Genomic DNA, 57,333 nt, shown 5'->3' with positions numbered 1-57,333 from the left:
ATCAACGGAACCAAGCAAAGGAGATAGCGATATGACGCTTCGTCTGGGCGATACCGCACCGAACTTCCAGGTCGACACCACCACCGGCAAGATCGACTTCCACGAGTGGATCGGCGATTCCTGGTGCTTCTTCTTCAGCCACCCGGCCGACTTCACCCCGGTGTGCACCACCGAGATGGGTCGCACCGCGCAGCTCGCGAAGCAGTTCGCGGACCGCAACGTGAAGCCGCTGGGCCTGTCCACCGATACGGTGGAAGAGCACAACAAGTGGATCGAGGATGTGAACGACACGCAGAACACGACCCTCGAATTCCCGATCGTCGCCGACGCCGACAAGAAGATCTCGGAACTCTACGAGATGATCCACCCCGGCGAGAGCGACACCGCGGCGGTGCGTTCGGTCTACATCATTGATCCGAACAAGAAGATCCGTCTGATGATGACCTACCCGATGTCGCTGGGCCGCAACTTCGACGAGATCCTGCGTGCCATCGACGGCCTGCAGACCGCCGACAAGCACGGCATCGCGACGCCGGCCGACTGGACCCCGGGTGACAAGGTGATCATCCCGCCGACGGTCAGCAACGAAGAAGCGCAGAAGAAGTTCCCGCAGGGCTTCGACGAGATCCGCTCGTACCTGCGCTACACCAAGGTCTGAACCTCCGGGTTCTGATCACCGGTCCCGGGGTTCTGCCTCCCCGGGCCGGGTCTCTCCGGGCCCCTCCGGTTCTGCCGGGCGGGGCCTTTTTTGTGTGTGCGGCGCGCGTGTGTTTCAGGGCAGCAGCGGGGCGAAGCCGGCCCGGTAGTCGGGATAGCGGAAGCGGTAGCCGGAGTCCTGCAGGCGCCGGCTGTCGCAGCGCCGGCCGCGGGCCCCGTCGCGGGCATCCACGCGGTGGACCGCCGCGTCTGCCGGCAGAGTGCCCAGGCGCGCGGCGAGCCAGTGCAGCACTTCGCTTTTCAGGGCCGGTTCGGTATCCACGCCGAGATAGACCGGATCGGGATCGGCCAGCGTGAACAGGTGGTGCAGGATGCCGACCGCATCATCGCGGTGGATGCGGTTGGTCCACGTCGGCGGTTCGTCATCGCCCAGCTGGCCGGCGCGCGCCAGATCCAGCATGCGTTCGCGCCCCGGTCCGTAGATCCCGCCCAGGCGCAGGCGGATGCCACGGTACGGCGAGGCCTCCAGCAGGCGTTCGGCCTCCAGCAGGCGGCGTCCGGAGAAGCGTTGTGGCAGGGCGGGGGTGTCTTCGTCGACCCGGCTGCCGTCATCGACGCCGTAGACGCCGGTGGACGACACGAAGATCACGCGTTCCGGCTGCAGGCCCTGGCGCTCCAGGGCGCCCAGCGCGTGCTGCAGGGCGTCGACATAGGCGCGCCGGTAGCCGGTGTCGTCCATCTGGTCGGGGGTGGTGATGAAATACACCGCCCGGGTCGAGCGCGGCAGCTCCGGCAGGCCGTCGGGGTCCGTCAGGTCCCCCTGCAGCGGCCGGATCCATCCGGGCAGGCGTTCGGGATGGCGCCGCAGACCCCAGACCCGGTGTCCGGCGTCGTGCAGCCGGCCGGCCAGCCCGGTGCCCAGGTCTCCGCAGCCGAGGATCAGTATATCGTCCATGCGGTTCACTCCGGTGTGGCTGGGGGTTACGCTACTCCCCTGCTCCGGCGTTGGGGGATTTCCCGCGTCCTGATCATTTTTTCTCGGGGGTCGAGATGGGTCGCCGCAAGCCGAAACCGGACAGCGTGAACTGCCCCTGCGGGTCCGGTCGCCCGCGTGAGCGGTGCTGCGGGCCGCGCATCGATGGCACGGCCCCGGCGGAGACCGCCGAGGCACTGATGCGCTCGCGCTACACCGCCTACACCGAGCATAACGAGGCCTACATCCTGGCGACCTGGCATCCGCAGACCCGCCCGGCCTCGCTGGAGCTGGACCCGGATCGGCGCTGGCTCGGGCTGAGTGTGCGCGGCAGCGAAGCCGGCGGCCCCGACGACACCGCCGGGAGGGTCGAATTCGTCGCCCGCGCGCGGCTGCACGGCCAGGGCATGCGGCTGCACGAACGCAGCCGGTTCCGGCGCATCGACGGCCACTGGTACTACATCGACGGCGACACGCCGGACGCCTCGTGAACCCCGTCGTCGCTGCCGCCGCGGATGCGCGTACCGGGGTGGATACCGAGGTCGATCCGGGGCTGCTGGCGGCGGTGGAGCGGGGCGTGCGTGCGCAGGCTGCGGGACAGACCGAGCACGCGCTGATCGCCCGCCTGCGCGACGCTGGCGTGGTGCCCTTCGCCGGGGCCGACCTGCGTGAACCGCTGGGGCTGTTCCGCACCCATTTCCTGCTGTTTCACTGCCTCTATCGCCTGCGCGACCGGCTGGCGGCCGAGGGCGAATGGCTGCGCATCCATTGCCTGGATATCGGCATTCAGGCGCGGGCCACGGACGGCGCGGGGGCCGCGGCAACCGCCGGCACGGTCTCCGCGGCCCTGGTGCGCGAGGACCCTTTGCGGGCCTATTACCTCGACCTGAGCACTCTGGATCACATGGATGCGGCCGCGGTGCAGGCCCTGCTGGACGGCTTCTGGCGGCGGATGGACGGCGGCGACCGCCGGGCAGCGGCGCTGGCGGTGCTGGAGCTGGCGGATCCGGTGGACGACGCGGAGATCCAGTCCCGCTACCGCCGCCTGGCCCAGCGCCACCACCCCGACCGGGGTGGCGACACGGCCACCCTGCAGCGCCTCAACGAGGCGCGCTGGATCCTGCTGGGCGACTGACACGTCTCGCTCCGCCGCCGGAGGGCTCAGTCGTCGGCGTCGTCCATGGTGGTCACGAAGGCCTGTTCCACGGTGTAGGTGCCGGTCCCCTTGTAGCTGGTCTGTACCCAGCCGTGCTCCTCGAGCCACTGGCTCATCTCGCGGTTCATCGCCGGGTTGCCGCACAGCATCACGCGATCCTGCTCCGGGTCCGCGGGCGGCAGATCCAGCGCCCGGAACAGCTCGCCCGAGCGGAACAGCTCGGCGCCGCGCTGGTTGTTGTCGAACGGCTGCTGCGCCACGGGGCAGGCGAAGTCGTGATCCTCGCGGGTCACGGTGGGCATGTAGCGGAAGCGATCGCTGATCTTCGCTTCCAGCTCCTCGCGATAGGCCAGTTCCTCCACGGTGCGCACGCTGTGCACCAGGATGACCCGTTCGAAATGTTCGAACACTTCGTCGCTGCGGACCAGGGAGACGAACGGCGCGATGCCGGTGCCGGTGGCCAGCATGTACAGATGCCGACCGGGCTGCACGTAATCCACCGTCAGCGAGCCGGTGACCTTGTTGTTGATCCAGATCGAGTCGCCCGGTTCGACATGGGCGAGGCGGCTGGTCAGGTCACCGTCGGGCACGTGGATGCTGAGGAACTCGAGTTCCTCGCTGGACGGGTCCGACACGATCGAATAGGCGCGCGGGATCAGTTTGCCCTCCGGGCGCAGGCCCAGCGTCACGAACTGGCCATTGCGGAATTCGAAGCCCTCCGGCCGCGTGGTGGTGAAGCTGAAGGTCTTGTCCGACCAGTGGTGCAGGGACGTGATCTGCTGTTCCGAGTAGGGCATGACGGGGCTATTCTCCGAGTGATCTGGTCAACAATTTAACAGGCGGAGGAAAGACGTGCCCAATGAGCGGGCCTGCGCCGGGGCCATGCAGCGAAACACGGGGATCCCCGGCAGACAACCGCTCGTTGGTCAGGAAGAAGTGAGAAGGTCCTGCAGGCAGTCGCGCAGGGGACGCGGACGGGCGATGTGATAACCCTGCACGCAGTCCAGACCGATGGCGCGCAGCCGTTCCATGCCCTCGGCGTCCTCCACCCCTTCGGCGATGGTGTGCAGACCCAGAACACGGCCCACCCGGTGGATGGCCGTGACCATGGCCGCATCCACCGGGTCCTGAGCGATCCCGCGGACGAAACTGCCGTCGATCTTGAGGAAGTCCACCGAGAGTTTCTTCAGATAACCGAAAGAGGACAGCCCCGAGCCGAAGTCGTCCAGCGAGAAATGACAGCCAAGATAGCGCAGTGCGCGGATCAGGCTGATCGCCTGGTCGTGATTGGAGATCGCCGCGGTTTCGGTGATCTCGAAGGTCACGCGCCGCGGGGCGATGCCGTGGTGCGACAGGCGGTCGGCGATGAAGTCCAGCATCTCCGGCTGGGCCAGCGACTGGCCCGACAGGTTGATGGCCACCGGGATCGAGTCGTCCGGGTGCGTGGTCAGCTCGATCAGCACCGCCTCGATTACGTGACGGTCGATCTCGGGCATCAGGTGGTAGCGTTCGGCAGCCGGAATGAATGCCCCGGGCGCGATGAGCTCGCCCTGCTCGTCCTGCAGCCGCACCAGTACCTCGAAATGGTCCAGGCTGTGTCCGGCGGCCGGGTCCAGACGCTGAATGGGCTGGGCAAAGGGGACGAAACGGGCCTGTTCCAGGGCGTCGCGAATGCGCCCCACCCATTCCATCTCGCCGTGGCGCTGGCGCAGGCGATCATCGCCCTCGCGCCACAGGTACACCGTGTTGCGCCCGGTTTCCTTGGCGGCGTAGCAGGCCGAATCGGCCTGGCTGAGAAGGATGTTCAGATCCTTCTGCGCCCCGTACACCGGGACCAGGCCGATGGATACCCCGATGTCGAAGCGCCGGCCCTCCCATTCGAAGCGCAGATCGCGCACCGTGTCGATGATTTCCTCCGCAATCTCCTGCGCGCGCTCCACCGGACAGTGGTTAAGCAGCAGGCCGAATTCGTCACCACCCAGGCGCGCCAGGGTGTCGCTCTCCCGGATGTGCCGGGGCAGCAGCTCGGCCAGGCGCTGTAACAGGGCATCGCCGGCCAGGTGGCCGCAGGTATCGTTGACGATCTTGAACTGGTCCAGGTCCATGTAGCACAGCACATGCGGTGTCCTGTGCCGGCCCGGAATTGACAGGGCCGACTCCACCCGGCGCTCGAACTCCCGACGGTTGAACAGTTCGGTCAGGTCATCGTGGGTCGCCTGGTGGTTGAGGCGGCTGGTCATGTCCGACAGGGCGGTCATGTCCTGCAGCACGATGACCGCGCCCGTGACGTCTCCATCCGTTGCTCCGCCCAGGGGCGAGACCGTGGCCCGCACGTGGCAGGGGCCCGCGCAGATTTCCAGGCGACCTTCCGGGTACTCCAGGGGCCGGCCCCAGCGCAGACAGCGCGCCGCGAGGGGTGTCGCGCTGTCCTGGCCGGGTTCCAGGAGACCGATCGTGCGATCCGCATCGGCGTCCAGGACGTTCGCCCGGTCCACGTCCAGGAGCGCTTCGGCGGCCGGGTTGATGTACTGGATCCGGCCGTCGGCATCGGTCGTGATGACCCCGTCGGCCAGTGATTCCAGGGTGGTCGAGAGTCGGTCGCGTTCCGCTTCCAGGTGCCGTTCGGTAACGCGCAGGTCGGTCAGGTCGTAGGCCACGCCGATCACGCCCGAGATCACGCGGTCCGGGTCCGCGGTCGGGGTCCAGCTGATGTTGAGGCGGCGGCCATCGAGATCGAATTCACTGGCGAAGTGCTCGCCCGCGAGGGCGCGACGCAGGTCCTGCGGCACCTGCGGATGGTCCGCCCAGCGTTCGAAGGCGTTCACGCCCACCAGGTCGTGGTTGTTCAGCCCCAGGCCGTACAGGCCGGCACCCTCTGACAGCGTGATGTAGCCGTCGGCATCGAGGGAGAACAGGATCAGCGGAGCATTGGCGACGGTGACCTCCAGCTGGCTTTCGAGGTCATGCAGGGTCTGCTCCGAGATGCGCTGGCCGGTGATGTCGCGCAGGGTGGTGAAGACCTCGATATCGTCGTCGTGTTCCACCGCGCGGGTACGGACCTCCGCCGGGAAATGGCTGCCGTCCGGACGCCGCATGCGGGTCTCGAAGCGTGCGGGCAGGTGATGCGCCGGATTTTCGTGAACGCGCCGGACATCGTCGGGCGAGGCTTCCATGTCCAGTGCGGTGATGCTCCGGCCGTCGAGCTCCCCGGCGTCGGCGCAGTGAAAAAGCCGGCAGGCCGCCTGGTTGGCCGCCACCACATGCCCGGCTCGATCAAGGACCAGGTGAGCCTCGGGCGCCTGCTCGAAAAGGTTGCGGTAGCGTTGGGAGTCCGGCGCAGGTGACATCGCGGTTGTCGGGTGACGGGCTGGATCACTGACGATACAGAGTGCCCGGGCCGCTGTCAGATCCCGTACCATGACCGGGGGAGTCCGGTCATTTCGACAGGGAATTTGCGGGTTCGGTCTTGAAGCGGGGGGGCGGCGGCCCCATCGTTCGGGTCAGTTGCCAATTTTGAAGCGAGGATCAATCCGATGCGAATGGATCGCCTGACGACCAAATTCCAGAGCGCGATCTCCGACGCCCAGTCGCTGGCGGTGGGCCGGGATCATCAGTTCATTGAACCGGCCCACCTGCTGCTGGCCATGCTGGATCAGGAGGGCGGCACCACCCGCCACGTGCTCGACCGTGCCGGGGTCAACGTGCGCCAGCTGCGCTCCGCGCTGGGCGAGGCGCTGGATCGCATGCCGAAGGTGGAGGGTGCCGCCGGCGACGTGCACGTGTCCAGCGACCTGGGGCGCATGCTCAACGTGTGTGACAAGCTGGCCCAGGAGCGCAAGGACCAGTACATCCCCAGCGAGCTGTTTCTCCTCGCCGCCATCGACGAGAAGGCCGGCGTGGGCGAGATGCTGCGCAATGCCGGGGCCAACAAGGATTCCATCGAGGACGCGGTGGACCAGATCCGCGGCGGCGCCCAGGTGGACGACCCCAATGCCGAGGAGAACCGGCAGGCGCTGGAGAAATACACCACCGACCTGACCGAACGTGCGGAGCAGGGCAAGCTGGATCCGGTGATCGGGCGTGACGAGGAGATCCGTCGCTCGGTGCAGGTGCTGCAGCGGCGAACCAAGAACAACCCGGTGCTGATCGGCGAGCCCGGGGTCGGCAAGACCGCGATCGTCGAGGGCCTGGCCCAGCGCATCGTCAACGGCGAGGTGCCCGAGGGGCTCAAGGACAAGCGCGTGCTGGCGCTGGACATGGGCTCGCTGCTGGCCGGGGCCAAGTACCGCGGCGATTTTGAGGAACGCCTGAAGTCGGTGCTCAACGAGATCTCGCAGGAAGAGGGTCGCGTGATCCTGTTCATTGACGAGATCCACACCCTGGTGGGCGCCGGCAAGGCCGAGGGCGCGATGGACGCCGGCAACATGCTCAAGCCGGCGCTGGCGCGTGGCGAGCTGCACTGCATCGGCGCCACCACGCTCAACGAATACCGCGAAAACATCGAGAAGGACGCCGCGCTGGAGCGCCGCTTCCAGAAGGTGCTGGTGGACGAGCCGAGCCAGGAGGATACCATCGCCATCCTGCGCGGGCTGAAGGAACGCTACGAGGTGCACCACGGGATCGAGATCACCGACCCGGCAATCGTCGCCGCGGCGCAGCTGTCGCAGCGCTACATCACCGACCGCCAGCTGCCGGACAAGGCGATCGACCTGATCGACGAGGCCAGTTCGCGCATCCGCATGGAGATTGACTCCAAGCCCGAGTCCATGGACCGGCTGGAGCGGCGCCTGATTCAGCTGAAGATCGAGCGCGAGGCGCTGAACAAGGAATCCGACGAGGCCTCGAAGAAGCGCCTGGGCACGCTGGAGGAGGAGATCGAGCGCCTGGAGCGCGAGTACTCCGACCTGGAAGAGGTGTGGAAGTCCGAGAAGGCCTCGGTCTCCGGCGCCGCGCAGCTCAAGGAAGAACTGGAGCGGGCGCGTCAGGAGCTGGAGACCGCGCGGCGTGCCGGTGACCTGTCGCGCATGTCCGAGCTGCAGTACGGGAAGATCCCGGATCTGGAGAAGTCCCTGGCCATGGCCCACGAGATGGAGAGCCAGGAGACCCGGCTGCTGCGCAACAAGGTGACCGACGAGGAAGTCGCCGAGGTCGTCTCGCGCTGGACCGGGATCCCGGTGGCGAAGATGCTGGAGGGCGAGAAGGACAAGCTGCTGCGCATGGAAGAGGCCATCGGCGAGCGCGTGGTCGGCCAGAACGAGGCGGTCACCGCCGTGGCCAACGCCATCCGCCGTTCACGCGCCGGGCTGGCGGATCCCAACCGTCCGAACGGCTCGTTCCTGTTCCTGGGCCCCACCGGCGTCGGCAAGACCGAGCTGACCAAGTCGCTGGCCGGCTTCCTGTTCGACACCGAGGAGGCCATGGTGCGCATCGACATGTCGGAGTTCATGGAGAAGCATTCCGTGGCGCGGCTGATCGGGGCGCCTCCGGGCTATGTCGGATACGAGGAGGGCGGCTATCTGACCGAGGCCGTGCGCCGCAAGCCGTATTCCGTGATCCTGCTGGACGAGGTCGAGAAGGCGCATCCGGACGTGTTCAACGTGCTGCTGCAGGTGCTGGATGACGGCCGCCTGACCGACGGTCACGGGCGTACCGTGGACTTCCGCAACACGGTGATCGTGATGACCTCCAACCTGGGCTCGCAGCAGATCCAGGAGATGGCCGGCGAGGACAACTACGATCGCATGAAGGGCGCGGTGATGGAGATCGTCGGGCAGCACTTCCGGCCCGAGTTCATCAACCGCGTGGACGACGTGGTGGTCTTCCACCCGCTGGAGCGCGAGCAGATCCGTGCGATCACCGAGATCCAGCTGCGCTATCTGCGCGAACGCCTGGAGGAGCGCGAACTGGGGCTGGAGGTCTCCGACGCGGCGCTGGATCACCTCGGCGAGGCGGGCTTCGACCCGGTGTACGGGGCGCGGCCGCTGAAGCGGGCGATCCAGACCCAGCTGGAGAACCCGCTGGCGCAGCAGCTGCTGTCCGGCGAGTTCGTCTCCGGCGACACCATCCGCGTGGACATGGAGGGCGAGGCCCTGCGCTTTGTGAAGCACGCCGAGGCGGCCTGAGCCGCCCCGGTCCGTCCCGGCTGTCACTGAGGATGACCCGAAGGCCCGCCATGTGCGGGCCTTCCTGCGTTCGGGCCCGGGACCTCAGATGTGGCCCATGGCCTCCATGGCGCGGGCGACCTTGACGAAGCCGGCGATGTTGGCACCGGCCGAGTAGTTGCCCGGCGAGCCGTATTCTTCGGCCGTCTCGAAGCAGGTCTGGTGGATGTTCGCCATGATCTCCTGCAGGCGTGCCTCGGTGTATTCGAAGGTCCAGGAGTCGCGGCTGGCGTTCTGCTGCATTTCCAGCGCGCTGGTGGCTACGCCGCCGGCGTTGGCGGCCTTGCCGGGACCGAAGGCGATGCCCGCCTCGCGGAAGGTCTGAATGCCCTCCGGGGTTACCGGCATGTTGGCGCCTTCGGCGACCGCGATGCAGCCGTTTTCGACCAGCGCCTTCGCGTCCTTGCCGGTCAGTTCGTTCTGCGTGGCGCAGGGCAGGGCGACCTCGCAGGGGATCTCCCAGATGCAGCCGTTTTCGCGGTATTTCGCGCTCGGCTTGCGTTCGGCGTAGTCCGAGACCGGGCCGCGTTCACGCTCCTTGATCTGACGCAGCAGGTCCAGATCCAGGCCGTCCTCGTCGAGGATCACGCCACGCGAGTCCGAACAGGCGATGACCTTCGCGCCCAGCTGCTGTGCCTTCTGCGTGGCGAAGACCGCCACGTTGCCGGCACCCGAGATCACTACCCGCTTGCCTTCGAGGGAGTCGTTGCGGGCCTTGAGCATCTCCTGGGTGAAGAACACCGCACCGTAGCCGGTGGCCTCGGTGCGCGCGCGGCTGCCGCCCCAGTCCAGACCCTTGCCGGTGAACACGCCCGATTCGAAGCGGTTGGTCAGGCGCTTGTACTGCCCGAACATGTAGCCGACCTCGCGCTGGCCGACGCCGATGTCGCCGGCGGGGACGTCGGTGTATTCGCCGAGGTAGCGATACATCTCGGTGATCAGGCTCTGGCAGAAGCGCATGATCTCGCCGTCGGAGCGGCCCTTGGGATCGAAGTCGCTGCCGCCCTTGCCGCCGCCGATCGGCAGCCCGGTAAGCGCATTCTTGAAGACCTGGGAGAAGCCGAGAAACTTGACGATCCCCAGATACACCGATGGATGGAAGCGGATGCCGCCCTTGTACGGCCCCAGCGCGCTGTTGAACTGCACGCGGAAGGCACGGTTGATCTGCAGTTCGCCGCGATCGTCCTGCCAGGGCACGCGGAAGATGATCTGGCGTTCCGGTTCGCAGATGCGCTGGATGATCTTCAGGTCGGCGAATTCCGGGTACTTGACCAGAACCGGGCCCAGGGTCTGCAGCACCCCGTGCACGGACTGGTGAAACTCCGTCTCGCCCGGGTTGCGGTGCAGGACTTCCTGATAAATCGGCTCGAGTTTCTCGTCGAGACTTCCGTTCATGAGTGTCTTCCTGTGTGAATCATGGGCGCGCATTAAGGCATAAGCTGCTACCCGGGACAATCCTGTCTGCTCTTTTGTGGTGCAGAATGCACATGGATGGTGCGGGCTGGACGGCCGGCGCGTGGCGCGGGAACATGCCCGGAATGGAAGCGTCAGGGCCCGCCGTAGGCCGGGTCAAAGGATGAAACCATGGATGAGCGGGCAGGGGTGCGTGACGTGTTCCGCCGGGCGATGTGGCGGCTTGCGTGGATGCCTGTGCTGCTGGCCGTGGCGGTGGCCGGGACCGGCTGCACCCTGCTGGAGGCGCGCGGCCAGTTTGCCGCGATGCAGGGGGGCTGCGTACTGGAGGGCCGCATCGCCGGGGCCGGAGCGCTTGGCAAGGATCCGGACGACGGGGCCTACGTGGTGCTGGCGGTGCGCGAGCGCGGTCAAGGGTTGCCGCCGGAGGTGGTGGATCACGTGCTCACTGGGTCCGGCGGGCAGTGGTTCTTTGCCCTCGAACCGGGCGTGTGGTCGGTGCTGGGTTACTGGCAGGATGGCCGCGATGCGGAGGCCGTGCCCGTGGCCGCCCATGCCTGGGAGCGCGGTGCAACGCTCGATTGCGGCGCCGGCGAGCGCTACCTGGACGAGCGCATCCGGGTCGACGACCCCGCGAGGCGGATCGAGGGGGTTTTCGCCGAGGGCGGTCTGGCGTTCGCGGGCGCGGCGGCGGAACGGGTGGAACACGAGGATGGTTCGCTGCCCAGCCTCGGGCGGGTTACGGCCTTCGGTCTTGTCACCACGCTGGCGGACCCGCGATTCGATCCGGCGATTGCCGCCGCCAGTCAGTGGCGGCCACTGGATTTCGTCCGCGACGGCCACACGGGGGTGTATTTCCTCGATGGTCCCTACGATTCCTCGCGCGAGCCGGTGCTGTTCATCCATGGCATGAACGGTTCGCCCGTCTCTTTCGAGGCGCTGGTGGAGGACCTGGATACCCGCCGTTTCCAGCCCTGGGCTTATTACTACCCGTCGGGTGTCCCGCTGGAAGCGGCCGCGGTGCACCTGGCCCAGGTGATGGAGGAGCTGGAGCTGCGCCACGACCTGGAACGGTATCATGTGGTGGCGCACAGCATGGGCGGTCTGGTGGCGCGCGGTTTCCTGCTGGAGCGCGAGCGCCGCGGCGCGCCTGCCCGGGTGCCGCGGCTGGTGACCCTGGCCACGCCCTGGGGAGGCCACCGGATGGCCGCGACCGGGGTCGCGCATGCGCCGGTCGTGGTGCCGGTCTGGCGTGACATGGCGCCGGGCAGCGAATTTCTGGAAGGCCTGTTCGCCGGCTCGGTCGGGATCCCGGCCGAGATGCACCTGCTGTTCGCGCATCGTCGGGACAGCGGGCGCAGCCGCGAACTTACCGACGGCGTGGTGAGCCTCGAGAGCATGTTGCGGCCGGAGGCCCAGGCGGCGGCTGCGAGTCTCTACGGGGTGGATGCCACGCATGCCGGCATCCTCGAGCATCCGCGTACCCTGGAACGGGTGCGGACGCTGCTCGAGGGGCCCTGACGCGGGGCGCCGGAGGGCGTACTCTGGGGCGGTACCGGCAGACCGGGAGCAGCGGGGAATATCCATGCAGTTGTTCGAGTGCGAGGCCTGTGGCCTTGCGGTGCATTTCGACAATACCTGCTGCACCCGCTGCGGCCACCGTCTGGGTTTTCTGCCCGACCGCATGCGGGTGGCGGCCCTGGCCCCGGTCGGGGCGGGCACCGACCGGCATGGCCGCGAGGTTCCGGAAGGATGGTGGCAAATAGCCGGGGAGCCGGATGGCCAGCGCTATCGGCAGTGTCGGCATTATGCGGTGGACGGCATCTGCAACTGGATGGTGCCGGAGTCGGATCCGGATCCGTTCTGCCGCGCATGCCGTCTCAACCGGACCATCCCCGATCTGAGTGTTCCCGGGAACCGGACCCTGTGGGCGCGTCTGGAGGCTGAGAAGAGGCGTCTGGTCTATGGCCTGCTGCGGCTCGGTCTGCCGGTGACGCCGAAACGCGATGATCCCGCGGGCCTGGCGTTCGATTTCCTGGCGTCCACCGCGCCGGCCTTTCAGGAAGGCGGCGGCGTGGTGACCGGGCATGCCGGCGGTCTCATCACCCTGGATATCGCCGAGGCCGATCCGGCGGTGCGCGAGCGCATGCGCGAGGCGATGGCCGAGCCCTATCGCACCATTCTGGGGCATTTCCGCCACGAGAGCGGCCACCATTACTGGGAACGCCTGGTGCGCGGTGGCCCGGCGCACGAGGATTTCCGCCGGGTGTTCGGCGACGAGCGCGCCGATTATGATGCCGCGCTGCGCCGGCATTATCGCGAGGGGCCGCCGGCCGACTGGCAGGAGCGCTTCGTCAGTGCCTATGCCAGTGCTCATCCGTGGGAGGACTGGGCGGAGACCTGGGCGCACTATCTGCACATCGTGGATACCCTGGACACCGCGCGGGCCTATGGCCTCGAGGTTGGCGCCGAGGGGCTGGCCGGGTCGGCGATGAGCCACGCGCCGGACTATGATCCCTATCATGCCCCGGACATCGATACCCTGATGGATCACTGGCTGCCGCTGACCAATGCCCTCAACAGCCTCAACCGCAGCATGGGGCACGGCCACATCTACCCGTTCACGCTGACCCCGGCCGCGATTGCGAAGCTGCGGTGGGTCCATGCGATCATTCGGGCCGCGCGCGAAGCGTCGGGACCGGGGCCCGGGACGGGGCCGGCCGGCGAGTCGTTCGCGTCCCGGCGGTCATCCGCCTGACCCGCCCGCGCCGGACCCGGAAACCAGGGGAGCCCATGTACAACGTTGCCACTCGCGGTCCGTTCAAGGGCCTGAATCCCCGAGTCGCCTTCGTCTCCATCGTTGCCGTGCTGATCATCGTGGCGCTGGCGATTTACCGTACCGATCAGGTCGATTCCGCGGTCAGCGGGGCACGCGATTTCCTCAGTCCCCTGCTGGAGTGGTATTACGTCGCCGCCATGGCCTTCTTCCTGGTCCTGGTAATCTGGCTGGGCATCGGCCGTTACAAGGACGTCCGTCTGGGGCATGACGACGAGGTCCCCGAGTTCACTACCCTGTCCTGGCTGGCGATGCTGTTCGCCGCGGGCATGGGCGTGGGGCTGCTGTTCTGGGCGGTGGCCGAGCCCCTCAGTCACTATGGCGGCAATCCGTTCGTGGCCGGCGACGGCGACCCCGCGGCGGCGGACATGTCCATGGTGCTGACCTATTTCCACTGGGGGCTGAACGCATGGGCGGTGTTCGCGCTTCTGGCGCTGATGCTGGCCTATTTCGGCTTTCGTCGTGGCCAGCCGCTGGCCCTGCGCTCGGCCCTGCACCCGATGCTGGGCAAGTACGTGCATGGCTGGCCGGGTGACATCGTCGACCTGCTGGCGATCCTCGCGACGGTATTCGGCATCGCCACCACCCTGGGCCTGGGCATCCAGCAGCTGGGGTCGGGACTGGACCACCTCACCGGGATGGGCACCTCGGCGACCACCGAGGTGGTGATCACCGCGGTGCTCACGGTGATCGCGGTGCTGTCGGTGGCGACCGGGCTGCAGTCCGGCGTGCAGCGGATCTCGCAGGCCAACATGTGGCTCAGCGCAGGGCTGCTCGCGCTGCTGCTGATCTGGGGGCCGACCCAGTACCTGCTGGCGCTGGTGGTGCAGTCCACCGGCTCCTATCTGCAGAACCTGATGGGGCTGTCGCTGTACACCCATGCCCACCATACCGACGGCTGGCATGCCGACTGGACGGTCTTCTACTGGGGCTGGTGGCTGGCCTGGGCGCCGTTCGTCGGGCTGTTCATCGCGCGCATATCGCGCGGGCGCACCCTGCGCGAGTTCGTGATGGGCGTGCTGCTGATGCCGACCCTGATCACCTTCGTGTGGCTGGGGCTGCTGGGCGGGACCGCGCTGTACGCCGAATCCGAGGGGGTGGCCGGCATCGCTGTCGCGGTCAGCGAGGACATGACCCGGGCCACCTTCCTGACCATGGAGACCCTGGAGCCGGGGCTGGTCGCGATCGGCGGCAGCATACTGGTGACCGTGCTGATCGCGACCTACCTGCTGACCTCCGCGAACGCCGGGATCGTGGTCATCAACACCCTTCTGGCGCACGGCTCCACCGAACATCGCACGGTGCACCTGGCGACCTGGGGCGGGGCGATGGGCCTGCTGACCGCGGTGCTGCTGCTGGCCGGCGGGCTGGAAGTGCTGCAGAGCGCGGTCATCCTGGCGGCCCTGCCGTTCTCGCTGGTGATGCTGGTGATGGTCGTCGGGCTGATCCGCGGGCTGGAGGAGGAGCGGTGGGCACCGCGTCCCGGCGAGCACAACATCGTGCCCTCCGAGCCCTGGCAGGTCCCGCCTGACCGGGCCTACGAGGATTTCGACGTGGAGGACGACGCCCCGCTGGCGGAGCATTCGTCCGACGATGATCGCGACGACGAGGGCTGGCGCTCGCGTCAGGGCTGATCAGTGTTTCCCTAAAGGCCCGTCGCTGCACGGGCGGACTTTCGGTGCTTCCGGGCATGGCTTAGGGTTGCGCGTAAACTTTGAGTGTGAATGGAGAATCCGGAAATGAGCGACGAAACCCTGCAGCTGTCCGGCGAACTGATCCAGAAGGTTCAGGGCGTCTTGGCCGAGGCCGATCCGCGTGCCCAGCAGCCGCTGGTGGCCGTGCAGTACCTGAGTGCGATCACCGGCTTTCTGCTGGCGCAGATGCCCGAGTCGGTGGATGAACGCAAGGATTACCTCAAGCAGCTCGCCGCCTTCACCGAATCGGTGTTCGACGACGTGGAAGGCCAGAAGCAGCAGCAGCCCGCCGCCCCGCAGGAAGCCAGCGGCGTGTGGCGCCCCGGCGACGACTGAGCCGGCGGTTGGCGACGGGGACGCCGGGGCGGCCGGTCAGTCCTCGTCGTCCTGACGGCGCTGCCGCATCTGCCGCAGCATTGCCTCCTGTTCGTTGAAGCTGGGCATGCGGCGTTTCCCCCCGGCATCGCGATCGCGGTCGTTGGCACCGGCGGGGCCCGGCTGGCCCGGGCGTTCGCCTTCCTTGACCTCCTGGTATTCCTGCAGCTCGCGCCGGGCGTCCTCGTCGGAGGTGTAGCGTCCGCGATAGTCCTGCGGCGGGCGGTCGCCCTTGCGCAGGAAGGCCCGCATCCGCAGTTCCTTGTTGTAGCGCGTCACGCGACGGTCGATCCACACCAGGTCGAAGGCCGCCAGCGCGGCGACCGGGGCCGCCGGGAGCAGCCACCAGAGTCCGGGTACGAGGACGGCGAGGGCGGCGGTGGCCGCGCTGCCGGCGATGAACGCCACCGCACCGACGGGTTCGTGGAGATAGAAACGGTGCCCGCCGACGGGGAACAGCAGCCACGCGGCATAGGCTGCCGGCCGCGAGCGCATGGTGCTGGCCAGCCGGGCGTTGACCGCCTGCAGCCCGCCACCTTCCAGATCGAGTTTCTTCCAGGCCTTGCTCATGCGGCGCAGTCTAGGGAAACGCCGGGCAATGTGCACATTCGCACTGGTGCCCCGGGTTTTCCGGGAGACCCGTCCCCGGCTCCTCAGGTGGCCGGCGCCGGCACTGGCGGCGAATTCGCGTGTGTCCAGCGGATCACGTCGTCCAGCGGCATTGGCCGGGCGATGCCGTACCCCTGAACCGCATCGCAGCCCAGTTGCTCCAGCTCCAGCAGGGTCCGGTCGTCTTCGACGCCCTCGGCCACGACCCGCAGGCCCAGGTCATGGCCCAGACCGATGGCGGCGCGGGTGATCTGTGCGTCGACCGTACGCCGGGTCATGTCGCGCACGAACGCCTGGTCGAGCTTGAGTGCGTGCACCGGGAGTCGGCGCAGGTAGGATAGCGACGCCTGGCCGGTGCCAAAGTCGTCGATCGCCACGTCGACTCCGGCGTTCTGCAGGCGGCCGAGGGCGGCGATGACCTCCTCGGGGTTGGCCATGACCGCGGTCTCGGTGAATTCCAGCTCCAGGTCGCGGGGTGACAGCCCGGCCCCCCGGATGATCGCGAGCACGTGCTCGGCGAACTCGGGATCGAGAAAATTCCGGGCGGACACGTTTACGCTCACCGGTACGTCGATCCCGGATTCGCGCAGGCGCAGTGTGTCGGCGGCCGCGCGTTCCAGCAGTTCGCGGGTCAGCGGGTGGATCAGGCCGGTGTGTTCGGCCTGCGGCATGAACTCGTCGGGCGGGATATTGCCTAGCCGCGGGTGCTCCCAGCGGAGCAGGCCTTCCAGCCCGAGGAGGCGGCCGTCGTCCGGGCGAGTCTTGGGCTGATACCACAGGTGCAGCTGCTCGCGGCCGAGTGCCTCCTGCAGTTCGCCGAGACGCTCGACCGTGCGCCGCGAGCGCTCTTCCTGCTCGGCGTTCCAGACACGGCAGGGAAGCCCGCTGGTGCGCGCTTCGTGCATGGCCATCCAGGCGCGGGTCAGCAAACCGGCGGGATCGTCGCGAGGCCCGGTCGGAAAGGCCGCGACCCCGGCGTGTGCCCCCAGATAAACCGGGATGCCGCGAACCAGAAACGGGGCCTCCAGCCGCTCCACGGCCAGACGGGTGATCTCGCTGCAGGGTGCCTCGCCGTTGGCCGGAACGATCAGGGCGAAATGGTCGTCGTGGACATGGTAGAGGCGACTGCCGGTTGCCTCGGCCATGGTCTGCAGCCGCTGGCTGATGGCCTGCACCAGGCGGCGTTCGGCTTCCAGCCCCAGGGCGCTGACGGCATCCGCATAGTTGTCCATTCGCAGGCTCGCGAGCCATGCCGGGCGGGGGATGTTCGGCTCCGCCAGGTCGCGCTCCAGCGCCTGGCGGTTTGGCAGGCCGGTCAGCGGGTTGGCAAGCGCCTGGTCCACCAGACGCCGCGCGTGCCCGTGGAGCTGGGCGAACATCCAGCCGGTGACCCCGCCGAGGAAGACATAGAGTCCCGCACGGGTGGTCCAGTTGAGCAGCGGTTGCATCTGCCCGGTGGTGGTGTCCAGGGGCATGAACGGGCCCAGGACCAGTCCGGCGAGCAGGCCCAGCGCGGCGCCTCCGCGCGGGCCGAAGATCGCGGCCCCGGCCAGGATCGGGATCAGGATGAAATTCAGGTAGGCGGTGGCGGTGCCGCCGGTGCGCAGGACCAGAGCGACCACGGCACCCATCTGGATGAGGATGAGTACCAGGGCGGCCAGCCGTCGGCCACCGGAAATCTCCAGCCAGGGTTCGGGCCGCCAGCGGGAGTCGAGCAGCTGTTGTATGTCCATGATGTCCCTTTCTGGAGTATTGCTGCAGCGGATGCAAGCGGGATCCCTGCGCCGGCATGTGCCGCGCGGGCAGTGGCACTGGTAGCATGCCGGTTTCCGGCGCGACAGGGGTGAACGGGGCCGATGGCCGATCGACGCTTGCAGGTGTTTCTGACGGTGGCGCGGCAGCTGTCCTTTACCCGCGCCGCGGAGATCCTCCACATGACGCAGCCGGCGGTCACCTTTCAGGTCCGCCAGCTGGAAGAGCAGCTGGACGCGCGGCTGTTCGACCGCAACCACAACCGGGTGGCCCTGACCGAAGCCGGGGAACTGGTGCGGCGTTACGCCGAGCGGATCTTCGATACCTACGGCGAGATGGAGGCCGCCCTGCGCGAGCTGAAGGGGGCCGCCGGGGCCCTGGTGATCGGCGCCAGCACCACGGTGGCCGAATACATGCTGCCGTCGCTGCTGGGGGCGTTTCGCCGTGCGCATCCGGAGATCGGCATCCGCCTGCGGGTGGGCAACACCGGGATGGTGGTGGGCATGGTCGAGGAAGGCAGCGTGGACCTGGGCATCGTTGAGGCGCCGGTGACCCATCGCAGTCTGGAGGTGCAGGCCTGTTTCAGTGACCGTCTGCAGCTGATCGTACCGCCCGACCATCCGCTCGCCGGACACGACAGTGTCGGGGTGGAGGCCTTCATCGACGCCCCATTCATATGCCGTGAGGAGGGTTCCGGGACCCGCGAGGTCATCATGGAGTACCTTGGGCAGGCCGGGTACGACCGCAACGCCCTGCGCGGCTGCATGGAACTGGGCAGCCCCGAGGCCATCAAGGGGGCCGTGGCCGCCGGTATGGGGGTCTCGGTGCTGTCCGAGGCCGTGGTGGCCAAGGAACTGGCCCTGGGCGAACTGGCGGCGATCCCGCTCGATCCCGCGCTGGAACGGCCAATCTCGCTGGTCCATGCGCGACAGAAATTCCGGGTGCCGACGCTGGAGGTGCTCAAGCAGTTCCTGCAGGACTACTGCCGGCCCGGCCCCGACATGCCCAAATAAGGACAAAGTGCGATGAAGAACTACTGCGTAGTACAGCACACCTATTCCGAGTTCCTGGCCCTGATCGAGGCCCAGCTCGAAAAACGCGACATTGGATTCTCCTACTACCGTCCCTTCGTCGGGCAGGACCTGCCCGGGTCGGCGGCCCAGTTCGACGGCCTGTGGCTGCTGGGCGGGGCCTGGCCCACGGCGGACCGCGAGAACAACCCGCAGGTCCCGGACGAACTGTCCCTGATCGACATCTTCCGCCGCTCGCAGCGCCCGGTGGTCGGGCTGGGCATGGGCGGACTGCTGGTGGCCGAGCAGGCCGGCGGTACGGCCAGCGAGGAGCCGCCCTACGTGGCGCGTTTCACCACCGCCCACAAGACCGCGGCCGGCGAGGGTGACCCGGTGGCCGAGGCGGTGGACGGCCACCGCGTGCTGCAGCTGCACCACGGCTCGGTGGAGCTGCCCGAGGGTCTGGAGCCGATCATGGTGGATGACGATGGCCAGTGGCTGATGGTGCGGCCCGACGAGCTGACCTATGGCATGCTGTTCCGTCCGGAGGCCAAGCCCGGGATGCTCGAGGATATCCTGATGGAGGGCGACCACAATCCGCCGCCGAACATGGGCGAACTGCTCGGCGAGGCGCGCATGGAATGGAACCAGATGCAGCAGGTTACCGACGAACTGCTCGTCGCCCTGGTCAAGCAGCTGTCGCTGATGCAGGAGCGGCGCAAGATGCCCGTGTTCAGCCTGCAGATCGAGGGTGATGGATGATCCCGCCGAAGGGCTCGACGGACGCCGGCCTGCCCGGGGATCTCGGACAGGTCCTGGCCGGAGGCCAGGGCCGGCGCAAGCGTGATGTGACCACCGAGGCCATCGCCGAGGTGGCCGCGCGCCTGTCCGAAGCCGACCGGACGAGCCTGCTGAAATTCGCGCGTTTCCTCGAATCCCAGGGCGATGGCGCGGGCGAGGAGTCCGGTGATATCGCCGCGGGGTCCGAACCCGAGCCGGCCGGCGTGCCGGAACCCGAGCCCATCCCGCGGCCCGCGGGCGAGTCGGTGATCAAGGCGATGCGCCGGCTGACCGCCACCTATTACATGCTGGACCGCGGCAAGCTGCTCAACGAGGCCTCGTCCCTGATGGCCCAGCACGTGATGCAGGGGCGCGAGGCCAGCGAGGTCATCGACGAACTGGAAACGGTATTCTGGTCGCACTATCAGGCCAGGGTGCAGGCCGAGGACCCGCATCGCGACGGCAACGACAAGGACAGCCCGACGTCATGATCGACATGCTCCGCCAGTGGTACCGGCGGCACTTCACGGATCCGCAGGTGGTGATCCTGGCCATGCTGTTGCTGGTCGGGCTGCTGATCATCGTGTTCGCCGGGCGCATCCTGGCGCCGCTGCTGGCGAGCGTGATCATCGCCTATCTCCTGGAAGGGGCAGTGGCCAAGCTGCAGCGCCTGCGGGTGCCGCGCATCCTCGCGGTGATACTGGTGCTGCTGGGAGCACTGCTGGCCACGCTGGCCGCACTGTTCAGCGTGGTGCCGCTGATGTCGCAGCAGGTGACCCAGCTGGTGCGCGAGCTGCCGGGCATGATCTCCGAGGGGCAGAAACTGCTGCTGCAGCTGCCGGAGCGCTACCCCCAGCTGATCACCGACGAGCAGGTGTTCGAGCTGATGGGCGCGATCCGTGCCGAGGCCACCCAGCTGGGGCAGCAGGTGGTGACCTTCTCGCTGGCGTCGGCACGCCATCTGGTGGACGTGGTGATCTACCTGATCGTGGTTCCGCTGATGGTGTTCTTTATGCTCAAGGACCGCGACCAGATCCTCGGCTGGATCCGGGGTTTCCTGCCTCGGGATACCCATCTGGCCAGCGAGGTCTGGGGCGAGGTGAACGTGAAGATCGCCAGCTACGTGCGCGGCAAGTTCATCGAGATCCTGATCGTCTGGGTCGTCAGCTTCGCCACGTTCAACTGGTTCCAGCTGGAATACGCGGTGCTGCTGTCGTTCATGGTCGGCATCTCCGTGATCATCCCCTACATCGGTGCCGCGGTCGTGACCATCCCCGTGGCGGCGGTGGCGTATTTCCAGTTCGGCCTCAGTTCCGAGTTCGCCTGGGTGCTGGTGGCCTACGGCGTGATCCAGTTCCTCGACGGCAACGTGCTGGTGCCGCTGCTGTTCTCCGAGGTGGTCAACCTGCATCCGGTGGCGATCATCGCCTCGGTGTTCATCTTCGGCGGGATCTGGGGCCTGTGGGGCGTGTTCTTCGCCATCCCGCTGGCCACCCTGGTGCATGCGGTGATCAAGTCCTGGCCGCGGTCCCTGCCACCCGGATCGCCGCCGGGCGATCCGCCGCCGTCCGACGGGGACGCGGATCCTGCCGCAGCGACCCCCGCGCGCGACTCCGCCTGAGGCGGAGTCGCGTTCCTTTTTCGTACACGCCGACCAAAGACCCCGCATGACCGGAACCGAACTGCTGATGAACGTCACGCCCCAGGAGAGCCGGGTGGCCCTGGTGGAGAACGGCGTGCTGACCGAACTGCACATCGAGCGCGCGCGCCAGCGGGGGATCGTCGGCAACATCTACAAGGGGCGCGTGGTGCGCGTGCTGCCGGGGATGGATGCCGCGTTTGTCGAGATCGGGCGCGACCGCACCGCCTTTCTGCATGCCTCGGACGTGATCTCGCGTAACGAGGACGAGGGGCGGGGCAGCGAAGGGATCCGCGATCTGCTGCACGAAGGGCAGGAGCTGCTGGTGCAGGTGACCAAGGACCCGATGGGTTCCAAGGGCGCGCGCCTGACGACCTACATCACCGTGCCGGCCCGTCACCTGGTGTTGATGCCCAACCAGAACAACGTCGGGGTCAGCACGCGGATCGAGGACGATGCCATGCGTGCCCGCCTGCGCGAACAGGTCGAGGCCCTGCGCGACGAACTGGCCCCGCAGCACGGCTTCATCGTGCGCACCGCGGCGGAGCTGGCGGACCACGAGGCCCTCCGCACCGATACCGCGTTCCTCAAGAAGATCTGGGACAGCCTGCAGGAAGCCGCGCGCAGCGCGCCGGCCGGGACCGAGGTGTACGCCGACCTGCCGCTGGTTCAGCGCATCCTGCGCGACATGGTCGGGGTGGATCTGGAACGGGTCCGCATCGACTCGCGCGAGACCTACCAGAAGATCGTCGATTTCTCCCGGCGCTATCTGCCGGAGCTGACCGAACGCATCGAGCACTACCCCGGCGAGCGGCCGATCTTCGATCTGTTCAACATCGACGAGGAGATCCAGCGCGCGCTGGAGCGCAAGGTCGAGCTGAAATCCGGCGGCTACCTGATCTTCGACCAGACCGAGGCGATGACCACGGTGGACATCAACACCGGCGGCTTCGTCGGCCACCGCAAGCTCGAGGAGACCATCTTCAAGACCAACCTGGAGGCGGCCCAGGCCATCGGTCGCCAGCTGCGCCTGCGCAATCTCGGCGGGATCATCATCATCGATTTCATCGACATGCAGGATGACGAGCACAAGCGCCAGGTGATCCGCGCGCTGGAGAAGGCGCTGGAACGCGACCACGTGAAGACCCAGATCTGCGACGTGTCGCCGCTGGGACTGGTGGAAATGACCCGCAAGCGCACCCGCGACAGCCTCGAACACCAGTTGTGTGAGCCTTGTCCCACCTGTGGCGGCCGGGGGTATCTCAAGACGGCCGAAACCGTGTGTTACGAACTGTTTCGCGAGATCCTTCGGGAGGTGCGCCAGTACGATGCCCGCGAACTGCGGGTGCTGGCCTCGCAGAGCGTGATCGACCTGCTGCTGGACGAGGAGTCGGCGAGCCTGGCGGAGCTGCAGAGCTTCGTCGGCATCCCCATCCGTTTCCAGGTCGAAACCCTCTACACCCAGGAGCAGTTCGACGTCGTGTTTGTCTGACGGGAGGTCTTCCAGCGTGAATGCAGCGGAGCGAACCGGGTACGCCTGGAACAGGCTGCGCACGATCGCTCGGGTGCTGCTGCCTGCGTTGCTTGTCGTGGTCCTGCTGCTGGTGCTCGTGCTGCTGGGCCTGCGGCTGTTCCTGCCGCACTGGGACGGGTTGCACGAACGCCTGGAAACGGCCGCTTCCGAAACCTCCGGCATGCAGGTGCGGGCCGAGTCGGTGGAGCTGGGCTGGCGCGGCTGGACCCCCGAGCTGGTGGTGCGCGGGGTGCACATGGTCGAGGGCGAGGCCGAGCCCCTGGAGGTCGAACGGGTCGGGGCCACCCTGGACCCGGTGGCGTCGTTGCGCGCGTGGGCGCCCCGCCTGCGGCTGCAGGTCATCGGCATGGAGGCCCGTCTGGTCCGCCAGGCGGACGGGCGGGTCACCTTCCATGGCCACACCATGGGCACCGGCGAGGGCGCGGTGCTGGAACATGCGCTGGAGGCCTGGCCGGAGTTCGATGGCGAGGCGATCTCGCTGGTGTGGGAGGACCGCGTTGCCGGTATTACGTCGGCCGCCCGGCTGGAGCGTCTGAGCTTTCGCAGCGCCGCGGATGGCGACGGCCTGCTGCGGCTGGCGGGCGCCCTCGACCCGCAGGCCGCCGGTCGTTTCGAACTGGGCGTGCGGATCCCGGCGTCCGCCGCCCGCGATGCCCGGTTCTTCCTCGAGGGCCAGAGCCTGGAGATCGCTCACTGGGCACCCTGGCTGGCGTATCTCGGCCTGCCGGCGATCGACGGCACCAGCGGGGCGCGGATCTGGGGTGACCTGGAAGACGGTCGCCTCACCCGTCTGCGCGGGTTCCATACCACCCGGATGAACGGCGACGAGGACGCGCGCGAGCGCGAACTCGGACACCGCTTCGACTGGCACGTGGACGATGCCTGGCACCGCTCCGCCTGGACCGGCACGCGGCCCGGTTCCGGTGACCTGCGCATGCGCTATCGCCTGGAGACGGGGGCGCACGGCGCCGTGGTGGACCGGCTGGAGCTGGCCGCGCGCGGGCTGGAGGCCGACGTCTATGCCCCGTTCAAGCCTTTGCTGGATCATGCGGCGCCCGCCCTGGCGGACCCTGTGGCGCGCCTGCGTCCGCGCGGCCGCCTGGCGGAGGGCACGCTGGTGGCGCGGCGCGACGACGACCGTCTGCGGATCCGCGAAGCAGAGCTCGATCTGCGCTCGTTCAGTCTGCGCACCGATGGCGACTGGCCGGGGGTGCGTGGCCTGGATCTGCGTGCATGGTGGGACGCGGAGACCGACGAGGCCGGCGCCACGTTCGATGGCGAACACCTGCGTGCGGAGTTCCCGCGCGTGCTGGGTGACGAGATCCTGTGGCTGGACCGCCTGCGCGGCGAGCTGCATGCACGGCGGCATGCGCCGGGCGACTGGACCGTGACCGGCGAGGGGCTGGAGGTCCGGGCCGAGCAGGGGGCGGCTTCGCTGCGCGGAGAACTGCGCCTGGATGGTCACGAGCAGGGGCCGCTGCTGGCCATGGCGATGGACATTCACCATGCCGACGGGGCCTATGCCGCTCGCTATCTCCCCGAACGCTATCTCCCGGCGACCACCTATCAATGGCTGGCGCGCAGCATCGTCGACGGTCGGGGGACCGGCGGGGGCATGGCCTACCGGGGGCGCCCGCTCGAATTCCCGTTTGCGGACCACCAGGGGGTGTTCGATCTGTGGGCCGACATCGAGGACGGAGTGCTGGACTATCAGGAGGACTGGCCGCCGGCGGAGGAACTGGCGGGGCGTCTGTGGTTTCGCAACGAGGCCTTCCGCACCGAGGGTGCGCGGGGCCGTATCCTCGACACCCGCATCACGCGCGGCGATGTCACCGTGACCGACATGACCGGCGAGCCCGATCTCGAACTGGATGCGTCGGCCGACAGCAATGCGGCCGATCTGCTCGCATACCTGCGCCGGGCCGGGCTGGGCGACGAGCTGGCGGAGCTGCGCGACGGGGCCGAGGCCGCCGGCCCGGCGGGCCTGGACCTGCAGCTCCTGGTGCCGCTGGACAGCGATCGCATGGATGACCTGCGGGTGGCCGGGCGGCTGCGGCCGCAGGGGCTGGACCTGAACGTGCCGCAATGGCCGGTCGCACTGGACGGACTGCGCGGCGAGATCCGTTTCGATACCGCGGACCGGGTGCATGCCGAGGGTCTGGAGGCAGGGGTGCATGGCGAACGGGTGGCCCTCGACATCGACTGGCCGCTGGACGGCGAACGCGCCCGGCTGGGGCTGCGTGGTCCGCAGCCGATCGAGCCCTGGCTGGAGGGGATTCCGGAACTGGCGGCCCATGCCAGTGGCCGCGCCCATTGGGACGCGGAACTGAGCCTGGGGGGCGGGATGGACGGGATGCGCCTGGATCTGCGTTCGGATCTGGAGGGCGTGGCCATCGACTGGCCTGCACCCGTGGGCAAGACCGAGGAGCAGCGACGCGAGCTGGAGCTGTCGTTGCCGCTGGGCAACCAGCGCCCGGCCGTGGGGGATCTGGTGCTGGGGGATGCCCTGCGGGCACGCGTGCGGGTCCTGGCGGAGACCGGGGTCGGGGAGCCGCCGGCGCTGCAGGCGCTGGCCCTGGGGCTGGGGCGGGCGACGGCGGATCCCCCCGGGCTGCCCTCGCAGGGTGCCGTGGTGGAGGGGCATTTCGGCGAGCTGGATGCCCGCGCCTGGGTCGATGCCCTGCAGGGCGCCCCGTGGGCGGGGAACGTGCAGGTTGCCGGTCCCGGTCCCGATGCCGCGGAGGAAGCCGTCACCGGGGTACCGCTGAATCGCCTGATCCTGCGCGTGGACCACGCCCTGCACTGGGATGGCCTCAGCGTTCCGGAAACCCGGATCCGGGCGGTGCGGGACCTCGGGGGCTGGCAGGTGGAAAGCCGTTCGGACTGGCTCGCGGGAACCGTGGGGTGGCGCTACGGTATGGGCGACCGGCGGGACCATCTGCAGCTGGGGCTGGAACGGGTGGATCTGCCGGAGCTGGAATTCGCCGGACCCGACGGGGATCCGTCCCTCGAGGAGCCGGCGGTCGTCGAGGGTCTGACCGATCCCCGCAACTGGCCCTCGGTGCGGCTTGCCCTCGACAGCCTGCGCCTGGGGGATTACCGTTTCGCCGACATCCGCGGGGATCTGGTCCCCCACTCCGATGGTCTGGCCCTGCAGGATCTGGTGCTCCGCAGCCCGGATCCGGGTGTTCGGGCATCCGGAAGCGGGGGCTGGCGCGTGGATGCCGAGGGTCGCGGGCAGAGTCGGCTGCAGTTCGAGCTGGAGGGTGGCGACTGGGGGCAGGGGCTGGAGTCCACGGGCCTGAGTCGGGCCCTGCGGGGCGGTGCCGGGAACGGCGTGGTGCAACTGGAATGGCCGGGGCCCCTGTTCCGGCCGTCGCTGCGGCGCCTCACCGGCGAGATGGCGCTGGCCATGAGCGATGGCGAGCTGGCCGATGTCGAGCCCGGCGCCGGACGGCTGCTGGGCCTGGTGAGCCTCGACCTCCTGCCGCAGCGGCTGCGTCTGGATTTTCGCGACCTGTTTGTCGAGGGGCTGGCCTTCAGCGAACTCGAAGGCACTGCCCGACTCCGTGATGGCGTGCTGCACGTGCCGGAGCTCCGCCTGGAAGCCGGCTCGGCCGCCATCCGGGTGCGGGGAGATACGGATCTCGTGGCGCGCGAATACGACCAGGAAATCGTGGTCGTGCCGCGCCTGCGTACGGCGTTGCCGATCGCGGGGGCGCTGCTGGGCGGCCCGGTGACGGGGGCGGCGGTACTGCTGCTCGAACGCGTGTTGGGGATCGGCGATCAAATGGAAGAGGCGGCCCGGGTGGAGTATCGCGTGACCGGGCCGTGGGAACGGCCGCGGGTGGAAGCCCGAGTGGAAGCCGCGGAGAACGAACAATAATGAATTCGAACAATCACGAGGAACGCGCATGACACCGGTCGCCGCCATCCAGATGGCATCCGGGACCCAGCCCCGGGCCAACCTGGCCGATGCCCGCCGGCGCATGGTCGAGGCGGCGGAGCAGGGAGCCCGGGTACTGGTGCTGCCGGAGAACTTTGCCTTCATGGGGATGCAGGAAACCGATGTCCTCGACATCGCCGAGGCCCCCGATGGTCAGGGCCCGCTGCAGCGTTTCCTGGCCGAACAGGCGCGCACTCTGGGGGTGTGGATCGTGGGTGGGACGGTGCCGCTGCAGGCCCCCGACGGTGAACGCGTGCGTTCGGCCTGCCTGGTGTATGACGACCGCGGCGAGCTCGCGGCCCGTTACGACAAGATCCACCTGTTCGACGTGCACCTGCCTGACAACAACGAGGCCTATACCGAGTCGCGGGTGTACCAGCCCGGTGATGAGGTGGTTACGGTGGACACCCCCGCCGGTCGCCTGGGACTGGCGATCTGCTACGACCTGCGTTTCCCCGAGCTGTTCCGCGCGCTGCTGGACCAGGGCGCGGAATGGCTCGCTCTGCCATCGGCGTTTACGGCGCAGACCGGGCAGGCCCACTGGGAGGTGCTGCTGCGGGCGCGTGCGGTGGAAAACCAGATGTACGTGGTGGCCGCGGCTCAGGGCGGTTTTCACGTGAACGGTCGCGAGACCTGGGGCCACAGTGCGGTGATCGACCCCTGGGGTCGCGTACTGGGGGAGCTGGGGCGCAACCCCGGGGTCCTGCTGGGGGAGATCGACGGCCGCGAGGTGGAACGCATGCGGACCGTGTTCCCCACTGTCTCGCATCGGCGTCTGGGTTGTGCCATTCCGGAGTGAGCCTCCCGGAGCGCGTGGGGGTTGCGAGAGCCCCCGCCGCTCGCGGGCTTGAAAGCGCTGCCCGGGCCCCAAGCCTCATACTGACGAAAACGAGCCAACCCGAGGGATGCATGATCGACAACCTGGCCCGACAGACCCTGCTGGATCCCGCCGGTCTCGGCGAATCCGAACTCTCCCGCCTGGTCGGAACGACTTTCGGCCAGGGGATCGACGGCGGTGACTGCTATTTCCAGTTCGCCTGCCAGGAGGGCTGGTCGCTGGAGGACGGGATCGTCAAATCCGCGAACTTCAACATCGAGCGCGGCGCCGGCATCCGCGTGGTGCGCGGCGAGCAGACCGGGTTCGCCTACTCGGACGATCTCGCCATGCCCGCGCTGCTGGAGGCGGCGGGCACCGCGCGCAGCATTGCCCGCGCGGGCCAGAGCGGCGGGGTGGCGGTGCAGGGGCGTACGCCCGCGCGCGAGCTTTACGTGCCCGACAATCCCATCGACTCCCTGGGCGAGCAGGAGAAGATCGACCTGCTCAAGGAGGTTGACGCCGAGGCCCGCGCCGCCGATCCGCGCGTGACCCAGGTGATGTGCTCGCTGGCCGGCTCGCGCGAGGTGGTGATGGTGCTCAACGCGCGCGGCGAGCTGACCACTGACGTGCGCCCGCTGGTGCGCCTGAACGTCCAGGTGATCGTCGAGCAGGGCGGACGCCGCGAATCGGGCAGCTCCGGCGGCGGCGGCCGCTTCGGTTATCGCCAGTTGATCGAGAACGGTCAGGCCGCTGCGCATGCGCGCGAGGCGGTGCGTCAGGCGCTGGTGAACCTCGAGGCGGTGGATGCCCCGGCCGGCAGCATGAAAGTGGTCCTCGGTCCGGGCTGGCCCGGTGTGCTGCTGCACGAGGCGATCGGCCACGGCCTGGAAGGGGACTTCAACCGCAAGGGCACCTCCGCCTTCGCCGGGCGCATCGGCGAACGGGTCGCGGCCGAGGGCATCACCATCGTCGATGACGGCACGCTGGCCGGGCGCCGCGGCTCGCTCAACGTGGATGACGAGGGCAATCCGACCGAGGAAACCGTGCTGATCGAGGACGGCATCCTGCGCGGCTACATGCAGGACGAGCTCAACGCGCGCCTGAGCGGCACGCAGACCACCGGCAACGGTCGGCGCGAGTCCTACGCCCACCTGCCCATGCCGCGCATGACCAACACCTACATGCTGGGGGGCAACGCCGATCCCGAAGAGATCATCGGTTCGGTGGAAGACGGCCTGTATGCGGTCAATTTCGGCGGCGGTCAGGTGGACATCACCTCCGGGAAGTTTGTGTTTTCGGCCTCGGAGGCCTATCTCATAGAGAACGGAAAGGTGACGCGGCCGGTGAAGGGTGCGACCCTGATCGGTAACGGTCCGGATGTCCTGACCCGCGTGTCGATGGTCGGCAACGACATGCAGCTCGACCCCGGCGTGGGTACCTGCGGCAAGGAGGGGCAGGGCGTGCCGGTTGGCGTGGGCCAGCCCACGCTGCGCATCGACGGCATGACGGTGGGCGGTACCCAGGCGGCATGACCCGGCATCGTCCGGGGCGTCACCGGACCGGATCTGGTCAGCAAGAAAAGGAGAGCCGCATGAATACCGATTTTCTGGAACAGGAACGCTCCCTCCCCGAAGGGCACGGCCACGACAAGGTCGTTCAGTGGCACGTGTTCCGGGCCCGCGACAAGGCCGAGGAATTCGCCCGTCACGTCAATTTGGGCGAGGGCCAGGACCTGATCGGTGGCTGGACCCGTGACAGCGTCGGCATGCTCTACTGGGTCGGCGTGCACGTGGATGACCTCGAGCGCTGGGGTAACGTCGGCGCGGTCCACAAGCACGGCACCCGCGTCTAGCCCGACTTCCGCACGGGGTCCGGGTCCGCCCCCGGCAGGGGCGGGCGCGGACCCCGTGGTTTTTCTCTCCCCCAAATCGAAAACGGACCGGAATCCGCATGAGTCAACGTCCCGCAGTCGAGACCCCGGAAGCCGCCGCCCAGGCGCTCTCGCACAGCCCCGAATCCCTGCGCGCCCGCGTGCAGCAGGCGCTGGAAGAGGCAAAGAAGCAGGGGGCCACCGATGCTCAGGTGGTCGTCAGCCACAGCGTGGGCCTGGACCTGGGGGTGCGCAAGGGCGAGATCGAGACCCTGGAGCATGAACGCGACCAGAACCTGTCGCTGATCGCGCACTTCGGTCAGTCCAAGGGAGCTGCGTCGACCACCGATTTCAGCGAACAGGCCCTGCTGGATACCGTCGAGGCGGCCTGCCGCATCGCCCGGTACACCGAGCCGGATCCGTATGCCGGCATGCCGTCGATCGCCTTCAAGGCAGTGGACTGGCAGGACCTGGACCTGGATCACCCCTGGGAGCTGTCCATCGCGCAGGCCACCGAGCTGGCGCAGCGCACCGAACAGGCCGGGTTCGACGCCGAGTCGCGCATCGAGAATTCCGAAGGCGCCTCGGTGAATACCCGCCGCGCGATGGCCTTCCTCGGTGACACCCAGGGCTTCATGGGCGGCTATCGCAGCACCCGCCATTCGCTGTCCTGCGCCCTGGTGGCGCGCGGCGACGATGGCATGCAGCGCGATTACGCCTACAGCGTCAGCCGCCGCGCCGCCGATCTGGGTATCCCCGAGGACATCGGGCGCGAGGCGGCGGAGCGCACCGTGCGCCGGCTGGGCGGAGAAAAGCTCTCCACCCGCAGCTGCCCGGTGCTGTTCGCCCCGGAGATGGCGCGCACCCTGATCGGCAGCTTCACCCGCGCGATCTCCGGCCCGGCCCAGTTCCGCGAGAGCTCGTTCCTGCTGAACGCCCTGGACGAACGCATCTTCCCCGAATGGATGCGTATCGAGGAGCGCCCGCTGACCCCGCGCGGGCTCGGCAGCGCACCGTTCGACGGCGAGGGCGTGCAGACCCGCAACCGGCCGTTGGTGGAACAGGGCGTGCTGCGCAGCTACACCCTCGACAGCTACGCCGCCCGGCGCCTCGGCCGCGAGACCACCGGCAACGCCGGAGGCGCGCGCAACGTGACGGTGCGTCCGGGGACGCTGGACGCCCCGGGCATGCTGCGCGAGATGGGCACCGGGCTGCTGGTGACCGAGCTGATCGGTCAGGGCGTGAACCCGGTGACCGGCGACTACTCGCGCGGCGCGGCCGGGTTCTGGGTGGAAAACGGCGAGATCATGCACCCGGTGGAGGAGATCACCATCGCCGGCAACCTCAAGGACATGTTCCGCGCCATCGTCGCCACCGGCTCGGATGTCGACTATCGCGGGAACATCCGCACCGGCTCCATCCTGATCGAGTCGATGACCGTCGCCGGGGAATAATCAGCCCCCGCAGTAGCGGTTGCGGCCGGCGTTCTTCGCCCGGTACAGGGCCGCGTCGGCCCTTGCGAGCAACGACTCCATGTCGGCGCCGGGCTCCCCGGCGGGATCGAACGTCGCCGCCCCCAGACTTACGGTCACCACCGGGCCCGCGCTGGAATGTTCATGCGCAAGGGCCCGTTCCTCGACCGCGCTCCTCAACCTCTCGGCGACCTCCAGCGCACCGGATGTCGGCGTCCCGGGGAGCAGGGCCACGAATTCCTCGCCGCCATAACGGCACAGGGTGTCCCCGGGCCGGTTCAGCGTCCGCGCAAGTGTTTCAGCGACCTTCTGCAGGCAGCGATCCCCGGCCCCATGCCCGTAATGGTCGTTGAAGCCCTTGAAGTGGTCGATGTCGAGCATGATCAGTGACAGGGGTTCTCCCTCGCGCTGGCTGCGGCGGGTCTCCCGGTCCAGGTGCTCGTCGAAATAGCGACGATTGTGAATGCCGGTCAGGCCGTCGAGCATTGCGTACTGTTCCAGCAGGTCGGTCCTGCGCTTGAGCTTCACGTGCGTGTTCACACGGGCGCGGACGATGGCCGGATTGAAGGGCCGGGCGATGTAGTCCACCGCGCCCAGGTTCAGTCCGTGCTCTTCGTCGCGCGCGTCGTCGAGCGCCGTGACGAAGATAATGGCAATGTCGCTGGTGTGCGGGTCTTCCTTCAGACGTCGGCAGACCTCGTAGCCGTCGATGCCGGGCATCTGGATGTCCAGCAGGATCAGGTCGGGGCGCTCCGGGGCACCCTCTGCGGCCAGCGCCAGGGCCTTCTCGCCGTTGTTCGCAACCCGAATGCGGTAATCGTCCTTCAGAAGGTGTCCCAGCGCCTGGATGTTGGTCGGTTCGTCGTCGACCAGCAGCAGGGTCGGCTTCGGTTCATCGTGGTTCATGTAATGTTTCCTTGATCAGGCCCCTGCCCGGGTGTCAGCTCGTCGAGGGTTTGCAGGGCCTCATCGAATGCCATGCCTTGTACCTGCGCTTCCAGTCTCTCGCAGTCCAGACCGCGACCCCGCAGCCATGCCAGGGCCTCGCGCAGGGTTTCCTCTTCGATCAGTTCGCTGGCTTCCAGTTGCTGGCGCAGGGTGGCGACCGCGTGCACTGAACCAGCCGCATTGTCTTGTGCAATGTCGGGAAGGTTTGCGAGCGATTGTGAGGCTTCCCGGAATGCGGTTTCCAGACGATGTATGAGCCCGGCGGACACCGGGTCGCCGTCCTTGATCAGGCGGTCGATCTGTTCGGCCAGGGACTGCAGGGTCGTGGCGGCGAGGGTACCGGCGACCCCCTTCAGGTTGTGCGCGAGCCGGTGCGCGTCGTCGTCCCGCGAGGCGCGCAGGTGGCCGATCAGCGGCTCGTAATCAGAGACCAGTCGGTCCCTGAAGTTGTGCAGCTGTCGGGAGTAAAGGGCCACATCGCCGCCGAAATGCCGCAGACCCCTTGCCGGGTCGAAGCCTGGCAGCGTGGCGGGAAGAGCAGGGGAGGAAGAGTCTTCCTCTTCTGCGCCGGGCGTGGGCTCCGTTGTGGAGACGTCGAGATGGGTCGCGAGTGCGGCGTAGAGTTCGGTGCTGTCGACGGGTTTGCCGAGGTGTCCGTTGACCCCGGCATCCCGCGAGCGTTGGCGGTCTTCTTCCATGACCGCCGCCGAGAGGGCCAGAACGGGGCCCGTGTAGCCATCGGCCCGCAGGTTCCGGGTTGCATCGAAACCGTCCATTACGGGCATCTGCAGATCCATCAGTACCAGATCGGGCTTCTCCGCGCGCACGGCCTCGACCGCCTCGGCGCCGTTGTCGGCTGTGGTTACGCGGGCGCCGGTTTTTTCAAGAAGCTCTCTGGCCACTTCCTGGTTGATCTCGTTATCTTCCACCAGCAGCACCCGATGGCCTCCCAGCTCCGGCACCCGGGTTGCCGGCAGAGCACGATCGGGGGTCCCGCTACCTTCTGCCCGCACCAGGGCATCGTAAAGCGAGGACGCGGTGATCGGCTTGGCCAGGTAGTCGGTGGTCAGCCCTTCAGGCAGGCTGGTTTCATCCCGGGCGTAGGCGCTGACCATCAGGATCGGTGGCCGCGTCTGCTTCAGTTCGCCGCGCTGGCGCAGGCGCTCGAGGGCTTCGCAGGTCTCGCTGCCATTCATGCCGCCCGGCATCATCCAGTCCATCAGGATGAAGTCGAACGGCTCGCCGCGCCGTTCCGCCGCCACCACCTGCTCGACGGCGGCCTCGCCACTGTCGGCCTCGTCGGTGAGGTAATGGCAGTGGTGCAGGAGTTCGCGCATGATCTGCCGGGCACTGGCCTGGTCGTCGACGATCAGCACCCGGCGGCCCGTGGTCTCGGGGCACTCGACAATCGCCTGTCGGTCCTGGCCCAGCGGCAGGGTCAGGGTGAAGGCGAAGGTGCTGCCCTCGTCGGGGACCGACTCCACCTCCAGTTTGCCGCCCATGGCCTCCACCAGCCGACGGGTGATCACCAGCCCCAGGCCGGTGCCGCCGTACTTGCGGGTGGTGGAGGTGTCGGCCTGGCTGAAGGGGTGGAACAGGCGGGCGAGCTGCTCCTCGCTCATGCCAATACCGGTGTCGCGTACAAAAAAGCGCAGGGTGGCCTGACCATCCGTCACCGGCCCGGTCGCGCGGATCCCGAGCTCCACCGTCCCGCCGCGCTCGGTGAACTTGGTCGCATTGGCGAGCAGGTTGCCGAGCACCTGGGACAGGCGCAGGTCGTCGCCAACCAGGGCGCGCGGCAGGTCGGGCTGGATGTCGTAGAGCAGCTCCAGTTCCCCGGCGTGGGCCTTCTCGCCGAACAGCGTCGCCATCTGCTCGACCACCTCGCCGAGTCTGAAGTCGCGCGCTTCCAGCTCCAGCTGGCCGGCCTCGATCTTGGAGAAGTCGAGGATGTCGTTGATGAGGCCGAGCAGCATCCGCGAGGATTGCTGGATCTTGTGCACCTGATCGCGCTGCTTCGCGTCCAGCTCGGTCTGTTCCAGCAGCTGGCTCAGGCCGATGACCGCGTTCATCGGCGTGCGGATCTCGTGGCTCATGTTGGCCAGGAACTGGCTCTTGGCCTGGCTTGCCTGCTCGGCGTGTTCACGCGCCCGCTCGGATTCCTGTTGTGCCCGTTTGACATCGGTGAGGTCGTCGTAAACCGCGACCACTTCGCCGGAGGAGAGGCGAAAGATGCGGTTCTCGCGCCAGCCGGCAATGCGGTCGTCGCTGTACTCGGAAACCGGCAGCTGTTCCGGCTCACCGGTCCGGGCCACTCGCTGAAAGGCCTGCAGCAGCCCCATCTCGCGGGCGCCGGGAAAACACGCGGTGAGGCGACGGCCGAGGACCGCGTCGCGTGTGGTCCGGTCTATCTGCGCCGCCGCCGGGTTGTAGTCGATGAACACGAAGTCCTCGCCGTCGTCCACCGGGCGGTAGACTGCCACCCCGCTGCCGGTCTGCTCGAATATGCCGGCGAAGCGCTCCCTGGATTCGCGCAGGGCCTGTTCCGCATTCCGGCGGTCGGTGATGTCGCGGACCAGACAGGCGAAACGCCCCGGCTCCGGCTGGAAGGCCGTGGTGGAAAAGTACCGGCCAAGGTCGGTGGCATAATCCTCGATGGTGCGATTCTCCCCGGTCAGCGCGACGTGCCCGAAGTTCTCGATCCAGTGCGATTCGACCCCGGGGAGGATCTCACGCACGCGCCGACCGACCGTCGTTTCGGCTTTCAGTCCGGTGAGTTGCTCGAATGCGGGGTTGACCGCGAGATAACGGTAATCCACCGGGTTCCCGTCGTCGTCGCAGATGATCTCGTGCAGAGCGAAGCCGTCCTGCAGTTCGCGGAACAGCATCTGGTACTGCTCCTGCGCGCGCTGCTGCTCTTCCAGCAGGCGGATCTTGTTCCGGGCCAGTTCGACCAGACCGGCGACTGAGGCGAGAAAACCGAGTTGCTGCTCGTCCGGTTCCGGCTGACGGTCCAGCCAGTTGAGGGCCAGCAGATGGTAACCCTCCGCGCGAAAGCTGAACGGATACCACAGCAGCGTGCCGATGCCCATCTGCTCGTGGAGGATGCCGACGGAACCATCCGTACGAAGTGCAGGATGGGGTGCATCGACGTGGCTGTTGAGCCATGTCTGCTGTTCACGGATATGGCGAACCCCGTTGCCGAACGTCGCCAGGGGATAACTCCCGATGGATGGCGCGATATCCGGCCTGGCGGGGTTGAGCCATTCGTTCCGGCCGATGATCCGTTCGTGTTCGAAGTCGATGTCGTAGACCAGCGCCCGGTCGGCGCCCAGGGCCTCGCCCAGGTTGCGGCAGGTGGCCTCGAGGATCGCGCGGACATTGTCCTCCGCGGCAATGGTGTGGGCGATGGCGTCCACGGCCGCCCGGTGTCGACGCGTTGTCGATTCGATCGCGGCGGCGCGGGCTTCGGCCTGCTTCTGTTCGGTGATATCGAGGATGAAGCCGTCCAGCCAGGCGATCCCGCCCTGTTCGTCACGCACGGCGACACCCCGCTCCTGGGCCCAGCGAATGGAGCCGTCGCGATGCCGGATCCGGTACCGGGTCTCCCAGGGCCGGCCGTCGGCAATCGCCTCCGCGATGGTCTGCGCGACCCGGTCTGCATCGTCAGGGTGGATCAGTTCCGCGTACGAGACCACGGCGTTGTTGATCAGCTCGGCACCCTCGTAACCCGTCAGCGGGTCGGCTGCGCGGTTCATGAAGAGCATGGTCCAGGCGTCATCGTACAGGCAGCGGAAGGTGATGCCGGGGATGTTCTCCACCAGCGAGGCAAACTGGTTGCGTGCGTCTTCCAGTTCCAGCCGGGTCCGTTCGATATCGGAGATGTCCTGGATGATCGACCAGATCACCTCGCGCCCGTCCGGTGCCGTGGTCCTGAAGCCGTGGAGCAGGACCGGGTAGCGCGAGCCGTCCTTGCGGATGTACTCCTTCTGGAACGGCCCGTAGCGGCCGGTGCGCTGCATCGATTCGAGCATGGCCTGTTCGTCGGCCATGTATTCTTCGGGAGTAACCTCGAAGTAACTCAGCTGCAGGAATTCTTCGCGCGTATAGCCGGCGGGCTCATTAATGGCGGCATTGAAATCGAGGAATTCACCGGTGGCGAAGTCGTTCATGGCGATACCGACCGGGGAAAGCTCGAACAGTCCGCGGAATTTCGCTTCCTCGGTGGCGAGCCGGTGGCGGTTCGTCTCTTCCTCGGTGATGTCGCGGTTGACGCCGACGACCCGGGTGGCCTGGCCGGCACTGTCCCGGATGACCTGGGCCTGACCGTGCAGGGTGCGGATGGTCCCGTCATCGGCGCGGCGAATAGTGATCCGGAGGTCGAATGGTGCGTCGGATTCAACGGCGGCCCGGAAGGCGGCCACGGCCGTATCCCGGGAATCCGGGGTCAGTGTCCTGGCCCAGTCCTCGAAGGCATTCCCGAAATCGGCGGGGGCGATGCCGTAGAGGCGGAACATGCCGTCGTCCCATTCGAGGTGGCCGCTGGCCATGTCGTAGTCCCAGATCCCCAGGCCGGCTGATTCCGTGGCCAGGGCCAGGCGCTCGCGGCTGCGCTCCAGCGCGGTGTTGACCAGCTTTTCAGCGGTGATGTTGCGGAACACGGCCAGGAAGAGGGTCCGCTCCTCGAACGGCAGCAGGACCACCGAGACGCGAACATCGATGACTGTGCCGTCCTTGCAACGGTGCCGCGTCTCGAAATCGTCCTGCCCCTGCTCAAGGATGGTCCGGATGTGCGCCTCGGTTTCCTCCGGTGTCTCCTGCGCCTCGTAATCGCCGATACGCAGGCCGGCGAACTCCTCGGCAGTGTAGCCGAGTTGCTCGTGGGCCAGCCGGTTGAACTGTACCGGCAGGCCGCTCTCCGGATCGATCAGCAGCGTGGCATCGGGATAGAGCTTGAACAGTGTGCGGAACCGCTCCTCGCCCACGGTCGAGACCTGCGCAGAACTGCCGTCACCAAGGGGAGGGGTCGCCATTCCGGGGTACACGCACTGCCTGTATGTAATGAAAGTATCGCGCATTCCGGGGGCGGTTGCGAGAGCCCGCTCGTGGTGGTTGGTTCCTCTCCGATCATGGGGGGCGTCGGCGATACGGTTCCGGCAGTATGAACCGGCATCACCTGAAGGGAGGGGAGAAACATGCAGGATTCAACCCGGAGACAGCGCGGACCCGTACGGCGCGCGGGGATCGTGGCCGCGTTCGTCGGGCTGGCGGCGGGGGGCGCGGTGGCCGCACCGCCGCAGGACATGGGCGAGGCTGCACGTGATTTCGTCGCAGCGGAAGGGTATTGCCGGGTCGAGAGCGGAGAGATACCGGACCTGTTGCGAGAGCGGCTGCCGCCGGAGCAGCGCGAATCGGTGCGGCCGTTCGAACGGGCCGGGCCGTGGACCGTGCCCATCCTGCTGCTGGAGGGCCACGAGGGCCCGGCGGAACCGGCGCGTTACCGGATGCAGGCGGGCTTCGAGTGGATGGAGGGCAGTCCGCCCGGGCGGATGCGGGATCTGCATTTCGTGCAGATCGACCGTTTTGAACCTTCGGACGAGGACGCCGGCGACGGTAACGACGGCGGGGCGTGGGACGGGGTCTCCTGGCGCATGGTGATGAGCCCGATCCAGGGGTTCCCGGGGCACGTGGTCGCGGCCTCGCGCCGGAGCCTGGACGCATCGGCCATCGAACAGGCCCGCTGCCTCGAGCAGGCCTGTACCGATCCCGAACCGCTGGGTGACCGGGTCACGCAGTGGCGTGACAACGGCGAGGGGCTGTGGGATTTCGTCCCGCCATCGCTGTCGTCATCGCCGGAAGGCGCTCCGGCCCCGGCATTCCTGCTGGGGTCCCTGCTGGATACCCGGCCGGGACAGCTGGAGGCCCGCGAGAGCGTCGGCTTCGCCGAACCCTTCGCCGAAGCGGTGGTGGAGGTCGGGCTGGAGGAGCCGGGCAGCGTGGATATCCTGCTGCGCGACGGCGACCTGATGGACCACGAGCTGGAGGCGATCTGGCAGCGCCTGAGCGTCGGGCCGGACGCGCAGATCCGCACCGCGTGGGCGGTGGATCGGCGTCCGCCCCCGCCCTGGCTGGAGGAAGGTGACGCCCCGGATGCGGCCCCGGATGCCGCTCCGGACGACCCGGACGACGCCGGGAAGGACGCCCGGGATGCCGAGTACGGCAAGGGCGGTCAGCCCGCCGGTGCACTGCAGGGTTCGTGGCGTGCGGCGCTGGTCGAGGGTGACGTGCCGCTGGCGTATTTCAGCGTGTTCCATGGCCGTGGCGAGACCCGTGCGCAGGGCGATTTCCTGATGGGCAATGCCCGCGGGCCCGGGCTGGACGGCGCCAGCGGTGATCTGGATTCGGTGGCGCTTGCCGCAGACGGGGAACGCGTGGAACTGGTGTGGAACCCGACCCCGGACCAGCAGGAGAGTTACCACCTGGAGCTCGAACGCCTGGATGCGGACACCTGGGAGGGCCGCTTCCATGCGGCGCGCTATCCGCACGAACATGCGGTGCGGATGACGCGGCGCGTGGACTGAGACGGCCGGCTGGCGACGGGCGCCGGCCGGGGGGTCAGAGATCGAAGATCTCGGCCTTCAGGCCCCACTTGGAGGCCAGGGTCTCGGTGGCGTTGAGGAACTCCTCGGCGCGGGCCGGGTGGTTCCACTGGCCCTTCGCGATCCAGTTGAGCGCGGTGTCGCGATCGGGGGCCAGCGACAGGATGTGGATCAGCTCGCCGGCGTCACCGCCGATGACCTCCCCGCCCAGCAGGCCGCCGGTGTCCATGTCGCCGATCAGGCGAACAAAGCCCTCGGGCTCGTCCTGCCCCAGGGCGCGTGGCGAGGTCTCGAACGCGGCGAAACCGACCGCGGGTTCCAGTTCCTCGTCCTCGGCATCGTCCTCGTCCATGCCCAGACGCGCCATCTCCACCGCCGAATAGATGGCGATCGGCACGTAGCGCTCGTCCTGCTCGCGGGTGTTGCCGGTCTGGATGTTCTCCACCGCGATGGTGGCATCGGCCAGCGCGTGGTTGGCGGTCTGCCATTCGCTGGCGACGTCGCCGATGGCATAGATGTGGTCGACGTCGGTCTGCAGGGTGGCGCGTCGCTGCACGAAACCCCGCGCGTCGGTCTGCACGCCGACGGCCTCCAGGTTCAGGTCCGCGGTATGCGGCGTGCGGCCAGTACCGAGCAGGACCCAGTCGACCTCGTGGCGTCCGCCGTCCTGATCGGTGATGACGACGCCGTTATCGGTGGTCTCCACGCTCTCGTAGCCCTTCACCCGGATCGGCTCGACGCCGTTCTCACCCAGCTTGTCCTTCAGCGTCGACAGGGCCTGGGGGCTGAACTTCTGGCCGTTCAGGGGTTTCGAGCGGGTCAGCCAGGTCACTTCCTTGCCAAGCATGGAGAAGATGAAGGCGAATTCGGTGGCCACCACGCCGGAGCCGATGATGGCGACCCGGTGCCCTAGCGGCGGACGCTCGTCGAACAGCATGTCGGTGGTGATCACCCGCCCGGGGACGGCCTCGAACGGTGCGGGCACGGTGGCCGTGGCGCCGGTGGCGATGATGGTGTGCTTCGCTTCCAGGGTCTCGCTGCCGTCGGCGCCGGTGACCTCCAGGGTGGTGGCGTCGCGAAAGCGCGCGGTGCCCTCGCGGTACTGGATCTTCAGGTGCTTCATGTACTCCAGGTAGGAGTCGCGCACCGAGGTCACGACCTCTTTCTGATGGTCCCAGGCCGGGTCCATCTCCGCGCTCAGCGAGCCCCGGATGCCGCGGCCCTCGAAGTGGCGCTGGGCGGCCACGGTGCGCGCGGTGTGGTACCAGTCCTTCTTGGGCACGCAGCCGCGGTTGAGGCAGCAGCCGCCCCAGGTGTCCTTCTCGATGATGACGACGGAGAGTCCGCGCAGGGCGCCGAGGACGGCGGCGCGATAACCGCCGGGGCCGCTGCCGATGATGGCCAGGTCGAAGGTTTCGCTCATGGATGTGCTCACGGATTGGGATCTTCGGTCAGGTCGATGATGGGTTCGTGCCATTCCAGCGCGGTGAGTTCGAGTTCGAACACGCGCCCGCCGGCTTCGTAGTCGAAGCGCACGGGGATGTGGTTCAGGTCCGGGGCGAACCAGGCGGCGAGTTCGACATCGCCGTTGTCGCTGCGGCGGACCACGCGCACGGTGTCCAGCGAGCCGATGCCGGAGTCCACGGTTTCCTCGCCGTCGCGGCGGAATTCGTATTCGCGCAGGCGGTCGCGCTCCAGGGTGCGGATGCGGACGGTGTCGCCGGTGACGCCCAGTTCGCCGGTTTCCAGCTGCTGCATCATCATGTAGAGCGAGCCAAGGAAGTCGAGGGTGCCTTCGGGCACGTCGAGCGTGAACCGCTCGCTGTCGATGTGGCCGATGGCCTGCTGTTCCTCGTGGTCCAGGCGGGTTTCGACTTTACGCTCCTCACGCGGGGTGACCTGGTGGGAGCGCGACGAGATCAGGTGCAGGCCGGAACCGTTGGTGTTCAGCAGCGATTCGCGGCTGAGTTCGAAGCGCCCGAGTACGCGCAGGAATCCGGTCACGTGGGCATCCATCGCCATGCGCGTGCGGAGGTCTTCGTGGTTGAGGCTCATGGAAGCATTCAGCGTGCTGGCCATGGCCGTGGCCTCGAAGCTGGCGGTGAACGGCGGGATCCGCGACGCGTCCGCCGGGTCCGCGTTGCTGTCGGCGGCAGGGGCGGCGGTCGGGAACGCCGTTGCGAGGATCGCGGCCAGCGCCAGGACGAGACCGGTCAGCAACCGCGCCGTGAAACGCCGTCGGGCGGCGTCAGGACGATTCACCTGGGGCATGGGAAGTCACCTCGTGATCGAGCTGCAGGGGCGCCTCCAGCGGGGCGCCATCGTACCGGATCGTGGGTTCCGACCACTGAATCCGCCCTGAACACACCAGCCCGGCTGCTGCGGGGTAGAGGCGGTGCTCGGCCTGCTGCACGCGGGCACTCAGGGAGGCTTCGGTGTCGTCGGCCAGAACCGGGACCCGTGCCTGCATGATAACCGGTCCCCCGTCCAGTTTCGGCGTGACGAAGTGCACGCTGGCGCCGTGTTCGGTCTCGCCGTCGGCCAGGGCGCGGGCATGGGTGTCCAGTCCGCGGTACTTCGGCAACAGCGACGGGTGAATGTTCAGCAACCGTCCGGTAAAGCGTTCCACGAATCCCGGGGTCAGGATGCGCATGAACCCGGCCAGCAGCACCAGGTCCGGCTCGAACGCCTCGATGGCCCCGGCCAGGGCCGCGTCGAACGGTTCGCGCCCGGCGTAGTCGCGGTGGTTGAGGACCTGTTCCGGGATGCCTCGGGCGCGCGCGAACTCGAGTCCGCCGGCGTCGGGGCGATTGCTGATCACGCCGACCACCCGGCCGTTGATCTCGCCGCGTTCACAGGCGTCGATCAGGGCCTTGAGATTGCTGCCGCGCCCGGAAATCAGCACGACCAGGCGTTGCGGGGCCATGCCTGTCATCCCGCGGTGTACACCACGCCGGGTTCGTGTTCCGCGCACTCGGCGACCACGCCGATCGGCCAGGCCGGGACGCCGGCGGCGGCCAGTTCCGAAGACACCGCTTCCACGCTCGCCTCCGGCAGGATCAGCGTCATGCCGATCCCGCAGTTGAAGGTCAGTAGCATCTCCTCGTCGGCGATGCCGCCCTGTTGCTGCAGCCAGCGGAACACCGCCGGCCACTGCCAGGCGTGGGTGTCGATGCGCGCGTGCAGGGTCTCCGAGAGCAGCACGCGCGGGAGGTTCTCGGTCAGGCCGCCGCCGGTGATGTGGGCCGCCGCGTGCACCGGATGGTTTTCCATGACCTCCAGCAGCGGCCGGGCATAGATGCGGGTGGGCGCCATCAGGGCCGCGCCCAGGGTCTCGCCGTCGCCGCCCGGCAGCGGCGCGTCGAGGTCCGCCTGCACGTGTTCCAGCACCCGCCGGATCAGCGAGTAGCCGTTGGAATGCGGACCGCTGGAGGCCAGCCCCAGGATCACGTCGCCCGCGGCCACCTGGCTGCCGTCCAGCAGCTGGTCCTTCTCCGCGATGCCGACCGCGAAGCCGGCGACGTCGTAGTCCTCGCCCTGGTACATGCCGGGCATCTCGGCGGTCTCGCCGCCGATCAGCGCGCAGCCGGCCTGTTCGCAGCCCTCGGCGATGCCGGTGATGACATCGCCGGCGATGTCGATGTCGAGGTGGCCGGTGGCGTAATAGTCGAGAAAGAACAGCGGCTCGGCGCGCTGCACGATGATGTCGTTGACGCACATCGCCACCAGATCGATCCCGATCGAGTCGTGACGATCGGTCTGCTGGGCGAGCCGCAGCTTGGTGCCGACCCCGTCGGTGCCGGATACCAGCACCGGCTGGCGGTAGCGATCCACGGGCAGTTCGAACAGCGCGCCGAAACCGCCCAGGCCGGCCAGGACCTCGGGGCGCAGGGTGCGCTGCGCGTGCGGCTTGATGCGTTCGACGAGTTCCGACCCGGCGGCGATGTCGACGCCGGCCTCGCGATAGGTCAGACCGGAAGAGGATTCGGACATGGGCAACGTTCCCGGAAAAGGGCCTTCTGGCGGGCCGCGACGCTGCCCGTGGGCAGGCGCGCATTGAACCCGGGCATGTTAGCCGCCCGTGCCGGGGCGTGCAAAGCACGGGCGGCGCGCCGGCGGCGGGCGCTGTGCTATGTTGAGCGGCGTGTTGCCTGCCTGCTGCCCGTGAGTCCCATGTCTGCCGTGTCGCGTTCCATCTCCGCCGTCGTCCTGTTCCTGTCCCTGTGGCTGATCGCTTTGCTTCCACAGGCCGCGGGGGCGGGGACGCTGGTCGTTCAGAGCGATGCGGAAGAGCGCGAAGCGGCGCTGGCGGAAGGGCTTCACGCGGCGCTGGTGCGGGTGGCGGGGCTGGATTCCGACGCGGTGCGGGCGCTCGCCGACGAGCTGCGCGAGGCCCCGGACGATGACGAACTGCCGGCGGCGCTGGAGCGCCAGCAGGCGCGCGAGGCGGGCGGCTATCGCCTGGAGTTCGACCGGACTGCCCTGCGCCGGTCGCTGCGCGACGCCGCCGTTCCGATGCTTGTCGGCTCGCGTCCGTCCCTGCTGGTGTGGGCGGTGGAGGAGGCCGGCGGCCGACGTGACCTGCTGGGCACCGCGTCCGTCGGGGAGGACTCCGGCGTGCTGGCCGCACTGGAGACCCTGGCCGGCGAGCGGGACATGCCGCTGCTGTTGCCGCTGGGGGATCTGCAGGACCGGCGCGAGGCGCGCATCAGCGACATCGTCGGACGCGTGACCGAGCCGCTGTTCGAGGCGGCCGGGCGCTACGGCCCGGACGGCCTGATCCTGCTGCACCTGCGACCGGCGGAAGGCGAGACCCGCGCGCGGGCCCTGCTGGTGCACCGGGACCGCGAATACCGTGCCGAGGCCACCGGCGCGGATGCCCCGGCGGCCGCGCGTCAGGCGATCGCCGCCGCGCTGGACCGGATGGGCGCTGACCTGGCGCGGGTGCCGGACGAACCCGAGTGGATCACGGTGGGCTTTACCGGGGTGGCGGGTTTCGACGGTTTTCGCCAGCTGCGTGCCCGGCTGGGCGGCATGGAGGCCATCGAACGCGTGCAGCTGGACTCGCTGGGCGGGGCCGCCCTGACCCTGCGGTTGCGGACGGGGCTGGATGCCGAGGCCCTGGGCGAAGTGCTGCAGGAAGCGGGTTTCCCTGCGGCCGGGGAGGAGGAACGGGAAGAGGCCGGACTCCCCGACGCTGCACTGTGGCTGGGTGTGCGTTGATCCGGGGGAGGATCCGATGAGCGCCACAGAAACCCTGCCCCCCGGTGGCCCGGTCCCGGGGAACGTATCCGCCGCCACCGTGGCCGCCCTGCTGGGGCTGCTGGTCGTGGCCGGCGCGCTGTATCTGCTGGCGCCCATTCTCATGCCATTTCTGGTCGCGCTGCTGGTGGGTTACCTGTTCAACCCGCTGGTGACCCGCCTGGGGGTGCGTTTGAATACCTCGCGCACGGTGGCCACGCTGGTCATCTCCCTGCTGGTGATGCTGCTGCTGGCGGCGGTGGTGCTGGTCCTGATCCCGCTGGTGGCCGCCCAGCTGGAGCGCCTGTTCCTGTTCCTGCCGGAGATCATGGCCTGGTTCGACCAGCAGGCACGGCCATGGCTGGAGCGGCATGTCGGCGACGGCATCCCGGCGCTGGATCCGCAGGCGGTGCAGGACATGGTGGCGCGCCACTGGCAGGAGGCGGGCGGCCTGGCCGGCGGCGCGCTGCACTGGATCGGCAGTTCCACCACCGCGCTGGTGATGGGCGTGCTCAACCTGGTGCTGATCCCGGTGGTGAGCTTCTATCTGCTGCGCGACTGGCCGCGCCTGATCGACGGCCTGCACGACCTGCTGCCGCTGGCCTGGCGCCCGTCGGTGGAGACTTTCGCGCGCGAATCCGACGAAGTGCTGGGTGCGTTCCTGCGCGGGCAGCTGCTGGTGATGGTTTCGCTGGGCCTGTTCTATGCGGTGGCCCTGTCGCTGGTGGGCGTGGAGCTGGGGCTGGCCATCGGCGTGATCGCGGGTGTGGTGAGTTTCATCCCGTATGTGGGCGTGATCGTTGGTATTACCCTGGCCAGCGCTGCAGTGCTGTTCGCTGGCGACGGCTGGGTCCTGCTGCTGGTCGTCTGGGCGATTTTCGCGGTGGCGCAGGTCCTCGAATCGGTCTGGCTGACCCCGTGGCTGGTGGGGGACCGCACCGGGCTGCACCCGGTGGCGGTGATCTTCGCCGTGCTGGCCGGGGGGCAGCTGTTCGGGTTCGTGGGGGTGCTGCTGGCCCTGCCGGTGGCGGCGGTGCTGGCCGTTGCGGTGCGCCACGCGCTGGCGCATTATCGCGCGCTCAATCAGCCCGCCCCCGGAGGGGATGCCGACCCGTGACCCGAGATCCTGCCAGCGTCGACACCGACGTGGCCCAGCTCCCGCTGGACCTGCGGCTGCGCGATGCATCGCGCTTTGTGGAATACCACGCCGAGGCCAATCGGATCGCGCGCGACACCGTCGAGAGCCTGGGGCGCAACGCCGGGCTGAGTCAGCCGCAGGTCTATCTGCACGGGCCGGGCGCGACCGGCAAGACCCACCTGCTGCAGGCGGCCTGCCACGTGGCGCATGAACGCGGCGACCGGGCCGCCTACCTGCCGCTGGCGGAACTGGCCACGGCGCCCCCCGCGGCGGTGCTGGACGGGCTGGAGCGTGCAGGGCTGGTGGCGCTGGATGACCTTGCGGCGGTGGTCGGTTCGCCGGCCTGGGACGAGGCGCTGTTCGGCCTGCTCAACCGTCTGCGCGATGCTGGCTGCCGGGTGCTGCTGGCGGCGCCGGAGCCGCCGGACGACATGGGCGCGACCCTGCCGGATCTGAGCTCCCGCCTGGGCTGGGGGCCGGTATTCCGCCTGCAGCCCCCGGAGGAGGAGGATCTACGGCGCATCCTGGTGGACCGCGCCCGGCGGCGCGGCCTGGAGATGCCGGATGCGGTGGCCGCCTATGTGCTGCGCCACCACCGGCGGGATGTTGCCGCGCTGCTGGCCCTGCTGGAACGCCTGGACCTGGCGGCGCTGGCCGAACAGCGCCGCCTGACCATCCCCTTCGTGCGCGATCAGCTGGCGCGTTCGGCCGCCGACTGAGCCGCGCGGGCGCGGCGCGCGTCCAGCTTCACGAACAGCAGGCAGCCGGCGAACCAGGCCAGGCTGAAGCCCGTGACCAGCGCACCGTAGAGACGGTCGCTGGCGACCGACGCCAGCGTGATCCCGAGGGTGATGTAGGCCAGCGCCAACAGACTGGCCCAGGCATGGGTGTAGCGGCGCGCATGCAGGATCCCGCGCAGCGGGAACAGCAGCGGCACCAGCAGGATCGCCAGGGCGAGGGCGCGCGGCAGGGCCTCCGGCGGCTGCAGCCAGCCGGTGAACGCCAGCAGGGTGGCGAACAGGCCGAACCAGCCGATCAGGGCCATCCAGCGGAACAGGGCCACGAGGTTCATGCCTTGCCGCCTCCCTGGCCCTCTGCGGCCTGAAGCCGCTGCGCCAGCCGCCCCACGCGCTCGCCCAGCGCGCTGGCGATGCGCTGCTCCTCGCGCGAGACCGGCGCCTCGCCGCGTTCCCCGGCCACGTGGCTGGCGCCGTAGGGCGTGCCGCCGGTGGTGGTCGTGGAGAGTTCCGGCACGGTGTACGGCACGCCGGCCCACAGCATGCCCTGATGGATCAGCGGCAGGGCCATGGTCAGCAGGGTGGTCTCCTGACCGCCGTGCTGGGTGGCGGTGCTGGTGAACACCCCGAACGGGCGGTCCACCAGGCCTCCGCTGGCCCACAGCCCGCTGGTGCCATCGAGGAAGTGCTTGAGCGGCGCGGCCATGTTGCCGAAGCGGGTCGGCGAGCCCAGCACCAGCCCGGCGCATTCTTCCAGATCGCGGGTCTCGGCCCAGGGCGGGCCGCTGTCGGGCACCGCCGGGGTGTCGCCGGGGGTGCCGGTGGTCACCGGCGGGACCGTGCGTACCCGGGCGGTGGCCCCGGACTGCTCCACGCCGGTGGCCACGTGGCGCGCCAGTTCGGCAGTGGCGCCGTAGCGGCTGTAGTACAGCACCAGGACTTCCACGGCGGCGCTCACGGCAGGATCTCCAGGATCTGTTCGGGCGGCCGGCCGATGCGTGCGGCGTCACCGTGGACCAGGATCGGGCGCTCGATCAGTTTCGGGTGTTCGACCATGGTCCGGATCAGCGCCTCGTCGTCCAGCTCGGCGTCCTTCAGGCCCAGTTCGCGGTATTCGGCCTCGCCGGTGCGCAGCAGCTCGCGCGGGCGCACTTCCAGACGCTCGAGGATCGTGCGCAGGGTGTCCGCGTCCGGCGGGGTCTTCAGGTATTCGACGATCTCCGGCTCGATGTCGCGTTCACGCAGCAGGGCCAGCGCGGCGCGGGACTTGCTGCAGCGCGGGTTGTGGTACAGCGTAGGGCGTGGCGATTCGGACATGCACGGACTCCGGAGGTGAAGGATTCATGACTGAGGCCAATGATAACCGGGCCCGCCGCTGGCGTGTCAGCGGCCGGGTGCAGGGCGTGTTCTTCCGCGCCTCCACGCAGAAACAGGCGCGCCCGCTGGGCCTGACCGGCCATGCCCGCAATCTCCCCGACGGCAACGTGGAGGTGCTGGCGGTGGGCTCGCCCGAGGCCCTCGACCGGCTCGGGACGTGGCTGCAGGAGGGCCCGCGCCAGGCCCGGGTGGACGATCTGCAGGTCGAGGACGTTCCGATCCCGCAGCCGCCGCCGGAGCGGTTCACCACCGGCTGAGCCGGGTCGGGTCTTTCCCCCGACGCATTGCGGGTGTAGATTAGAACGAACGTTCGTTTTAGTGAGGCGTCGATGACTGCCAGTCCCGGAAAGGTCGTACGCGGGGAGACCCTGCGCAAGCTGGTTCTGGACACTGCGCTGGAGCGCTTCAGCACCGACGGCTATTTCAATACCTCCATCCACGACATCCGCCGCCAGGCCGGGGTGTCGATTGGTTCGATCTATCACCACTTCGGCAACAAGGAGGCCCTGGCCAAGGCGCTGTACGACGACCTGCTGCAGCGCATGGACGCCGGGCTGCAGCAGGTGATGGAGGAGAGTCAGGACTGCCGCACGCGCTGCGACGGGATCATCGCCTTTCTGTTCGAGACCACCGCACAGGCCCCGCAAACCATGCGCTTCGTGCTGGAGTCGCGGCACCGGGAGTTCCTGCCGGATGAACCGCCGGTGTGTTCGTCGCAGCCGTTCCAGCGCATGCGCGAATGCATCGAGCAGGGCATGGCGGCCGGCGAGCTGCGGCCGATGGAGGTGCCGGTGGCGGCCACCGTGGCCTTCGGTGGAGCCATCCGCCTGCTGCACCTGTACCTCGATGGCGTGCTGGACCGGCCCCTGTCCGACTTTTTGCCCGACATGCAGGAGGCGGCATGGCGGGCGATTGCGATGGATCCGCCTCGCAACACCACCCGGGAGAACGCATGATGATGAAAAGAATGGCCGTACTGCCGTTGCTGCTGGCGCTGGCCGCCTGGCCAATGCTGGCGGTGTCCGCCGCCGAAGCCGGCGCTGAACCCACCGACGCGAAGGCGCTGGAGGGCGTCGAAACCGGGCGCGTGGTGTTCGATCTCAACAACAGCGACCCCGAGGGGCTGGCGCTTTACCTGACGGTGATCCGCGAGACCCACGAGGACTTCACCGACCAGGGCGTGGAGCCGGACATGATCCTCGCCTTCCGCGGGCTGGCGGTGACCATGGTCAGCGAGGACCGCGAGCGGTTCGAACTGACGCAGTTCGAGCATCTGGACGCGATCGAGGAACACATCGCCGCGCTGCGCGAGAAGGGCGTGCGGATGGAGGCCTGTTCGGTGGCCACGCGCCTGTTCGGCGTGGATCACGGCGAGCTGCTCCCCGGCATCGAGCCGGTGCGCAATACTTTCGTGTCGCTGACCGGGTATCAGGCGCAGGGCTATGCGGTGATCCCGATCTACTGACCCCGGGAAGAGAACCGGAAAACCACCAGGAGGAGGAGACCACATGAAAAAAACGATACTGAGCATCTTTTTCGCCTGCGTCCTGCCGCTCGGTCTGGCCGTGCCGGCGGCCGCCGACGAAGAGGGCCTGGACAACCGTGAGGCCACGCAGGGGATCGAGACCATGCGGGCGGTCTACGACATGCGCAAGTCCGATCCGGACGTGATGCTGGCGTACCTGCGCGGCATTGCCACCAACCACGAGAACCTGCTCAAGGAGGGCGTGGAGCCCGACCTGCGCATGGTGTTCATCGCCGAGGCGGTCAAGTTCATCACCACCGATCCGGAGCCGGAGGTCGACATCGACCACGCGGAGACCCTGGAGGAGATTGCTAAGGCGGTGGACCGGCTGGATGAGCTGGGCGTGCAGATGGAAGTCTGCTCGGCCGCCACCCGCGCCTACGGCGTGGACAACGACACCATCCTGGAGCCGATCAAGCCGGTTCGCAGCGGATTCATCGCGGTGATGGGCTACCAGAACCAGGGCTACGCGCTGGTACCCGTCTACTGAACCCGCACACCCCATCACACGGGGCCTTTGGGCCGTCGCATCCGTGCGGCGGCCTTTTTTGTGTCCGGCCACCTGCGGGCGTAGCGCCCGCCGGGGCTCAGCCGCGCGCCAGCCGGCGGTTGAGCACCCATACGGATAACGGCGCGAACACCGCCGCGATCCCCGCCGCCCAGGCCAGCGATGCCAGCGCCGGGGCCGCGACCGCTCCGTCGTCGTTCATCAGCCCGCGCGCGGCCTCGGTCAGCAGCGACACCGGGTTGGCCTGGACGAAGCCCTGCAGCCACTCGGGCATGGTCTCCACCGGGACAAACGCCGAGCTGACGAAGGTGACCGGGAACAGCGCGGTGAAGCCGAACAGCTGCACGTGTTCCGGGTCGCGCGCGAGCACGCCGACCAGCACCATCACCCAGGAGAACGCCACCGCGAAGGTGAGCACCAGCAGCACCATGACGAGCAGATGGCCGAAGGAGGTGGCCAGGCGGAAGCCCAGCAGGTAGCCCACGATCAGCAGCAGGGCGATGCACAGCACCTGCTTCACTACGTCCGCGAGGATGCGGCCGGCCAGCGGCGCCCAGCGCGGGATGGGCAGGGCGCGGAAGCGGTCGAACACCCCGCGGGTCAGGTCGGTGTTGAGGCCGTGGCCCACATACACCGTGACGAACAGCATGTTCATCACGATCACGCCCGGCAGTACGAAGGCGAGGTAGTCATCCGGCGAGCCGGCGATGGCCCCGCCGAACACGAACAGGAACAGCACCAGGAACAGGATCGGCTGGATGGAGTAATCCCCCAGCTCCCACGGATTGCGGCGCACCTGCACCAGGCTGCGCCAGGCCAGCGCGAGGGTCTGGTCGAGGGCATTCATGCGGCATCCTCCCCGCTGTCCCCGGCGGCATCGGCCGGCGCGTCGGTGCTGCCGGTCTGCCCGGTGAGTGTAAGGAACACGTCGTCCAGGCTGGCGCTGCGCAGGCCCAGCTCCGCGACCTCGATCCCGGTGGCATCCAGTTCGCGCAGCACCGCCGGCAGCAGCGAGGCCTCGGCCACCGGTGCGCTGAGGGTCTCGCCTTCCACATGCGGGTCGCTGCCGGTGAGGGCGGCCACCTGGCGGGCGGCCGCATCCGCCTGGTCCGCCCGCGCCAGGCGCAGGAACAGCGTGCGCGTGCCGACCCGGGCCTTCAGCTCCGCGGCCGTGCCCTCGGCGATTACGCGGCCCTGATCCAGCACCACGATGGAATCGGCCAGTGCATCGGCCTCCTCGAGGTACTGGGTGGTCAGCAGCACCGTGGTGCCCGCGTCCTGCAGCCGGCGTACCCGCGCCCACAGGTCGCGGCGGGCACGCGGGTCCAGTCCGGTGGAAGGTTCGTCGAGGAACAGGATGCGCGGGCGGCCGACCAGGCTGGCCGCCAGATCCAGCCGCCGGCGCATGCCGCCGGAATAGGTCTGCACCGGGCGGTGCCCGGCGTCCCGCAGGGAGAAGTCGGCCAGCAGCTCGTCGGCGCGGGCCCGGGCCGCGGCGCGTTTCATGCCCAGCAGGCGGGCGATCAGGATCAGGTTCTCGCGCCCGGTCAGCTTCTCGTCCACCGATGCGTACTGGCCGGTCAGGCCGATGATCTCGCGCACCCGCGCCGCCTCGTCGACGACATCGAGGCCGCCGACCCGCGCGCGACCGGCGGTGGGCGAGAGCAGGGTCGCCAGCATGCGCACCGTGGTGGTCTTGCCGGCGCCGTTCGGGCCCAGCAGCCCGAGTACATGGCCGGCGGGGACCTGCAGGCTGACCTCGTCCACCGCGCGGGTGCCGGCGAAATCCCGGACCAGGCCTTCCACTTCGATGGTGTTGTCCACGCTCACCTCCGCTCGCGCGCGGACGGTCAGGCGTGCTGCAGCTCGCGCGTCAGCTCGCGCCGGATCATCCAGTCCACGTACAGGAACCCGAAGGGCACCACGCCCATGATCAGCACCAGCAGCCACTTCAGAACCGACCAGCCGCGCATGTGGCTGGCCACCACGGTGGCGGCCGCATAGATCAGGAACAGGATGCCATGGATCCAGCCGACCCAGGTGACCGCCATGTGCATGTCCGCGTAGGTGCGCAGCGGCATGGCGACAAACAGCAGCGTGATCAGGGAGATACCCTCGATCACGCTGATCGCGCGAAAGTATTTCATGGCCTTCCGGTATCGCTGGTGAAACGGCCGCGAAGGGTAGCACGCGGGCGCCCCGTTGGCGGCATTCCCGGTGCCTGACGCAGCCCTAAGGGAAACACTGATCCATGTACACGCTCGCGCTTGAGTCGCTTTTGCGTGCGAACAAGGCGCGGCGACCGCCGTGCAGTCATTCTGCACAAGGAAGCCGCAACGCCGTGCGCGCGCAAAAGCGGCCGAGCCCCTACGGGGTTGGGCCCCGGGTTCCCCGATCCGGCGTTGCGCCGCTTGCGGGTAGAACCACTACCCACTGCACGACGCGCCTTGTCTCGGAAAACCCGGGGCACCAACGCGAGCGTGTACATGGATCAGTGTTTCCCTTAGGGGGTGATGGTGACCGGGGGCTCGAGGGCGCCGAGCAGGGCGTCGCCCTGCGGGCCGGCCAGCAGCGGGCTGCGGCGGCCGAGCACCACTTCGGCCGCCGGCTGACGTTCCAGTGTGCGGAGCAGCTCGCGGGGAGCGCTCGAGCGCAGCGAGCGAACCCGCACCGGAGGGTCGTCGGTCGCCACCCATTCGCTCAGGGCCCGGTCCCGCTCCCGCGCGGCGTCGGGGTCGTCCAGCGGGACGAGCAGCACGGTCAGGGGGCGCCTTTGCTGGCGGGCCCGGGCGCGGGCGAAGACGAGCGCTTCGTGCGCGGTCTCCGGGGCATCGACCACCACCAGGACCGGGCTGTCGGGGCGTGTCGGCCGGGTTCCGGTGAGGTGGACCCGTCCCGGGGCTTCATGGACCAGGCTGCGCGCGGTGGAGCCCAGGCGGCTGCCGGTCGCGGCCGACCATCCGATCTTGCCCAGCACGAGGAAATCACCCGGGGTGGTCAGCGCAAGCACCTCGCGGCGCACCGATCCGCGGCGGACCTCGAGCGAGCAGTGGATCCTTGCACGCGCGGCGGCCTGTTCGGCCGCACGGCGGAGGTGGGCGGCGCGGCGCCGCAGGCGGGTTTCCAGCAGCCCGGTTTCCAGTGGCCGCGGCTGCCCGGAGAGCGAACCGATCTCGCGGGTGAAGGGGTAGGCGGCGCTGCGCAGCAGATCGGCCTCCTCGACAAAGATCGCCTGCAGCTCGCCCTGCAGCGTGGCGGCCAGGGTCGCCGCGGCCTCGAGCGCGGCCTGGCTGGCGTGCGAGGCGTCGAGCAGGACCAGGATGCGCCCGGCCTCCGCCGACGGGAGCGGCTGGGTGCCCGCGGGGTCAGTCATCGTCCTCGGCCCGAGGAACGGGTCCGGCGTCCTCGGCGCCCGCGTCGTCGTGCCGGCGATGCCGCGCAAGGCGGGCGAAGGTCGCCAGCCGGTCGGCGACCGCACGGTTGAAGCTCTCCGCCGGGAACTCGCCATCGGCGTCCGCTTCCCCGGGGGACATCTCGGTGAGCAGGCCAATGGCGTCGTCTACCGTGCGTAGCGGGTACACGCGGAAGTGGCCGGCGGCCACGGCTTCGCGCACGTCGCGCCGCAGCATCAGGTGCTCGACGTTGCTGGCGGGGATGAGCACGCCGTGGCCGTTCATCTCGCCCGCTTCCCGACAGACATCGAAGAACCCCTCGATCTTTTCGTTGACCCCGCCGACGGCCTGGACTTCGCCGTGCTGGTTGACCGAGCCGGTCACCGCCAGCGCCTGCTTCAGCGGGATCCGTGCGATGGCCGACAGCAGGGCACAGATCTCGGCCACCGAGGCGGAATCGCCCTCGATCCCGCCGTAGGACTGTTCGAAGGCGAGGCTGGCCGACAGCGACAGCTCCGCATCCCCGGTGTAACGGCTGGCGAGAAAGCGTGAAAGGATCATCACGCTCTTGCTGTGGATCGGCCCGGCCAGTCTGGCCTCGCGCTCGATGTCGATGACCTGGCCCTTGCCCGGCCGCGCGGTCGCGGTGATGCGCATCGGGCGTCCGAACAGGTGGCTGCCCAGCTGCATCACGGACAGCCCGTTGACCTGGGCCGTCTGCGTGCCTTCCGTGGCGATCATCACCGTGCCGCGGCGGATCTGTTCCAGGCTGCGCCGCTGCACGCGTGCCGAACGCTCGATGCGTTCCTCGATCGCGCGTTCGATGTGGGCGGCGCCGATGGTTTCGGCCTCTGCCTGACGCGCCCAGTGGTCGGCCTCCATCAGCAGGTCGCGCAGGGTGCGGTCGTGAGCGGTGAGTTTCGTCTGATCCCCGGCCAGACGGCTGGCGTGTTCGATGGTGCGGGCCACGGCGCCGCGGTCCAGCGGGCGCAGCTCGTCGCGCCGCGCCATGCTGGCGAGCATGCGCGCGTACAGGGCGTAACCGGCCTCGTCGCGCTCGAGGTCGTCCTCGAAGTCGGCCTCGACCTTGAACAGCTCGGCGAAGTCCGGGTCGTAATGCGACAGCAGGTAGTACAGCAGGCGGTCGCCCACCAGCACCACCTTGGGCGATACCGGGACCGGCTCGGGTTCCAGGCTGACCGTGCTGACCAGGCCGTAGAGCCGCTCCAGTGATTCGATGCGGATCTCGCCGGAGAACAGCACGCGCTTCAGGCTGTCCCACGCCATTGGCTGCATCAGCACTCGCCGGGCGTCGAGGATCAGGTAGCCGCCGCTGGCATGGTGCAGCGCACCGGCGCGGATCAGCGAGAAGTCGGTGTACAGCGCGCCGTTGTGCACGTGGTGTTCAATCTGGCCGGTCAGATGCTGGTGATTGGGCAGATCCTCGTAGATCACCGGCGCCCCTTCGGTTTCCGCATGGTCCACCAGCAGGTTGGCGCGAAAGCGGGCCAGCATCGCTTCCGGGGGCGCGTGATCCTGCCCGCTCTGCTCATCCTGCCCGCCGTGTTCGTCGTGGCCGCCGCGGAAGATCTCCGCGTGTTCCACCACGTGGCCGTGGATGGCGTCGAGCTGTTCCGCCACGCGTGGCAGGTGCGCCCACTTCTCCTTCAGATCGTGAATCGGATCGCCGAGGGTCAGCTGCACCATCTCCTCGTTCAGCGAGTGGACCTTCTCCCGCAGTTCCTTGCGCAGGCGGGGCACCTGCTGGATGGCCTGCTGCAGCTGTTTCTGCAGCTCCTCGGCCTTCTGCTCGATGCGCTCGCGTTCTTCCTCTGGCAGCTTTTCGTATTCCTCGGGGTCCAGGACCTCGCCGTCACGCACGGGTGCGAAGGTGAAGCCGCTGGGGGTGCTGACCAGCTCGATGTCGTGCTTGTTGGCCTCTTCCTGGACCTCGCGGACGCCCTCGTTCTGGCGTTCGGACATCTCCTCCTGCAGTTCCCGCAGCCGCCCCTGGTATTCGTCGCTCTCGAAGGCGGCAGGGATGCTGGTGCGCATCTCCTCGACCAGGTTCTCGAGATCATCGCGCAGTTGACGTCCTTCGCCGGCCGGCAGGCGAATCGCGTGGGGGCGTTCCGGCCGGTCGAAATTAAAGACATGGCACCAGTCCGGCGGGACCGCCTCGCTGGCCGCGCGGCGGGCGAGAAAACGGCGCACCAGGTCGTGCCGGTCGCTGCCCTCGGGGCCGAGCACGAACAGGTTGAAACCCGCGCTGCGCATGCCCGCACCGAATTCCAGCGCGCGCAGCAGCCGGTCCTGGCCGCAGGGGAGTTCCAGTTCTTCCAGCTCTTCGGTGGTGTCGAACTCGAGCTGCTCCGGCGGGCAGCGATGGTAGGTCCGTTCCGCGTCCAGGGGTGTCGGTCGGGTCATGCCAGCTCTCCTTGATCCGTACCCCGGACCATAGCCGGATACGCGCCCCGGCGACAAAGACCTGTGCCCCGGGGTTGCCGGGCCGCGTTCCCGAAGCCGGGATCAGCATGCCGGGGTGCCCCTGGTTCGGATGGATGCCCGGGACGGGTCATTCGTTATGTTGCCTGTTGGTAAACCTTTTTCTACACTCTTCTTCGTGTGCCGGTTGAACTACAAGAAGTCGGCACTCAAGTGCCTGGCGCGGATGCCGCGTGGAGAGCGCCAGCGCGTGACCGGGGCGCTGAGCCGGCTGGCACGGGACCCGGACGAACCGGGACTGGATGTCAGACCACTGCAGGGGCGCGAAGGTTATCGTCTGCGCATCGGCCGGTGGAGGGTTCTGTTTCGTCGGCAGGATGACGATCTGGTCATTCTGGTGTTGGACGCAGGCGCACGAGGAGGCATCTACAAATGAGTGAAGCGGTTCAGATCATCGAACGCGACGGCAAACCCGAATATGCCGTGGTCCCCATCGACACCTATGAGCGCCTGGTGGCGAGCGCCGAAAAGGCCGAGGACATCCGGACTTTCGACCGCGCCATGGTCGAGCTGGAGCGTGGCGAGGACGAGGTTGTGCCGGAGGCGGTTGCGCAGCGGCTTCTGGCCGGGGACGAGCACCCGATGCGCGTCTGGCGTGAACATCGTGGGTTGACGCAGGAGTCGCTGGCGACGGCGGCGGGGGTGGGCAAGTCCTACATCTCCCAACTGGAAGCCGGTAGCAAGTCCGGTTCCGTGGATGCCATGCGTCGCATCGCCGCTATCCTCGAGGTCGACATCGAGGATCTGCTCCCGGTAGAGCCCTGAGGAACGGCGGCCTTTGGAGGCCCCCGGCGCTGACCGAATGCCGATCCGGGGACAACGCGGATACCCTGCTCAGGCGCGCCGACCGGGCGCTGTACTCGGCCAAGAACGACGGACGCGACCGGATCGATGTGGTTGATCCGGGGGCCGAGCCGGGGGCGTTCGCTCCGGACCCCGCTGTCCCGGCCGATACGTCGCGAAACGGGCCCGGTGAGGCCCGCTCAGGCCGGTAGCGGAATCAGCCTTCCCCGCGGAACGGACCCAGTTCCAGCAGCTCCAGGCGGTGATTGCCCGAGGGGTGCGGCTCGGAGGGGCCCTGGACGAGCAGGGCCAGGCCTTCGTTGATGCCGTTCTCCGCGAGCCACTGGCGCGCAAAGTCGTTCCAGTCGCTGCGGTCTTCGGCGACGGCCACCGACTGTACGCCGTAGGAAAACTGCAGGCCCTGAGCGGTCTCGGGGTGCGGCGTAAAGGCCGCGATCCAGCAGGGCAGGCCCAGGCCGGCGATGCGTCGGGCGGTGGCGCCGCTCAGCGTGGGCACCAGCGTGACCTGCGGTCGGCTCCGGTGCGCGGTGTGGAACACGCTGCGCGCGATCAGGTCGGCGGCGCGCTCCTGCTCGGGCAGGTCGGGTTCATCCGGATGGTCGGTGCCCGCGGCCGCGTCGCGTTCCGGTTCGATCGAGCGGGCGATGGCCGCCAGCATCGCCACGGATTCCACCGGATAGCGCCCCATCGCGGACTCGCCGGAGAGCATCACGCAGTCGGTGCCGCCGAGGATGGCATTGGCCACGTCGGTGGCCTCGGCGCGCGTGGGCCGGCGCGAGTTCACCATCGACTCCAGCATCTGCGTGGCCGTGATCACCGGGCGGTTGTGTCGGTTGGCGCGGCGGGTGATGCGGCGCTGGGCCAGCGCGATGCTCGCGATCGGGATCTCCACCCCCAGGTCTCCGCGCGCCACCATGATGCCGTCGGCCGTCTCGAGGATGCTGTCGAGCTGCTCCAGCGCATCGGCGCGCTCGATCTTGGCGATGATGAATGGGTTGTAGCCCAGATCCTCCGCGGCCTTGCGCACCGCCAGGATGTCCTCGCCGTCGACCACGAAGCTCTGGCTCACCGCATCCACGCCGTGTTCCGCCGCAAACCGCAGCCATTCGTGATCGTCCAGCGTGAAGGCGCGGATCCCGAGATCGATGCCCGGCAGGTTCAGCCCCTTGCGCGAGCGCAGTTCCCCGCCGGTCTGCACGCGGCAGCTGACGTCGGGCCCGGCGACCGACACCACCTCCAGCTCGATGTAGCCGTCGTTCAAAAACAGCGCATCGCCCGGCTGCACCGCCTCCGGCAACCCGGAGAACGACACGCTGACCCGCGAGGCGTCCCCGATGCACTCCCGGGTGGTCAACGTGATGCCCTGACCCGGCTCCAGCTCGATCGGCTCCTCGGCCAGCTCGCCAATGCGCATCTTCGGCCCCGGCAGATCCCCGAGGATGGCCACACGGGTGCCGGTCTCCTGCGCCGCTTCGCGGATCTGCGCGATCAGGCCGGCGTGACAGGCGGGATCGCCATGCGAGAAGTTCAGCCGGACCACGTTCAGCCCGGCCTGCATCATCCGCCGCAGCGTCTCCGGTGAATCGGACGCCGGCCCGACGGTGGCCACGATCTTCGTCTTCTGCGCGGGCAACGGCATGGCAGGCCCTTATTTGTTCACTGCTATCGAGAGTAAACCGTCCGCGCCAGCCTGTCGCCACCGAGCCCGGCAAGCGTCCTCCATCCGGAACCCGGATGCCTCGCAATGGGAGTTATGGTCAAGTCTGGTGTATGAGTGATCGCTGGTTCAGGCGGCGCTCCGGTCGGTGATGGAGGATTCCTCGTCGTTGGTCGGTTCGGTCTGCTCGATGCCGTCGATGAACTGA

49 protein-coding genes are annotated in these 57,333 nt (G+C 68.4%); 28 read left to right on the top strand and 21 right to left on the bottom strand.

Annotated elements, in window-relative coordinates:
* Positions 1 to 31 precede the first annotated feature (31 nt).
* Positions 32 to 658: a peroxiredoxin gene (locus D893_RS06225; RefSeq protein WP_019641719.1), complete on the top strand. Its 627-nt coding sequence runs from the start codon at positions 32 to 34 to the stop codon at positions 656 to 658.
* Positions 659 to 772: 114 nt separating this feature from the next.
* On the opposite strand, the gene D893_RS06220 is transcribed toward D893_RS06225, so the two are convergent.
* Complete coding sequence (locus tag D893_RS06220; protein WP_024328478.1) at positions 773 to 1,612, bottom strand: SDR family oxidoreductase; 840 nt, start codon at positions 1,610 to 1,612, stop codon at positions 773 to 775.
* Between the two features lie 95 nt (positions 1,613 to 1,707).
* Between D893_RS06220 and D893_RS06215 the strand changes: the two genes are divergently transcribed.
* Both D893_RS06215 and D893_RS06210 read left to right on the top strand, forming a co-directional pair.
* A complete protein-coding gene (locus tag D893_RS06215) occupies positions 1,708 to 2,121 on the top strand; it encodes a YchJ family protein (protein ID WP_024328479.1) in 414 nt (137 codons plus the stop codon).
* Positions 2,118 to 2,765, top strand: a complete 648-nt coding sequence (locus D893_RS06210; RefSeq protein WP_018946534.1) for a DNA-J related domain-containing protein — start codon at positions 2,118 to 2,120, stop codon at positions 2,763 to 2,765. The genes D893_RS06215 and D893_RS06210 overlap by 4 nt, the downstream gene beginning before the upstream one ends.
* Before the next feature lie 26 nt (positions 2,766 to 2,791).
* On the opposite strand, the gene D893_RS06205 is transcribed toward D893_RS06210, so the two are convergent.
* Positions 2,792 to 3,583, bottom strand: a complete 792-nt coding sequence (locus D893_RS06205) for a ferredoxin--NADP reductase (protein ID WP_018946533.1) — start codon at positions 3,581 to 3,583, stop codon at positions 2,792 to 2,794.
* Between the two features lie 129 nt (positions 3,584 to 3,712).
* A complete protein-coding gene (locus D893_RS06200; RefSeq protein ID WP_110619379.1) occupies positions 3,713 to 6,133 on the bottom strand; it encodes an EAL domain-containing protein in 2,421 nt (806 codons plus the stop codon).
* 192 nt (positions 6,134 to 6,325) lie between these two features.
* On the opposite strand from D893_RS06200, the gene clpB reads away from it, so the two are divergent.
* On the top strand, positions 6,326 to 8,908 hold the full coding sequence (clpB, locus tag D893_RS06195) for an ATP-dependent chaperone ClpB (RefSeq protein ID WP_110619378.1): 2,583 nt from the start codon (positions 6,326 to 6,328) through the stop codon (positions 8,906 to 8,908).
* Between the two features lie 84 nt (positions 8,909 to 8,992).
* On the opposite strand, the gene gdhA is transcribed toward clpB, so the two are convergent.
* Positions 8,993 to 10,342, bottom strand: a complete 1,350-nt coding sequence (gdhA, locus tag D893_RS06190; RefSeq protein ID WP_077244096.1) for an NADP-specific glutamate dehydrogenase — start codon at positions 10,340 to 10,342, stop codon at positions 8,993 to 8,995.
* 189 nt (positions 10,343 to 10,531) lie between these two features.
* On the opposite strand from gdhA, the gene D893_RS06185 reads away from it, so the two are divergent.
* The 4 genes from D893_RS06185 (at position 10,532) to D893_RS06170 (ending at position 15,226) form a co-directional block, all read left to right on the top strand.
* A complete protein-coding gene (locus D893_RS06185) occupies positions 10,532 to 11,881 on the top strand; it encodes an alpha/beta fold hydrolase (protein WP_018946529.1) in 1,350 nt (449 codons plus the stop codon).
* A 64-nt stretch (positions 11,882 to 11,945) separates the two neighbouring features.
* Positions 11,946 to 13,118, top strand: a complete 1,173-nt coding sequence (locus D893_RS06180; protein WP_018946528.1) for a putative zinc-binding peptidase — start codon at positions 11,946 to 11,948, stop codon at positions 13,116 to 13,118.
* A 35-nt stretch (positions 13,119 to 13,153) separates the two neighbouring features.
* Positions 13,154 to 14,830, top strand: coding sequence for a BCCT family transporter (locus D893_RS06175; RefSeq protein ID WP_018946527.1), 1,677 nt, complete (start codon positions 13,154 to 13,156; stop codon positions 14,828 to 14,830).
* Positions 14,831 to 14,935: 105 nt separating this feature from the next.
* A complete protein-coding gene (locus D893_RS06170; protein ID WP_018871131.1) occupies positions 14,936 to 15,226 on the top strand; it encodes a hypothetical protein in 291 nt (96 codons plus the stop codon).
* 36 nt (positions 15,227 to 15,262) lie between these two features.
* On the opposite strand, the gene D893_RS06165 is transcribed toward D893_RS06170, so the two are convergent.
* Positions 15,263 to 15,835 carry a hypothetical protein gene (locus D893_RS06165; protein ID WP_018946525.1) on the bottom strand — a complete coding sequence of 191 codons (573 nt, stop codon included), beginning with the start codon at positions 15,833 to 15,835 and terminating at the stop codon, positions 15,263 to 15,265.
* 83 nt (positions 15,836 to 15,918) lie between these two features.
* Positions 15,919 to 17,607 (bottom strand): bifunctional diguanylate cyclase/phosphodiesterase, encoded by a 1,689-nt coding sequence (locus D893_RS06160; protein WP_110619377.1) that lies wholly within the window; start codon positions 17,605 to 17,607, stop codon positions 15,919 to 15,921.
* A 123-nt stretch (positions 17,608 to 17,730) separates the two neighbouring features.
* Between D893_RS06160 and D893_RS06155 the strand changes: the two genes are divergently transcribed.
* The 10 genes from D893_RS06155 (at position 17,731) to pmbA (ending at position 30,676) form a co-directional block, all read left to right on the top strand.
* Positions 17,731 to 18,639: a LysR family transcriptional regulator gene (locus D893_RS06155; RefSeq protein WP_018946523.1), complete on the top strand. Its 909-nt coding sequence runs from the start codon at positions 17,731 to 17,733 to the stop codon at positions 18,637 to 18,639.
* A gap of 12 nt (positions 18,640 to 18,651) precedes the next feature.
* The gene (locus D893_RS06150; RefSeq protein WP_018870130.1) at positions 18,652 to 19,398 is read left to right on the top strand and encodes a GMP synthase; all 747 of its coding nucleotides are present in this window, start codon (positions 18,652 to 18,654) and stop codon (positions 19,396 to 19,398) included.
* Complete coding sequence (locus D893_RS06145; protein WP_110619376.1) at positions 19,395 to 19,907, top strand: hypothetical protein; 513 nt, start codon at positions 19,395 to 19,397, stop codon at positions 19,905 to 19,907. Before D893_RS06150 ends, D893_RS06145 begins: the two co-directional genes overlap by 4 nt.
* Positions 19,904 to 21,037: an AI-2E family transporter gene (locus D893_RS06140; RefSeq protein WP_110619375.1), complete on the top strand. Its 1,134-nt coding sequence runs from the start codon at positions 19,904 to 19,906 to the stop codon at positions 21,035 to 21,037. The genes D893_RS06145 and D893_RS06140 overlap by 4 nt, the downstream gene beginning before the upstream one ends.
* Positions 21,038 to 21,083: 46 nt before the next feature.
* Positions 21,084 to 22,547, top strand: a complete 1,464-nt coding sequence (rng, locus tag D893_RS06135) for a ribonuclease G (protein WP_018870127.1) — start codon at positions 21,084 to 21,086, stop codon at positions 22,545 to 22,547.
* Positions 22,548 to 22,563: 16 nt separating this feature from the next.
* Positions 22,564 to 26,475: a YhdP family protein gene (locus D893_RS06130; RefSeq protein ID WP_281623684.1), complete on the top strand. Its 3,912-nt coding sequence runs from the start codon at positions 22,564 to 22,566 to the stop codon at positions 26,473 to 26,475.
* 28 nt (positions 26,476 to 26,503) lie between these two features.
* Positions 26,504 to 27,334, top strand: a complete 831-nt coding sequence (locus tag D893_RS06125; RefSeq protein WP_018946518.1) for a carbon-nitrogen hydrolase family protein — start codon at positions 26,504 to 26,506, stop codon at positions 27,332 to 27,334.
* A 110-nt stretch (positions 27,335 to 27,444) separates the two neighbouring features.
* Entirely contained in the window at positions 27,445 to 28,884 is a 1,440-nt protein-coding gene (gene tldD / locus D893_RS06120; RefSeq protein ID WP_110619374.1) for a metalloprotease TldD, read from the top strand.
* Positions 28,885 to 28,943: 59 nt separating this feature from the next.
* A complete protein-coding gene (locus D893_RS06115) occupies positions 28,944 to 29,204 on the top strand; it encodes a hypothetical protein (RefSeq protein WP_018946516.1) in 261 nt (86 codons plus the stop codon).
* A 98-nt stretch (positions 29,205 to 29,302) separates the two neighbouring features.
* Complete coding sequence (pmbA, locus tag D893_RS06110; RefSeq protein ID WP_110619373.1) at positions 29,303 to 30,676, top strand: metalloprotease PmbA; 1,374 nt, start codon at positions 29,303 to 29,305, stop codon at positions 30,674 to 30,676.
* On the opposite strand, the gene D893_RS06105 is transcribed toward pmbA, so the two are convergent.
* The gene (locus tag D893_RS06105; protein ID WP_110619372.1) at positions 30,677 to 31,600 is read right to left on the bottom strand and encodes a diguanylate cyclase; all 924 of its coding nucleotides are present in this window, start codon (positions 31,598 to 31,600) and stop codon (positions 30,677 to 30,679) included.
* The gene (locus D893_RS06100; protein WP_210434084.1) at positions 31,597 to 36,675 is read right to left on the bottom strand and encodes a PAS domain S-box protein; all 5,079 of its coding nucleotides are present in this window, start codon (positions 36,673 to 36,675) and stop codon (positions 31,597 to 31,599) included. Before D893_RS06100 ends, D893_RS06105 begins: the two co-directional genes overlap by 4 nt.
* A gap of 213 nt (positions 36,676 to 36,888) precedes the next feature.
* Here D893_RS06100 and D893_RS06095 point away from each other — a divergent pair, with 213 nt between their 5' ends.
* A complete protein-coding gene (locus tag D893_RS06095; protein ID WP_110619370.1) occupies positions 36,889 to 38,223 on the top strand; it encodes a hypothetical protein in 1,335 nt (444 codons plus the stop codon).
* Positions 38,224 to 38,257: 34 nt separating this feature from the next.
* On the opposite strand, the gene D893_RS06090 is transcribed toward D893_RS06095, so the two are convergent.
* Genes D893_RS06090 through purM form a run of 4 tightly spaced genes read right to left on the bottom strand, consistent with a single transcriptional unit; the run spans position 38,258 to position 42,234 of the window.
* A complete protein-coding gene (locus tag D893_RS06090) occupies positions 38,258 to 39,664 on the bottom strand; it encodes an NAD(P)/FAD-dependent oxidoreductase (protein ID WP_110619369.1) in 1,407 nt (468 codons plus the stop codon).
* Positions 39,665 to 39,672: 8 nt separating this feature from the next.
* Positions 39,673 to 40,512, bottom strand: a complete 840-nt coding sequence (locus tag D893_RS06085; RefSeq protein ID WP_026288921.1) for a DUF3108 domain-containing protein — start codon at positions 40,510 to 40,512, stop codon at positions 39,673 to 39,675.
* Positions 40,490 to 41,167, bottom strand: a complete 678-nt coding sequence (purN, locus tag D893_RS06080; RefSeq protein WP_110619368.1) for a phosphoribosylglycinamide formyltransferase — start codon at positions 41,165 to 41,167, stop codon at positions 40,490 to 40,492. The genes D893_RS06085 and purN overlap by 23 nt, the downstream gene beginning before the upstream one ends.
* Positions 41,168 to 41,172: 5 nt before the next feature.
* A complete protein-coding gene (gene purM / locus D893_RS06075) occupies positions 41,173 to 42,234 on the bottom strand; it encodes a phosphoribosylformylglycinamidine cyclo-ligase (RefSeq protein ID WP_110619367.1) in 1,062 nt (353 codons plus the stop codon).
* 180 nt (positions 42,235 to 42,414) lie between these two features.
* Here purM and D893_RS06070 point away from each other — a divergent pair, with 180 nt between their 5' ends.
* The 3 genes from D893_RS06070 to hda are packed head-to-tail and all read left to right on the top strand — an operon-like array spanning position 42,415 to position 45,339.
* Positions 42,415 to 43,464, top strand: coding sequence for a DUF2066 domain-containing protein (locus tag D893_RS06070; RefSeq protein ID WP_110619366.1), 1,050 nt, complete (start codon positions 42,415 to 42,417; stop codon positions 43,462 to 43,464).
* A gap of 16 nt (positions 43,465 to 43,480) precedes the next feature.
* Positions 43,481 to 44,599 carry an AI-2E family transporter gene (locus D893_RS06065; protein WP_110619365.1) on the top strand — a complete coding sequence of 373 codons (1,119 nt, stop codon included), beginning with the start codon at positions 43,481 to 43,483 and terminating at the stop codon, positions 44,597 to 44,599.
* Entirely contained in the window at positions 44,596 to 45,339 is a 744-nt protein-coding gene (hda, locus tag D893_RS06060; protein ID WP_110619364.1) for a DnaA regulatory inactivator Hda, read from the top strand. The genes D893_RS06065 and hda overlap by 4 nt, the downstream gene beginning before the upstream one ends.
* On the opposite strand, the gene D893_RS06055 is transcribed toward hda, so the two are convergent.
* The 3 genes from D893_RS06055 to arsC are packed head-to-tail and all read right to left on the bottom strand — an operon-like array spanning position 45,312 to position 46,674.
* A complete protein-coding gene (locus D893_RS06055) occupies positions 45,312 to 45,692 on the bottom strand; it encodes a DUF2069 domain-containing protein (protein ID WP_077244082.1) in 381 nt (126 codons plus the stop codon). The genes hda and D893_RS06055 overlap by 28 nt on opposite strands.
* Positions 45,689 to 46,315 carry an NAD(P)H:quinone oxidoreductase gene (gene wrbA, locus D893_RS06050; RefSeq protein ID WP_018946506.1) on the bottom strand — a complete coding sequence of 209 codons (627 nt, stop codon included), beginning with the start codon at positions 46,313 to 46,315 and terminating at the stop codon, positions 45,689 to 45,691. The genes D893_RS06055 and wrbA overlap by 4 nt, the downstream gene beginning before the upstream one ends.
* Positions 46,312 to 46,674 carry an arsenate reductase (glutaredoxin) gene (gene arsC / locus D893_RS06045; RefSeq protein ID WP_018946505.1) on the bottom strand — a complete coding sequence of 121 codons (363 nt, stop codon included), beginning with the start codon at positions 46,672 to 46,674 and terminating at the stop codon, positions 46,312 to 46,314. Before arsC ends, wrbA begins: the two co-directional genes overlap by 4 nt.
* 26 nt (positions 46,675 to 46,700) lie before the next feature.
* On the opposite strand from arsC, the gene D893_RS06040 reads away from it, so the two are divergent.
* From D893_RS06040 to D893_RS06025, 4 genes are all read left to right on the top strand, one after another.
* Positions 46,701 to 46,991, top strand: coding sequence for an acylphosphatase (locus tag D893_RS06040; RefSeq protein WP_110619363.1), 291 nt, complete (start codon positions 46,701 to 46,703; stop codon positions 46,989 to 46,991).
* 72 nt (positions 46,992 to 47,063) lie between these two features.
* Positions 47,064 to 47,690, top strand: coding sequence for a TetR/AcrR family transcriptional regulator (locus D893_RS06035; RefSeq protein ID WP_018946503.1), 627 nt, complete (start codon positions 47,064 to 47,066; stop codon positions 47,688 to 47,690).
* A gap of 2 nt (positions 47,691 to 47,692) precedes the next feature.
* On the top strand, positions 47,693 to 48,199 hold the full coding sequence (locus D893_RS06030; RefSeq protein ID WP_026288918.1) for a DsrE family protein: 507 nt from the start codon (positions 47,693 to 47,695) through the stop codon (positions 48,197 to 48,199).
* A gap of 43 nt (positions 48,200 to 48,242) precedes the next feature.
* On the top strand, positions 48,243 to 48,749 hold the full coding sequence (locus tag D893_RS06025) for a DsrE family protein (RefSeq protein WP_018946501.1): 507 nt from the start codon (positions 48,243 to 48,245) through the stop codon (positions 48,747 to 48,749).
* A gap of 97 nt (positions 48,750 to 48,846) precedes the next feature.
* On the opposite strand, the gene D893_RS06020 is transcribed toward D893_RS06025, so the two are convergent.
* The 5 genes from D893_RS06020 to D893_RS05995 all read right to left on the bottom strand — a co-directional run bounded on the left by D893_RS06020 (position 48,847) and on the right by D893_RS05995 (position 54,586).
* Positions 48,847 to 49,614, bottom strand: coding sequence for an ABC transporter permease (locus tag D893_RS06020; RefSeq protein WP_024328509.1), 768 nt, complete (start codon positions 49,612 to 49,614; stop codon positions 48,847 to 48,849).
* Entirely contained in the window at positions 49,611 to 50,591 is a 981-nt protein-coding gene (locus D893_RS06015) for an ATP-binding cassette domain-containing protein (protein WP_077244079.1), read from the bottom strand. Before D893_RS06015 ends, D893_RS06020 begins: the two co-directional genes overlap by 4 nt.
* Before the next feature lie 26 nt (positions 50,592 to 50,617).
* The gene (locus D893_RS06010) at positions 50,618 to 50,914 is read right to left on the bottom strand and encodes a DUF3817 domain-containing protein (protein ID WP_018946498.1); all 297 of its coding nucleotides are present in this window, start codon (positions 50,912 to 50,914) and stop codon (positions 50,618 to 50,620) included.
* Between the two features lie 356 nt (positions 50,915 to 51,270).
* Positions 51,271 to 52,140: a universal stress protein gene (locus D893_RS06000; RefSeq protein ID WP_018946497.1), complete on the bottom strand. Its 870-nt coding sequence runs from the start codon at positions 52,138 to 52,140 to the stop codon at positions 51,271 to 51,273.
* Positions 52,133 to 54,586: an AAA family ATPase gene (locus tag D893_RS05995; protein ID WP_077244078.1), complete on the bottom strand. Its 2,454-nt coding sequence runs from the start codon at positions 54,584 to 54,586 to the stop codon at positions 52,133 to 52,135. Before D893_RS05995 ends, D893_RS06000 begins: the two co-directional genes overlap by 8 nt.
* Positions 54,587 to 54,791: 205 nt before the next feature.
* On the opposite strand from D893_RS05995, the gene D893_RS05990 reads away from it, so the two are divergent.
* Positions 54,792 to 55,040 carry a type II toxin-antitoxin system RelE/ParE family toxin gene (locus D893_RS05990; RefSeq protein WP_244263432.1) on the top strand — a complete coding sequence of 83 codons (249 nt, stop codon included), beginning with the start codon at positions 54,792 to 54,794 and terminating at the stop codon, positions 55,038 to 55,040.
* The gene (locus D893_RS05985; protein ID WP_018946494.1) at positions 55,037 to 55,429 is read left to right on the top strand and encodes a helix-turn-helix transcriptional regulator; all 393 of its coding nucleotides are present in this window, start codon (positions 55,037 to 55,039) and stop codon (positions 55,427 to 55,429) included. Before D893_RS05990 ends, D893_RS05985 begins: the two co-directional genes overlap by 4 nt.
* A gap of 235 nt (positions 55,430 to 55,664) precedes the next feature.
* Here D893_RS05985 and pyk read toward each other — a convergent pair whose 3' ends face one another.
* Positions 55,665 to 57,107, bottom strand: coding sequence for a pyruvate kinase (gene pyk, locus D893_RS05980; RefSeq protein WP_110619362.1), 1,443 nt, complete (start codon positions 57,105 to 57,107; stop codon positions 55,665 to 55,667).
* Positions 57,108 to 57,333 lie beyond the last annotated feature (226 nt).

The sequence above is a fragment of the Thioalkalivibrio sp. ALE21 genome (assembly GCF_003208255.1).
In the GTDB taxonomy this organism is placed as follows: Bacteria; Pseudomonadota; Gammaproteobacteria; order Ectothiorhodospirales; family Ectothiorhodospiraceae; genus Thioalkalivibrio; species Thioalkalivibrio halophilus.
This window is presented reverse-complemented; position numbering and strand designations above follow the sequence as displayed.

Coding starts and splice junctions, on each gene's coding strand:
- D893_RS06165 (WP_018946525.1), bottom strand. CDS start 15,835: ATGAGCAAGGCCTGGAAGAAACTCGATCTGGAAGGTGGCGGGCTGCAG.
- D893_RS06070 (WP_110619366.1), top strand. CDS start 42,415: ATGTCTGCCGTGTCGCGTTCCATCTCCGCCGTCGTCCTGTTCCTGTCC.
- D893_RS05995 (WP_077244078.1), bottom strand. CDS start 54,586: ATGACCCGACCGACACCCCTGGACGCGGAACGGACCTACCATCGCTGC.
- arsC (WP_018946505.1), bottom strand. CDS start 46,674: ATGTCCGAATCGCCACGCCCTACGCTGTACCACAACCCGCGCTGCAGC.
- D893_RS05985 (WP_018946494.1), top strand. CDS start 55,037: ATGAGTGAAGCGGTTCAGATCATCGAACGCGACGGCAAACCCGAATAT.
- tldD (WP_110619374.1), top strand. CDS start 27,445: ATGATCGACAACCTGGCCCGACAGACCCTGCTGGATCCCGCCGGTCTC.
- D893_RS06150 (WP_018870130.1), top strand. CDS start 18,652: ATGAAGAACTACTGCGTAGTACAGCACACCTATTCCGAGTTCCTGGCC.
- D893_RS06035 (WP_018946503.1), top strand. CDS start 47,064: ATGACTGCCAGTCCCGGAAAGGTCGTACGCGGGGAGACCCTGCGCAAG.
- D893_RS06125 (WP_018946518.1), top strand. CDS start 26,504: ATGACACCGGTCGCCGCCATCCAGATGGCATCCGGGACCCAGCCCCGG.
- rng (WP_018870127.1), top strand. CDS start 21,084: ATGACCGGAACCGAACTGCTGATGAACGTCACGCCCCAGGAGAGCCGG.
- D893_RS06100 (WP_210434084.1), bottom strand. CDS start 36,675: ATGGCGACCCCTCCCCTTGGTGACGGCAGTTCTGCGCAGGTCTCGACC.
- D893_RS06160 (WP_110619377.1), bottom strand. CDS start 17,607: ATGGACATACAACAGCTGCTCGACTCCCGCTGGCGGCCCGAACCCTGG.
- D893_RS06065 (WP_110619365.1), top strand. CDS start 43,481: ATGAGCGCCACAGAAACCCTGCCCCCCGGTGGCCCGGTCCCGGGGAAC.
- D893_RS06175 (WP_018946527.1), top strand. CDS start 13,154: ATGTACAACGTTGCCACTCGCGGTCCGTTCAAGGGCCTGAATCCCCGA.
- D893_RS06220 (WP_024328478.1), bottom strand. CDS start 1,612: ATGGACGATATACTGATCCTCGGCTGCGGAGACCTGGGCACCGGGCTG.
- D893_RS06010 (WP_018946498.1), bottom strand. CDS start 50,914: ATGAAATACTTTCGCGCGATCAGCGTGATCGAGGGTATCTCCCTGATC.
- D893_RS06225 (WP_019641719.1), top strand. CDS start 32: ATGACGCTTCGTCTGGGCGATACCGCACCGAACTTCCAGGTCGACACC.
- D893_RS06105 (WP_110619372.1), bottom strand. CDS start 31,600: ATGAACCACGATGAACCGAAGCCGACCCTGCTGCTGGTCGACGACGAA.
- D893_RS06030 (WP_026288918.1), top strand. CDS start 47,693: ATGAAAAGAATGGCCGTACTGCCGTTGCTGCTGGCGCTGGCCGCCTGG.
- pyk (WP_110619362.1), bottom strand. CDS start 57,107: ATGCCGTTGCCCGCGCAGAAGACGAAGATCGTGGCCACCGTCGGGCCG.
- D893_RS06180 (WP_018946528.1), top strand. CDS start 11,946: ATGCAGTTGTTCGAGTGCGAGGCCTGTGGCCTTGCGGTGCATTTCGAC.
- D893_RS06040 (WP_110619363.1), top strand. CDS start 46,701: ATGACTGAGGCCAATGATAACCGGGCCCGCCGCTGGCGTGTCAGCGGC.
- D893_RS06000 (WP_018946497.1), bottom strand. CDS start 52,140: ATGACTGACCCCGCGGGCACCCAGCCGCTCCCGTCGGCGGAGGCCGGG.
- D893_RS06215 (WP_024328479.1), top strand. CDS start 1,708: ATGGGTCGCCGCAAGCCGAAACCGGACAGCGTGAACTGCCCCTGCGGG.
- clpB (WP_110619378.1), top strand. CDS start 6,326: ATGGATCGCCTGACGACCAAATTCCAGAGCGCGATCTCCGACGCCCAG.
- D893_RS06205 (WP_018946533.1), bottom strand. CDS start 3,583: ATGCCCTACTCGGAACAGCAGATCACGTCCCTGCACCACTGGTCGGAC.
- gdhA (WP_077244096.1), bottom strand. CDS start 10,342: ATGAACGGAAGTCTCGACGAGAAACTCGAGCCGATTTATCAGGAAGTC.
- pmbA (WP_110619373.1), top strand. CDS start 29,303: ATGAGTCAACGTCCCGCAGTCGAGACCCCGGAAGCCGCCGCCCAGGCG.
- D893_RS06170 (WP_018871131.1), top strand. CDS start 14,936: ATGAGCGACGAAACCCTGCAGCTGTCCGGCGAACTGATCCAGAAGGTT.
- D893_RS06140 (WP_110619375.1), top strand. CDS start 19,904: ATGATCGACATGCTCCGCCAGTGGTACCGGCGGCACTTCACGGATCCG.
- purM (WP_110619367.1), bottom strand. CDS start 42,234: ATGTCCGAATCCTCTTCCGGTCTGACCTATCGCGAGGCCGGCGTCGAC.
- D893_RS06090 (WP_110619369.1), bottom strand. CDS start 39,664: ATGAGCGAAACCTTCGACCTGGCCATCATCGGCAGCGGCCCCGGCGGT.
- D893_RS06020 (WP_024328509.1), bottom strand. CDS start 49,614: ATGAATGCCCTCGACCAGACCCTCGCGCTGGCCTGGCGCAGCCTGGTG.
- D893_RS06200 (WP_110619379.1), bottom strand. CDS start 6,133: ATGTCACCTGCGCCGGACTCCCAACGCTACCGCAACCTTTTCGAGCAG.
- D893_RS06145 (WP_110619376.1), top strand. CDS start 19,395: ATGATCCCGCCGAAGGGCTCGACGGACGCCGGCCTGCCCGGGGATCTC.
- D893_RS06025 (WP_018946501.1), top strand. CDS start 48,243: ATGAAAAAAACGATACTGAGCATCTTTTTCGCCTGCGTCCTGCCGCTC.
- D893_RS06185 (WP_018946529.1), top strand. CDS start 10,532: ATGGATGAGCGGGCAGGGGTGCGTGACGTGTTCCGCCGGGCGATGTGG.
- D893_RS06155 (WP_018946523.1), top strand. CDS start 17,731: ATGGCCGATCGACGCTTGCAGGTGTTTCTGACGGTGGCGCGGCAGCTG.
- D893_RS06055 (WP_077244082.1), bottom strand. CDS start 45,692: ATGAACCTCGTGGCCCTGTTCCGCTGGATGGCCCTGATCGGCTGGTTC.
- D893_RS06115 (WP_018946516.1), top strand. CDS start 28,944: ATGAATACCGATTTTCTGGAACAGGAACGCTCCCTCCCCGAAGGGCAC.
- purN (WP_110619368.1), bottom strand. CDS start 41,167: ATGGCCCCGCAACGCCTGGTCGTGCTGATTTCCGGGCGCGGCAGCAAT.
- D893_RS06085 (WP_026288921.1), bottom strand. CDS start 40,512: ATGCCCCAGGTGAATCGTCCTGACGCCGCCCGACGGCGTTTCACGGCG.